Source organism: Streptomyces sp. 7R007 (genome assembly GCF_054850255.1).
Genome location: NZ_JBTWMV010000009.1, coordinates 111,278 through 166,116, shown reverse-complemented (window position 1 = coordinate 166,116; position 54,839 = coordinate 111,278). Strand labels below are relative to the sequence as shown.

Here is a 54,839-nt window from a genome sequence, read left to right as displayed (position 1 = left end):
CGTGCCGGCCTGGAGCACGGCCTGGTAGCTGGTGGCGGCGCCGTCGCGGTAGCCGTGGTTGGTGACGCGGGTGTCCATGCGCAGTTGTACGGGGGTCAGGGCCCGCAGGTAGGCGGGGACCTCGGCGGGCTGGACGCCGGCGACCGAGGCGAACGCCTGGTTCTTGGCGGCATCCGCCCGCAGGGCCTTGATCTGCTTCTCGACGTCGCAGCTGGAGACGTTGCGGGTGCCGCCGTACAGGCCCGCGGCGCCGCCGTCGACCCCGCGGACCGCGTTGGCCGGCGCGGAGACCGTGGGGGAGGCGGAGACGGGCGGGGCGGAGCTGTCGGTGGCCGTGGAGCCGGTGAACGGGTCCGGGCCCGTCTTGGCCGCGGCCTGCAGGAAGACCTCGCCGCCGCCGCTGGTGCCGGAGCCGCCGCCGGAGCGGGTGAACACCACCGCCAGGACGACGGCGGCCACGACCGCGGTGGTGAGGACCGCGACGCGGGGCGCGGACTTCCACCAGGGGCGCCCGGGCTGCGGCGCGGGGGCGTCGCCGCCGCCGCCCGGGGGCTCGGAGGGCGGCCCCGTGGGCGGCTGGGAAGGGCCGGACAACGGTCCGGAGGGGGGTCCTGTGGGGCGGCCTGACGACGGCGGTTCGACGCTCACGGCTCTTCTTCCCGACGTGGTTACCTGCGGCTTGCCCCGAGTTGAGCCGCTTTATCGACTTATCCCCCATTGTGTGCTCTGATCCCGCGCGGCTCGCAAGCGGACGCGTACGGCCCTCCCGGCGGGCGGGGTGCGCGGGCGCTGCTTAGCGTGGCAAGGGTGAGTGCGCGAACCCTCTCCGACCTGGGCGTGGCCCGCCATGGCTGGGTGCAGGCCCTCGGCGCGGGGCTGGCGACGCTGCTCGTCATGGGAGGGGTGGCCGCCCTCGGGCTGTGGGCGGCCGGGGCGGGCGATCTGCCGCAGGGCGCCTTTCCCCGGGTGGTGGCGGCCACCGTGGTCACGGCCGTCGGCGGCACGATCGAACTCTCCGGGAACGCCGGCGCGCTCGCCGACACGCGCGCCGGGCTGACCGTCGTCCCGCTGGCCGTCACGCTGGCCGGCGCCCTCGTCCTCGCCGCCGGCTTCCTGCGCCCGCTGCGGCACCGGGCGGTCGCGGGGGCGGCGGAACTGGCCGGGTGGGCGGCCCAGGTCGCCGTCCTGTGGCTGCTCGCCCTGCTCGGCCTGGCCTTCGGTGCCCGCCAGACCTTCACCCTCTCCCTCGGCGACGGCACCCTCTCGGACCTCGGCGACCTCTTCGGCGTCACTCCGGAGGTCGGCTTCACCACGAACGTGCCGCAGACCCTCCTGTTCGGTCTGCTGTGGCTGGCCGGGGTGCTGGTGCTGGCGCTGCTGGTGGCGCGCGGGGCGCCGCTGCCGGGCCGGCTGCTGCGCTTCCAGGAGTCAGTGCGGCCCGCCGCGTACGCCATGGTGGCCCTGCTGCTGGCCTACGTCGGTCTCGGCGTCGTCATCGGACTGGTGGTGGCGGCGACCCGCGGCCACGTCGCGCAGACCCTCGCCGTGCTGCTGCTGGGACTGCCGAACCTGGTGTGGCTCGCGCTGACGCTGGGGATGGGGGCGACCTGGACCGGCCGGGTGACCGGCCCCTTCGGGCTGCCCATGCCGCACGTCCTGGACGAGGTGCTGCGCACCAAGGACACCGCCACGCTGAACGTGGGCACCCTCGCCGAGCACGACGGCCGCGCCTGGTGGCTGGTGGCCGTGGCCGCCGTACTGCTGCTGGGCGCCGCCTTCGTGATGGCGGTCCGCTCACCGGCCCGGGTGCGCGCCTGGCAGCACGCCCTGCACATGGCCCTCGCGCTGGCGGCGACGGTGCTCATGATCTGTCTGACGGGCCGGATCTCCGCCCACTACGGTCTGTCGGTGCTCGGCGTCGGCGACCTCGGCGGCGGCCTGTCCGGCACCCTGTTCCTCACGCCGAGGATCTGGACGGCGCTGGGCCTCGCCCTGCTGTGGGGCCTGGTGGCCGGGTTCCTCGGCGCCCTGCTGGCCGGGCCGGTACGGCGCCGCGGCGAGAGCGTCCTCTAGGGCCGTCGGCCGAAGGCGGGCCGGGCCCAGCGGGGCGGCGCCACGGGGCCGGTGCCCGCCACCGGCACAGCCACCTCGGTCGGCGGATGGGCGGCCGGCGCCCCGCCGGTCAGGGCGGCGCGCAGGTCGGTGACGAAGGCCAGGCAGGAGTCGTGACGGTCGTCGGGGCTCTTGGCGAGGGCCCGGGCGAACACGGCGTCGGCCCGGGGGCTGAGGTCGGGCCGGGCCTCGGTCAGCGGGGGCGGCTGGTCGTACTGGTGGGCCCACAGCAGGGCCATGTCGTCGTCGCGCCGGAAGGGCGGGTGCCCGGCGAGGGTCTCGTGGACGACGCAGGCGAACCCGTAGACGTCGCAGCGCGCGTCGACCGGGCGGCCGGAGATCTGCTCGGGGGCGACGTAGTCGAGGGTGCCGACGAACTGGCCGACGGTCGTGAAGCCGGTCAGCGACAGCGACTTCTTGGTCAGGCCGAAGTCGGTGAGATACGCGTGTTCGGGGTGGTCGCTGTCGGTGCCGCGGGCGATGAGGATGTTGCCGGGCTTGACGTCCCGGTGCACCAGCCCGTGCTCGTGGGCGGCATCCAGCGCGGAGGCGACCTGCGCGGCGATGCGCAGGGCCGTCACCGCGGGCAGCGGGCCGCGCCGGTCGAGGAGATGGCGCAGGTCGCTGCCGTCGACGTAGCGCATGGCGATGTACAGCACGCCGTCCGTCTCCCCGGCCTCGAAGACGGGCACGATGTGCGGGTGGTCGATCGCGGCCGCCGCCCGGGACTCGTGGGTGAAGCGCAGCCGGAAGGTGTCGTTGCGGGCGAGTTCCGGGGCGAGCAGCTTCAGGGCGACGGTGCGTTCCAGGCGCAGGTCGCGGGCCCGGTAGACGACGGCCATGCCGCCCCGGCCGATCTCGCGCTCGATGCGGTAGCCGGCCACCTGCCGGCCGACCAGTTCGGAGGGGCGGCCGGAGAAGAGGCTGGTGTCACGGGCCATCGGGGGTCACGACCTGGGTGGGGGCGTGGCCGGGGTGCGCGGCGGCGCGCGGCTCCTCGTCGGCGGCGTAGGTGCTCAGGCGCCGCCCGTCCGCGTGGACCCACCGCCCGTGCTCGGTGTCGTACAGCCACAGCGACTCGCCGTCGACGACGACGCCGATGCGCAGTCCGCGGGTGCGGCCGCGGAAGGACTCGCCGTCGAGGGTGCCGGCGGCGAGCTCCTCGACGGCGCCCCGGTAGCGGGCGAGGGCCTGTTCGGCACGGGCGAGCAGGGGGCGCGGGTCGTCGGCGCCGGCGAGGGGGCCGCCGGCCGCGGGCGGGTCGTCGGGGACGGCGACCAGGTAGCGGCCGTCGACCCAGGCCGACCAGCCGTTGGCGCACACGACGTGCCCCCAGTCGCCGCGCCGCTCGACGAGCTGGACCGGCAGCAGCGGGTCCAGGGGCACGGTGGGCCGGGCGGGGTCGGGGGTCTCCCAGGCGGGCATGCCGTGCCGGGGGACGACGTGGGTGGGCCGGAAGCCGGGCGCGGTCATCGGCGGCTACTTCCGCATCACGGCGGGTTCGTGCCGGCGCAGCAGCCGGGAGACGGCGAATCCGAAGACCGCCGACAGCACCAGCAGCATGGCGATGTTCAGCAGCCACACCCCGGCGGAGTGCCGGAACAGCGGGTCGGCCGTCAGCTCGCCGGGCACGATGCGCGCCAGCCCCACCGTGCCGGCCATCGCGCCCAGGGCCCAGCGCGAGGGCACCAGCCAGGACAGCTGCTCCAGGCCGGGCACGCCGTGCAGCTTCAGCAGCGCGCCGCAGAAGACCACTTGGACGATGGCGAGCAGCACCAGCAGCGGCATCGTCACCTCCTCCTTGCGCACCAGCGCGGAGACCAGCAGACCGAGCATCATCGCCGTGAACGCCAGCAAGGCCACGGCGACGGTGATTTCGACCAGCGGCGGCATCAACACGCCCTTGCCTCCGGGCGCGTTGAGGTCCACCCCGAGCAGCGCCACGAGGGTCAGCACCACCGCCTGCAGCACGGTGACCGTGCCCAGGACGACGACCTTCGACATCAGGTACGCCGATCTGGACAGGCCCACGGCCCGCTCCCGCCGGTAGATGGTGCGTTCCTTCACCAGTTCCCGCACGGCGTTGGCCGCGCCGGTCAGCACGCCGCCGACGCACAGGATGAGCAGCGCGTTCATCGCCGTCTCCTGGGTGAGCCGGCTGCCGGCGAGGGCCCGTGCCATGGCGCCCATCACGAACGGCAGGGCGATCATGATGGCGAGGAAGGTGCGGTCGGCGGCGAGGGCGGTGCCGTAGCGGCGCACCAGCGTGCCGAGCTGGGCGCCCCGGCTGCGGGGCCGGGCGGGCGGGGTGATGACGACCGGTCCGGAGCGGGGCACGCGGGGCTGGGCGGTGGCGTTGGTGACGTACTGGCGGTGGAAGGGCGAGAGCGCGAAGTCGCCCGCCCAGTCCCGCTCGCGGTCCCGTTCGAAGGACTCGAAGGCCTCCGGCCACTGCTCGAAGCCGAAGAAGGCGAGGGCGTCCCCGGGCGGGCCGTAGTAGGCGACCCGGCCGCCGGGGGCGAGGACGAGGAGCCGGTCGCACACGTCCAGGCTGAGCACGCTGTGGGTGACGACGATGACGGTGCGGCCGTCGTCGGCGAGGCCGCGCAGCATGTGCATCACCGAGCGGTCCATGCCCGGGTCCAGGCCCGAGGTCGGCTCGTCGAGGAAGAGCAGCGACGGCTTGGTCAGCAGCTCCAGGGCGACGCTGACGCGTTTGCGCTGGCCGCCCGAGAGGCTGTGCACGGGCTGGCCGGCGCGCTGCTCCAGGCCCAGTTCGCCGATCACCTCGTCCACCCTGGCCTGTCGCTCGGCCTTCGCGGTGTCCTGCGGGAAGCGCAGTTCGGCGGCGTAGGACAGGGCGCTGCGCACGGTGAGCTGGGCGTGCAGGATGTCGTCCTGCGGGACCAGTCCGATGCGCTGGCGCAACTCGGCGTAGTCGCGGTAGAGGTCGCGGCCGTCGTACAGGACGGTGCCGTGGTCGGCGGGCCGCTGGCCGGTGAGGGCGTTCAGGAGCGTGGACTTGCCGGCGCCGCTCGGTCCGACGACGGCGAGCAGGCACTTCTCCCCCACCGGGAACGACACGTGGTCCAGCAGCGTCCTGCGCCCGTGGTCGACGGCGACCGCGAGGTCCTGGACGTCGAGGGAGACCTCGCCGGTGTCGACGTACTCCTGCAGCTGGTCGCCGACGAGGCAGAGCGCGGAGTGGCCGATGCCGACGACGTCGCCGGGGCCGATCGGGGCGGCGGTGACGGGCGCGCCGTTGAGGAAGGTGCCGTTGTGGCTGCCGAGGTCGGCGATCTCGTGGCCGCCGTCGGGCAGGGCGCGCAGTTCGGCGTGGTGGCGGGAGACGACCAGGTCGTCGATGACGAGGTCGTTGTCCGGCGCGCGGCCGATGCGGACGGTGCGGGCGGGCAGCGGCCGTACGGTGGTGGGCTGCCGGAAGGTCCCGGTCAGGCCGGGCATCGAGACCGCGGAGGGCCGCTCGGGGAGCGCGGGCGGCAGGCCGAGGAGCACGGCGCGGGGGCCGTCGGAGGGGCTGCCGAAGCGGATCTCGCTGCCCGGACCCACCCCCCACTCGTGGATGCGGCGGCCGTCGGCGTAGGTGCCGTTGGTGCTGTGCTCGTCCTCGATCGTCCAGTGGCCGGCCTCGGGGCGCAGCACCGCGTGGTGCCAGGAGACGCGGGCGTCGTCGAGGACGATGTCGCAGAGGGGGTCGCGGCCGACGTGGTAGTCGTGGCCCGGGATCATCACCGTGGAGCCCGCGTCGGTCTCCAGGACGAGTTCGGGCGCGGTCGGCGCCACATGCCGCTCTGACATGCGCAGAATTCTACCGATTCGTCCGTTTGGGCGCCCGGCGCGGGAGCGCCGGGGCCGGGCGGTCAGCCGACCGGCAGGACCAGGGCCGGGATCGTCCGCTGCATGCGCAGCGCGTCGACGGACTCGGCGAGCAGTTCGTACTCGGTGGTGTCGTCGCACAGTGCGACCCGCACCAGCCGGCCGGCGGCCAGCTCGTCGGCGACCAGCTCCTGTTGGGTCACGTCGGCGCACCACAGGCGCAGGATGGCGGGGACGTCGGCCACCGTGTCGGCGACCGGGACCAGGGCGCTCGGGGGGAAGTGCGCGGCCTCGGGCTGCGGGTCTAATCGGTCGGCGATCCAGTTGGCGCGGTCACGCAGCCACCACAGGGCGAGGGCGAGGGTGGGGGCCCGGTAGGTGCCCAGGGGCACTCCGATGCGCTGCCCGCCGCAGATACCGTATGCGGTGACATGGCACAGGAATTCGTCGTGCATGGTCGATCCCCCGTCGCGCGTCGTTAGCCTGTCGGCAGACCTCTCCTTCGGTACGGCTCATGTGCGGTGCGTGATCGTTTCTTCGCTCCGTGTGAAGTCCCTGAGACTGAGTATGTTCACTACTGAAACACTGTCACCATGACTTTCCGGCCACTCTCCTGGCATATTCACAGGCGTTGTTGGCCGAAATCCGGCGGGCGTCGCCCTTACCCGAGGAGTAATCGACGCCGCGCCGGGCCGCGGGCAAGGTGGTCCCACCGGGTCGCCGGGACCGGGATCCGGGACCTGACCAGCACTTACCCCCTTGCCGGAGGTCGATCACCCATGTCCGCGAACACGAACCGTTACGAAAGCGCCGTCGCCCGTTACTTCGAGGCGTGGAACGAGCGCGAGCCCGAGCGGCGGGCGAAGGCCGTCGCCGCCGCCTGGTCCGCGGACGGCGCGTACACCGACCCCCTGGCCGACGTCGGCGGGCACGGGCCGATCGCGGCCGTGATCGCCGCGGCGCACGAGCAGTTCCCGGGGTTCGCCTTCCGGCTGACGGGGGCCGTGGACGGCCACCACGACACGGCCCGCTTCTCCTGGGAGCTGGTGAGCGAGGCGGACGGCACCGCACCGGTCGCCGGGTCGGACGTGATCACCCTGGACGCCGACGGCCGTATCCGCTCGGTGCTCGGTTTCCTCGACCGGGTGCCCGCGGGAGCGTGACGAGCGCCGCCCGGCGCCCCCGGGCGGCGCGTTGGCGGCTCAGCTCCCGGCCGCTTCCCGGTAGCGCCTGGGCGCGATGCCGACGGTCCGCTTGAAGGCGTTGCTGAAGGCGCTTTCGGAGGTGTAGCCGACCGCCCGCGCGAGTGCCGCGACCGGGGCCGTGTCCTGCCGCAGGGCACGGGCGGCCAGGCTCATGCGCCAGTTGAGCAGATACGTCAGCGGCGGCACCCCGGCCGCCTCCTTGAACCGTACGGCGAAGGTGGTCCGCGACATCGCGGCGGCCCGGGCGAGTTCCGCCAGCTGCCAGGGGTGGGCGGGGTCGCCGTGCATCAGCCTGAGCGCCGGGGCGAGACGCTCGTCGGCCAGCGCCCGCAGCCAGCCCGGCGGCAGCCCGTCGGCCTCGGTGAGGCAGACCCGCAGCACCTGCACGAAGAGCAGCTGGGCCAACTGGTCGCAGGCGAAGGCGGACCCGGCCCGCACCGTCCTCATCTCCCCCAGCAGCTGGCCGGTCAGCCAGCGCAGCACCGTCGCCTCGGGCGCGTCGCCCCGCACGTGCACCAGCTCGGGCAGCGCGCTCCGCAGCAGGTCGCCGCTGTCCCGGCTGAGGTCGATGTGCCCCGAGACGCAGACGACGTCCTCGTCCGGGCCGTCGCCGAGCCGGGCCATCCGGCTGCCGGGGTCCACGGGCACCTCCCCCGAGTCCACCGGCGCCACCCCGGGGGCACTGCACAGCACGTACGGCCGTCCGCCGTCGGAGACGACGACGTCCCCCTCGGCCAGCGGCACCGGCTCCCCGCCGTCCTCACAGGTCAGCAGACAGCCGCCGCGCACCACCGCGACGACCTTCAGCCGGTCCCGCCCGCGCAGCCTGATGGCCCAGGAACCGCCGGCCGTGAACCCGCCGGAGAGGGCACTGCGAGCGTCGGCCACGGCCAGGGCGTCGGACAGGGGGTCCACGAGATCGGAGGGCATGGCCGAACTATCGCGCAAGTACCCCGGACTCTCAAGCATTCATCGTACGGCCGGGCGGATCTACGGTGGCGAGGACGGCTCACAGCGAGGAGTACACAGCCATGACCACCGCACAGCGTCCCCTGGGTTCCGGCTTCGGCGCCGCCTCCACCGCCGAGGAGGTGATCCGGGGCTCCGACCTGACCGGCAGGGTCGCCCTCGTCACCGGCGGCTCGTCGGGTCTCGGTCTGGAGACCGCCCGGGTGCTGCGTTCCGCCGGCGCCGAGGTCGTCGTTCCGGCGCGCGACCCGGAGCGGGCGCGCGGCGCCCTGCGGGACGTGCCCGGAGCCGAGGTCGAGCATCTGGACCTCATGGACCCGGCCTCCGTCGACGCCTTCGCGGAGAAGTTCCTGGCCTCGGGGCGTCCGCTGCACATCCTGGTCAACAGCGCCGGGATCATGGCGACTCCGCTGACGCGGGACGCGCGGGGGTACGAGGCGCAGTTCGCCACGAACCACCTCGGGCACTTCCAGCTGACGGCCCGGCTGTGGCCGGCGCTGGTGGCGGCGGGCGGCGCGCGGGTGGTGGCGGTGTCGTCGCGGGGCATCCGCTTCGGCGGCGTCGACTTCGACGACCTGCACTTCGAGCGCCGCCCCTACGAGCCGTTCGTCGCCTACGGGCAGTCCAAGACCGCCAACGCGCTCTTCGCCGTGGAGCTGGACCGGCGCGGCCGGGCCGACGGCGTGCGGGCCTTCTCCGTGCATCCCGGGATCATCATCGACACCGGCCTGATCAGGCACGTCGACCCGCACGTCGTCCGGGCCTCGGGCACGGTCGACCAGGACGGCAGGCCGATCATCGATCCCGGGCGGCAGTGGAAGACCGTGCCGCAGGGCGCGGCCACCAGCGTCTGGTGCGCGACCAGCCCGCAGCTCGCCGGTCTCGGCGGCGTGTTCTGCGAGAACTGCGACATCAGTCCGCTGGTGACGCCCGGGACCGAGGCCGCCTGGTACGAGAGCGAGCGGACGCCCGGTGTGCTGCCGCGAGCCGTCGACCCAGAGGCGGCGGCCCGCCTCTGGGAGGTCAGCGAGCGGCTTACGGCCTGACGATCGCGTCAATGCGGGCCAGCTCCTCGGCGTCGAAGTCCAGCCCGCGGGTGGCCGCGACGCTGTCCTCGATCTGCTGCGGGCTGCTCGCGCCGACCAGCGCGGAGGTCACCCGGCCGCCGCGCAGCACCCAGGCGAGGGCCAGCTGGGCGAGGGTCTGGCCGCGCTCCTTGGCGATGCCGTCGAGGGCGCGCAGCCGGCCCACCAGCTCCTCGGTGACCGCGTCCGAGTTGAGGAAGGGGCTGTCGCTCGCCGCGCGCGAGTCCTCGGGGATGCCGTCGAGGTAGCGGGCGGAGAGCAGGCCCTGCTCCAGCGGGGAGAAGACGATGGAGCCGACCTGGAGCTCGTCGAGGGCGTCCAGCAGCCCCTCGTCCTCGGGGCGGCGGTCCAGCATCGAGTACCGGGGCTGGTGGATCAGCAGCGGGGTGCCCAGCTCGCCGAGGATGCGGGCGGCCTCGCGGGTCTGCTGCGCCGAGTAGTTGGAGATGCCGACGTAGAGCGCCTTGCCCTGCTGGACGGCCGAGTGCAGGGCGCCCATCGTCTCCTCCAGGGGAGTCTCCGGGTCGGGGCGGTGCGAGTAGAAGATGTCGACGTAGTCCAGGCCCATGCGCTTCAGGCTCTGGTCGAGCGAGGACATCAGGTACTTGCGGGAGCCCCACTCGCCGTACGGGCCGGGCCACATCAGGTAGCCGGCCTTGGTGGAGACGATCAGCTCGTCGCGGTGTCCGGCGAAGTCGGCCTTGAGCGCCTCGCCGAAGGCGGACTCGGCGGCGCCGGGCGGGGGGCCGTAGTTGTTGGCGAGGTCGAAGTGGGTGACGCCGAGGTCGAAGGCGCGGCGCAGGATGGCGCGCTGGGTCTCGACGGGGCGGTCGGGCCCGAAGTTGTGCCACAGGCCGAGCGAGATCGCGGGGAGCTTCAGGCCGCTGCGTCCGGTGCGCCGGTAGGGCATGTCCGCGTAACGGTCGGGGTGTGCGGTGTACAACGCGACTCCAGAGGGGTTGGTACACGAGGTGCCGGTTCCAGGGCACCGCACCCCACTCTGTCGTGACCTGCGGGCAGTGGTCCAACAGGAGAATGCGATGGGATTCAGCGGGGCGGTTTCTCAATGCGCTCCGCCGGGTCCGCGGCCGGTGCGATGCCGGCGAGGACCAGGTCGACCACGCCGTCCAGGAAGGCGTCGTCCAGTGGCTCCCGGGTCAGCAGCAGGCGCATGTGCACCGGGCCCATGAGCGCCTCGAAGGCGAGGCGGTGGTCGACGCCGGGACGCAGTTCGCCGCGCTGTGCGGCGCGGGAGAGGACGGCCGATCCGGCGGCGAAGCGGTGGTCCCAGAACCGGGCGCGGGCCTCCTCGTACTCGCTGGTGTCCTCCCGGACCGCCAGCCGCACCAGCAGCTCGCCGAGCGGGGTGCGGGCGAACGCGGCGGCCCCGTGCAGCAGCGCCTTCAGGTCCGTGCGCAGGGCGCCCGTGTCCGGCACCGGCACCTCCGTCCGGGTGCGGTCGAGCACCGCGTCCAGCGCGAGGTTGGTCCTGGTGCCCCAGCGCCGGTAGACGGAGGTCTCGTGCACCCCGGCGCGGCGGGCCACCTCGCCGATCGACAGGGCGTCGACGCCGCCCTCCAGCAGCACGTCGACGGTCGCCGCCAGGACGGCGGCGCGGACCCGGGCGCTGCGGCCGCCGGGTCTGCGGGCTCGGGGACGGCTGGGGGCGGACACCTCGTCAACGTAGCTCACCGCGCGCCGTCCGCGACCCCTCCGGCCGGTGGTGTCAGCTCGCCTTGGGGTGGTCGTGCCGGGCGGGGCGGGGGAAGGGCAGCACGCCGGCGGACGGCTGCCGCGCCGGGCGGGACGTGAGGGTGGAGACCAGCACCGCCGCCACGGTGGTGGCGGCCAGCCCGGCCAGGACGACGAGGGTGAAGACCACCCAGAAGCCTGCGGGGAAGAGCATGGGATCACCTCCTGCTAACGCAGTTTCCCTTGCGTCAACAAGTCTCCTGCGGGTGTGCTCCTAGCGCAAGAAAGCCTGCGTTTGAGGGGTGGGATCCGGCCGGGGTCCGGCTGCCTACCATGGGAGGGCCCGAGCGACCCGAGAGAAGGCCCGATGGAACTGCGTCACCTCCAGCACTTCGTCGCGGTGGCGGAGGACCAGCACTTCACGCGCGCGGCCGAGCGGCTGATGGTCTCCCAGTCCGGTCTGTCGGCCTCGATCCGGGCGCTGGAGCGGGAGTTGCAGACGCCGCTGTTCGTGCGCACCACCCGCCGGGTGACGCTCACGGAGGCCGGGCGGGCGCTGCTCGGCGAGGCGGAGCGGATCCTGGCCCAGGTGCGGGCGGCGCACGAGGCGGTGGCGGCCGTGCAGGGCGTGCTGCGCGGCACGCTGTCGCTGGGCACCGAGCAGTGCATCGCCGGGGTCCATGTCGCCGGGCTGCTCGCCGCGTTCCGCCGGCGTCACCCGGACGTGGAGATCCGGCTGCGGCAGGCGGGTTCGGGAGAGCTCGCGGAGGAGGTCGCGGCGGGGCGGCTGGACCTGGCCTTCGCCTACCGGACGCAGGCGGACACCGACCAGCTGCGCTCGGTCTCGCTGACCGGCGAGCCGATGACGGCGCTGTGCCACCCCAGTCACCGGCTGTCGCGGGCCGGTGCGGCCGTGACGCCGGAGGATCTCGGCGCGGAGGTGTTCGTCGACTTCCACCCGGACTGGGGACCGCGCCGCACCACCGACGCGGCCTTCGCCGCCGCCGGGGTGCGCCGCACCGTCGCGCTGGAGGTGAACGACGTGCACAGCCTGCTGGACCTGGTGGACGAGAACCTCGGCATCGCCGTCGTACCGCGGCACTTCCGGCACAAGCGCGAGGCCCTGACCGCCCTGCCCGTGAAGGGCACCGGCGAGACCGTCTACGAGACCGTGGCCCTGCTGCCCCCGCCCCAGGCGACCAGCCCGGCGGCGCGGGCGCTGATGGCCCTGCTGGAGACGACCGGCCTCGACGACCCCGCGGTCCTGGAAACAGGGGGCCTGGCACCACCCCCGGACGGGGCCCAGCCCTCCTGACCCCGGCCGTCTCCCCCCGCAGACTCGTGACCGTCCTTCACGACGACTGCGGCAAGGAGTACGGGAGATGACGGACCACACACGGCGCGGAGTGCTGCGCGGCACGGCGGCCCTGGCGGCGGCCGGCGGACTGGTCGCGACGGGAGCCGGGCAGGCGGCGGCCACCGCTCGGGGCGCCACGACGCAGCGCTTTCCGTTCCTGGAAGGGGCCTTCGAGCCCGTCACCGAGGAGCTGACCGCCTTCGACCTGCCGGTCACCGGCCGCATCCCGCGGGAGCTGAACGGCCGTTACCTGCGCAACGGCCCCAACGTCCTCGGCCTGGAGGACCCGCGCGCCCATCACTGGATGCTCGGCGAGGGCATGGTGCACGGCGTCCGGCTGCGCGAGGGCCGGGCCGAGTGGTACCGCAACCGCTGGGTGCGCTCCTCCCAGGTGGCGGGCAAGCTCGGCGAGCCCTACCCGGGCCCCGTCCCGCCGGACGACTTCCCCTGCAACACCCACGTGATCCCCTACCGCGGACGGATCCTGGCGCTCCAGGAGAGCGGCCCGCTGCCGTACGAACTGGACCACGAACTCGGCACGGTGGGGCCGTACGACTTCCGGGGCACCCTGGAGGGCGCCTTCACCGCGCACACCAAGTTCGACGCGGTGGCGGACGAGTTGCACGCCGTCGCCTACTACCCCACCTGGGACCACGTGCGCCACCACGTCGTCGACCACACGGGCCGGCTCGTGCGCACCACGCGCGTCCCGGTGACGGACGGGCCGATGATGCACGACTTCGCGCTCACCGAGACCTACGTCGTGATCTTCGACATGCCCGTCACCTTCGATCCCGCGGCGGCGGAACGGGGCGACCTGGTGCCGTACGTGTGGAACACCGAGCACCCGATGCGCGTCGGCCTGCTGCCCCGGGCGGGCGGTCCGGTGCGGTGGTTCGAGACGGACCCGGTCTACTACTCGCACACCCTCAACGCCTACGACGAGGGCTCGTCCGTCGTCGTCGACCTCACCAGCTACCCGGCGCCCTTCTACGTCGCGGGCCGCGGCAGCGACGGCCCCGCCGCGACGGGCACCGCCTCCGTGCAACGCTGGACCATCGATCCCGCCCACGGCCGCGTGCGCACCCGGACCCTCGACGACCGGCCGCAGGAATTCCCGCGCATCCACGAGCCGTTGGTCTCCCGCCGGCACCGCTACGCCTACACCGCGGCCGCCGCCGACATGACCCTGGCCTACCTCGCGCCCGACACGAACCCGCCCGACCGGGCCTTCTCCAACGCCCTCATCAAGCACGACCTGTGCCGCGGCACCACGCAGGTCCACCGGCTGCCGAAGGGCGCCGCGGCGGGCGAGGCGGTCTTCGTCCCGGCCGACGGTGCGCGGGAGGAGGACGACGGCTACGCGATCGCCTACGTCCACGATCCGGACCGCGGCGCGGCCGACCTGGTGATCCTCGCGGCGCAGGACTTCACCGGCGAGCCGGTGGCGCGCGTCCATCTGCCGGGGCGGGTGCCGCTGGGCTTCCACGGAAGCTGGATTCCGGACGCGTGAGGGACGGCGATGAGCGATGGTGGACGTATGCATGCGAAGGACATCCTCATCGACGGGTACGGCCGCATCCAGGAAGAAGTCCACGCCGTCGTCGAGGGCCTCGGCCCCGACGCCCTGACCGCCCGCCCCTCCCCCGACGCCAACTCCATCGCCTGGCTCGTCTGGCATCTCACCCGCGTCCAGGACGACCACGTCGCCGACGCCTTCGGGCTGGACCAGGTGTGGCTCACCCAGGACTGGCACAAACGGTTCGGACTGGACCTGCCGAGCCACGACACCGGCTACGGCCACAGTGCCGCCAAGGTCGCCAAGGTGCAGGTCGACTCCGCAGACCTGCTGACCGGCTACTACGACGCCGTACACGAGCAGACCCTCGGCGTCCTCGGCGACCTCGCCGCCGACGATCTTCAGCGCGTCGTCGACGAGCGCTGGGACCCGCCGGTCACCCTCGGCGTGCGCCTGGTCAGCGTCCTGTCCGACGACCTCCAGCACGTCGGACAGGCCGCCTACGTCCGCGGGCTGCTTCAGAGCACGGCCGCGTAACCCGGCAGGACCACGTCCTCGATCAGGGACCTGCGCTCGTCGAACGGGATGAACGCGCTCTTCACAGCGTTGACCGTGACCGTGCGCAGGTCCTCGGCCGTCCAGCCCGCCGACTCCACCAGCAGGGACATCTCACGCGTCATCGTCGTACCGGACACCAGGCGGTTGTCGGTGTTCAGGGTGACGCGGAAGCCGAGGTCCTTCAGGGCCGTGATCGGGTGCTCCGCGATCGAGGTCGCCGCGCCGGTCTGGAGGTTGGAGGTGGGGCACATCTCCAGGGCGATGCGGCGGTCGCGGACCCAGCCGGCGAGACGGCCGAGCTTGCCGTCGACGATGTCGTCCGTGAGGCGCACCCCGTGTCCGATGCGCTGGGCGCCGCACACCTGCACGGCCTGGTGGATGCTGGGCAGGCCGTGCGCCTCGCCGGCGTGGATGGTGAACGGGACGCTCTCGCGGCGCAGGTGCTCGAAGGCGTCGAGGTGGTCGGCGGGCGGGAAGCCGTCCTCGGCGCCGGCGATGTCGAAGCCGACGACGCCGGCGTCGCGGAAGGCGACGGCCAGGTCGGCGGCCTCACGGACCCGGTCGAACATCCGCATGCCGCACAGCAGGGTGCCGACCCGCACCGGCGTGCCGGCCGCCGCCGCCTTCGCCATCCCGGCCGCGAGCCCCTCCTGGACGGTCTCGACGACCTCGGGCAGGGTCAGCCCGCCCTTGAGCATCAGCTCCGGCGCGTAGCGCACCTCGCCGTAGACGACACCGTCGGCGGCCAGGTCCAGGACGTACTCCTCGGCCGTGCGCAGCAGCCCCTCGCGGGTCTGCATCACCGCGAGGGTGTGCTCGAAGGTGGCTATGTAGCGCACCAGGTCCCCGGAGTTCGCGGCCTCGACGTACCAGGCGGCCAGTTCGTCGGGGTCGGTCGTGGGCAGGGTGTGGCCCGCCTCCCGCGCGAGTTCCACCACGGTGGCGGGGCGCAGGCCGCCGTCGAGGTGGTCGTGCAGGACGGCCTTGGGCAGGCGGCGCAGGGTCTCGGTGTCGATGCGGGGCGCGGTCATGGCAGGGCTTGCTTTCCTCGGCAGGGGGTGCGGGATGGTCAGGCGGCGGGCTGGAGCAGGTCCCAGCGGTTGCCGTAGAGGTCCTGGAAGACGGCGACCGAGCCGTACGGCTCGTGCCGGGGCTCCTCCAGGAAGGTCACGCCCGCCGCGAGCATCCGGGCGTGGTCGCGGGCGAAGTCGTCGGTGTGCAGGAAGAAGCCGACGCGTCCGCCCGTCTGGTCGCCGATCCGCTCGCGCTGCGCCGCGTTCTTGGCGCGGGCGAGCAGCAGGCCGGTGCCCTGCGCCCCGGCGCCGGGCGCGACGACGACCCAGCGGGAGCCGTCGGGGCGGGGGGTGTCCTCGACGAGGCGGAAGCCGAGGGCTTCGGTGTAGAAGCGGATCGCCTCGTCGTAGTCGTCGACGACGAGGGTGACCAGGGCGATACGGCTCATCGGGACCTCTCGGTGGGGGTGGTTGACGGGAGAGGTTATACGTAAAACCCACGGCCGCGCCAGTCGGGGCGGATCACCCTCCGGAACGGGGCGGAGCGCGGCTCCGGCGAAGGCGGAGGCCGGTGGTCGTAGGGCTTCGGCCCGAGGTGGGCGGCGGGCCGGGCCGGTAGCGTCCCGGCCATGAGGATCACCGAGCCGCCACGCGGTCTGGAGCAGCGCAGAAGCGACGTACTGGCCCGGCTGGAGCGGGAGTCGGACGTCTGGGTCGCCACCGCGGACCGGGACGGGCTGCCGTGTCTGGTCGCGCTGTGGTTCGCCTGGGACGGGGAGGCGGTCTGGATGGCCACCCGGCTCACCAACCCCACCGGACGCAACCTGCGCGAGGGGCGGCGCGCCCGCCTGGCGCTCGGGGACACGCAGGACGTCGTGCTCGTCGACGGCGACGTGGAGACGTTCTCCGGCCGGGAGGCGCCGCAGGAGGCCGTCGCCGGGTTCGTGGCGAAGACCGGCTGGGATCCCCGCCACGACGGCGCCTCGTACGCCTTCTTCCGGGTGCGCCCCCGTGCCGTGCAGGCGTGGCACGGGCAGCACGAGTTGCCCGGACGGCATCTGATGCGGGACGGAGTGTGGCTGGACTGAGCCTCAATCCGCTTGGCGGTGCAGGGCGTTGAGCCGGGCCAGCTCCTCCTCGGTGAGCCGCAGGGCGCCCGCCGCCACGTTCTCGGCGAGGTGGTCGGGGTTGCCGGTGCCGGGGATGGCGAGCACGTGCGGGCCCTGCTGGAGGGTCCAGGCGATGCGGACCTGGGCGGGGCTCGCGTCGTGCGCCCGGGCGACGGCGAGCACCTCGTCGTCGTCGGTGCCGTCGGCGGCGTGCGGACCCCGCTTGCCGGCGATGGCGTAGAACGCGACGAACGCGATGCCCTGTTCGCCGCAGAGCCGCACGAGGTCGTCGGTGACCGGGTCGGGCGAGTCGATCCCGTAGCGGTTCTGCACGGCCACCACCGGGGCGATGGCCTGCGCCTCGGCGAGGTGGCGGGGTTCGACGCCGGAGATGCCCAGGTGCCGGATCAGGCCCGCCTCGCGCAGGTCGGCCAGGGCGCCGAAGTGCTCGGCGATCGAGTCCTGCCGCATGCGGCGCAGGTACACCAGGTCCAGGTGGTCGCGGCCGAGTTGGCGCAGGTTCTCCTCGACGTGTCCGCGCAGTTCGTCGGGGCGGGCGGAGGTGCCCCACTCCCCCGACCAGTCGCGGAAGGGGCCGACCTTGGCGGCGATGAGCAGGTCGTCCGGGTACGGGGAGAGCGCGCTGTTGACGAGTTCGTTCGCGGAGCGCAGCTGGGAGAAGTAGAAGGCGGCGGTGTCGATGTGGTTGACGCCGAGTTCGACCGCCCTGCGCAGCACCGCCAGCGAGCGCCCGCGGTCGCCGGGCGTGCCGAGGTGGAAGGCGGCACTGCCCGTCAGCCGCATCGTGCCGAAGCCTACGCGGCCGACGGTCAGGTCGCCGATGGTCCAGGTGCCCGCGGCGTCCGCGGTGATCGGTTCGGAGATCATCGGCGGAGTGTGGCACAGGCGCGCGGCGAGCGCTTCACGGCCGCCCGCTGCCGCCCGTGCGACCCGGGTCTCGACGGCCCCTCACGGTGGCGCCCCACCGAGTGGTGCAGCCAATCGGACCGTGCGGCTCCGCCCAGCGCCATGAAGCAAGCGCCGGCCGGCCCGCCTCTCCGGTTCCCGGCGCCGCTCACGGGCGTCATCACCGCCATCCAGCACGGAAGCGACTACGCCACCCCCTGAGCCGCGGAGCAGCGAACTCCGCATCTCTCCACCACGTCGCGGGACGCGATCGCCCCTTGCCGCCGTCGCGCCGGACGGGTCACCGGGCCGGCCGAGGCCCGACGGCCGCACCCGGAAGGGGCGCGGCCGCCGTGGGGGGTGGAGCCACACTCAACTCCTTTGGTCTGTACCAGTCAAGAGTGCGGGCCGGCCGACCGGCGGCCTCAGTTCAGGGGCTTCTCCAGCACCGCCTTCGTCAGGCGCGGGTGAGCTCCTGTCGGCGGCGTTCCAGGAAGGCCCGCTCGGCCGGGTTCTGCGCGCGTTCGATGGCCGCCTCGTAGGCGCCCACCGCCTCGGCGGGCCGGTCCAGGCGGCGCAGCAGGTCGGCGCGGACCGCGTGGAAGACGTGGTAGCCGTCCAGGCCGAGGGCGTCGACCAGGACGAGCGCCGGCGCCGGCCCCTCGGTCTCGGCGACGGCGACCGCCCGGTTCAGGGCCACGACCGGGCTCGGGGCGAGGGCCGTGAGCTGGTCGTACAGGCGCAGGATCTGATCCCAGTCGGTGGCCCGCGCGGTGGGCGCGTCGCTGTGGACGGCCTGGATGGCGGCCTGGATCTGGTACGGCCCCGGACGGTCGCGGCGCAGACAGCGGCGTACGAGCTCCTGTCCCTCGTCGATCAGCGCGCGGTCCCACCGGGCGCGGTCCTGCTCGGGCAGCGGCACCAGCGCGCCCTGCCCGTCGAGGCGGGCGGCACGGCGTGCGTCCACGAGCAGCATCAGTGCGAGCAGGCCCGTGACCTCGGGCTCGTCCGGCATCAGCGCGGCCAGCAGACGGCCGAGGCGGATCGCCTCCGCGCCGAGTTCCGGGGTGCCCTCGTACCCCTGGTTGAAGATCAGGTAGACGACGGCCAGCACCTCGCGGAGCCGGTCCGGCAGATCGGCGTCGCGGGGCACGCGGTACGGGATCCGGGCGTCGCGGATCTTGGCCTTGGCGCGGACGAGGCGCTGGGCCATGGTCGGCTCCGGCACCAGGAAGGCGCGGGCGATCTGGGCCGTGGTCAGGCCGCCGAGCAGGCGCAGGGTGAGGGCGACCCGGGCCTGCGGGGCGAGGGCGGGGTGGCAGCAGGTGAAGATCAGGCGGAGCCGGTCGTCGCGCACGGGGCCCTCCTCGGGCGGTGCGTCGGGGGTGTGCAGCAGGGCGGCCTCGGCGTGCCGTTCGTCGCGCTTCGCCTCCCGGCGCAGCCGGTCGATCGCGCGGTTGCGGGCGGTGGTGATGATCCAGCCGGCCGGGCTCGGCGGCACACCGGTTCGCGGCCAGGTCCGCACCGCCGTGGTGAAGGCGTCCTGCACCGCCTCCTCGGCGAGGTCGATGTCGCCGAGGAAGCGGACGAGGACGGAGACCGCGCGCCCGTACTCGGCGCGGAAGACGGCCTCCACGTCGGGGCCGGCCGGCATCAGTGCTGGTCCACGAAGGGCCGTACCTCGATGGGGAGGGTGGTCGCCCGCACCGCCTTGCGGCCCCACTCCAGGGCCGCGTCCAGGTCCGGGGCCTCGATCAGGCACAGCCCGCCGAGGTACTCCTTGCCCTCGGCGTACGGCCCGTCGGTGACGAGCACGTCGTCGCCCGAGGGGCGCAGCATGGTGGCCGACTCCGGGCCGTGCAGCCCGCCGGCGAAGACCCAGGTCCCGGCCTCGCGCAGCTCGTCGTTGAAGGCCCGTACGTTGCGCATGATCTCGCCGAGCTCCTCCTCGGACGGGGGCTGTCCGTCGGCCGGCTGGACCACGCTGAGCAGGTAGTGCGTCATGACGTCCTCCTTGGCGTCGTGCTGTCTGTCACCTCCTACACGAACGGCACGCCCCCGGATCGACACGGCACACGAGGACATCGCGAGAATCTCCTCATGACCTCCTCGACCGCCCCGGCCTCCGGGGCCGCCTCGCCGCATCCGCTCGTGTCCGTGGCCCGGGCCCTCGCCGACGACCTCCTCGCACCGCACGCGACCCGGGTCGACCGGGAGGGCGTGCCCGCGAGCCATATCGAGGCGATCCGGCGCTCGGGGCTGCTGGGAACGAGCGCGCCGACGGAGTACGGCGGTGCCGGCGTCCCCGACGCGGTGGCGCGGGAGATCCAGGAGATCCTGGCCGGCGCCTGCTGCTCCACCTGGTTCGTTCAGACCCAGCACCACACGCCGGTCAAGCTCCTCGCCACGTCCGGACTCCCGGTGTGCGAGCGGCTGTTGCGTTCGCTGGCCACCGGGCGGCTGCTGGCCGGCATCGCGTTCGCGCACGTCCGCGCCTTTCCCCGGGTGCCGGTGCGGGCGACCGCGCGGGGCGGCGGCTGGCGCTTCGACGGAAGGGTGCCGTGGTACACCGGCTGGGGTCTGAACGACGTGATGCTGCTCGCCGGGGTGAACGAGGACGACGAGGTCGTGTTCGCGTTCGCCGAGGCCCGCGAGCAGCCCGGGCTGCGCCCCTCGCCGGTCATGCGGCTGGCGGCGCTGACGGCCGCCCGTACGGTGTCCCTGGAGCTGGAGGGGCTGTGGCTGCCGGAGGAGTCGGTCGTGCTGCGCGCTCCGCAGGAGCGGTTCGCCCTCGTCGACCGGCCGCGCAACACCAATGCCTCTCCCGCCGTCTTCGGCGTGGCGTCCGCCGCGATCCGGCTGCTGGAGGCCGCGGGCGAGACGGAGCCGGCCAAGGCGCTGCGCGGCCGCCTCGACGAGGTGCGGCGCGACGCCTACGCCCTGGCCGCACACCCGGTACCGCACGAACGCCTCCCGGAGCGGCTGGCTCTCAAGACACGCGCGTACGACGTGCTGCGCGCGGCCACGACCGCGGCGGTCGTGGCCGGGGGCGGCCGCGCCATGGATCTCGACCATCCCGCGCAACGGCTCGCCCGCGAGGGGCTGTTCCTGCTGGTGCAGGGCCAGACGAGCGAGGTCCGGCGCGCGCACCTGGACGCGCTGGCGGAGATCTGAAGGGCGCCTCCTCGCGCGGGCCCTAGTCCTCGTCGCCCGTCGGAATCACCACGAGGAACGCGTCGGACTTGAGGTCCATCACCACCGTGGCGGGCTCACCCTCCGCGCGGCGCTGGGCCGCGTACTCCTCCGCCGGCCACGATCCGCGCGGAGCTCCCGCAGGAAACCGCTCCAACACCTTCGCGCCCATAGCGGCAGACACCTCCACTTTCAACCCTCGATCTCGAACAACTGCTCCCGTACCTCTCCGGCTGCCCCTTATGGGCGTCACCATGTGCGTACGCGGCGATCGTCCGGCAGAAGATCGGGCGTGCCGGACCCCATCCGCCACAGCCGTCCCGGCCACCACACGACCGCACGCAGGTCGCGCATCAGCGCGGGCACCGGCAGGGAACGCACCACGAGGGTGTCGAGGAGCACCCCGACGACGACGATGAAGGCGATCTGCACCAGGAAGGCGAGCGGGATCACCCCCAGGGCGGCGAACGCCGCCGCGAGCACCACACCGGCCGGAGTGATCACTCCCCCGGTCCCGGCCAACCCGCGCAGCACGCCCGCACGGACCCCGTGGCGCAGGGACTCCTCCCCCACCCGGGACATCAGGAAGATGTCGCAGTCGACACCCAGCGCCACCACCCTGCGGTCGGCGCTCTCGCGCACCGGGCGGATGTGCCCCGCGCGCTCCAGCCGGTCGACGCAGGCGGTCACCGCACCCGAGGTCAGGCCGAGGTGCTCGCGCAGCCGGCCCCGGGTCATGGGCCCCTCGGCGTCCAGGATCGTTGATCTCGCCGTTCATCCGGCGCAACTGCACGGCGAGGGAACGCAGGTCGGCTCCCCCGGCCGGTACCCCGGAATGGCCACGCGGTCAGCCCAGGGAAGCGTCCGCATCCGACACGGCGGCATCCGGGGAAGTGATCACAGGGGGACACCGACACGAAGGACCCGGAGCTGATGAACGCTGACCACGACCGGCAGGGCCTGCGCTGCCTGGTGACCGGGGCGACGGGATACGTCGGCGGCAGACTGGTGCCGGAGCTGCTCGCCGCGGGCCATCAGGTGCGCTGTCTGGCCCGCTCCCCCGGCAAGCTGCGCGACCATCCCTGGGCCGGACAGGCCCAGGTGGTGCCGGGCGACGTCACGGACGCCGGCTCGGTGGCGCGGGCGATGCGCGGGGTCGACGTGGCCTACTACCTGGTGCACGCGCTGGGCACCGGCGACTCCTTCGAGGAGACCGACCGCCGGGCGGCGCGCGTCTTCGGCGAGGCGGCCCGTGCGCAGGGCGTACGCCGCATCGTCTACCTCGGCGGACTGACGCCTTCCGGCGTACCGGAGCGCGAACTGTCCCCGCACCTCAGGTCGCGGGCCGAGGTGGGCCGTATCCTGCTCGACTCGGGCGTGCCGGCCACCGTCCTGCGCGCGGCGGTCGTCATCGGTTCCGGCTCCGCCTCCTTCGAGATGCTGCGCCACCTCACCGAACGGCTGCCGGTGATGGTCACGCCCAGCTGGGTGCGCACCCGCATCCAGCCCGTGGCGGTGCGCGACGTGCTGCGCTACCTGGTCGGCAGCGCCACCATGCCGGCCGACGTCAGCCGCGCCTTCGACATCGGCGGACCGGACGTGCTGACCTACCGGGACATGATGCTGCGCTACGCGGCGGTCGCCGGCCTGCCCCGCCGGGTCATCGTCCCGGTGCCCGTGCTCACGCCCGGTCTGTCCAGTCACTGGGTCGGACTGGTCACGCCGGTCCCCGCGTCGATCGCACGGCCCCTGACGGAGTCCCTGCGGCACGAGGTCGTCTGCCACGAGCACGACATCGCACGGTACGTGCCGGACGGTCCCGGCCGGCCGATCGGCTTCGACGAGGCCGTACGGCTGGCCCTGCGGCGCGTGCGCGACGCTCAGGTCACCACCCGCTGGTCGTCGGCGTCGGTGCCCGGCGCGCCCAGCGATCCGCTGCCCACCGACCCCGACTGGGCGGGCGGGAGTCTGTACACCGACCGGCGCGAGCTGGTCGTGGACGCCTCACGGGAGGCGTTGTGGCGGGTGATCGAGGGCATCGGCGGAGAGAACGGCTGGTACTCCTTCCCGCTGGCCTGGGCGGTGCGCGGGCGGCTGGACCGGCTCGTGGGCGGGGTCGGACTGCGCCGGGGACGGCGGGACGCGGCGCGCCTGCGGGCCGGTGACTCGCTGGACTTCTGGCGGGTGGAGGAGATCGAACCGGGCCGGCTGCTGCGGCTGCGCGCCGAGATGCGGCTGCCGGGTCTGGCGTGGCTGGAGATGTACGCCGAGTCGGGCGCCGACGGCCGCACCCGCTACCGGCAGCGGGCCCTGTTCCATCCGCACGGGCTGCTGGGGCACGCCTACTGGTGGAGCGTCTCCCCGTTCCACGCGGTCGTGTTCGGCGGCATGGCCCGCAACATCGCCCTCGCCGCCGCCCGCACACCCGCGGTCGCCGCGCGGGAAGGCGCGCCCAGCGGTTGACGGCCGCAGCCGCCCCTCCCCCGCACGGCCCCCGGGCCGCCCCTCCTCGCTCCGGAAGCAGCACCATGACCGTCTCGATCGTCCTGTTCACCGCCGACCTCCGGCTGCACGACCACCCCGCGCTGCGGGCCGCGAACGAGGCCCGCGAGGTGATCCCCCTCTTCGTCCGCGACCAGGGCGTCACGGACGCCGGTTTCGACGCGCCCAACCGGCTGGCGTTCCTCGCCGACTGCCTGCGCGACCTCGACCGCGGCCTGCGCGAGCGCGGCGGCCGGCTGGTCGTGCGCCGCGGCGACGTCGTGGAGGAGGTGTGCAAGGTGGCCACCGAGACCGACGCCGACGAGGTGCACATGGCGGGCGACGTCAGCGCCTACGCCCATGGGCGCGAGCGGCGGCTGCGCCGCGCGCTGGAGTCGGAGGGGCGGCGGCTGCACGTCCACGACACGGTGACCACGGCCGTGACGCCCGGCGCCCTCACCCCCGCCGCCTCGGACCACTTCGCCGTCTTCACGCCGTACTTCCGGCGGTGGTCCGGCACGCACCTGCGGGACGTGCTCGCCCCGCCGCGCGCCGTGCACGTTCCCGAAGGCGTCGGCTCCGAGCAACTCCCCTCCCGCGGCGGCCTGCCGGGGCTGTCCGAGGGCCTCCCGGCCGGCGGGGAGGCGGCGGGCCGCAAGCGCCTGGCCTCCTGGCTGCGCTCCGGGGTGGCGGTGTACGAGGACCGCCACGACGACCTGGCCGGCGACGCGACCTCCCGGCTCTCCCCCCACCTGCACTTCGGCACGCTCTCCCCCGTCGAACTCGTGCGCCGGGCCCGCGGGGTGGGCGGCCCCGGCGCCGAGGCGTTCGTGCGGCAGCTCGCCTGGCGGGACTTCCACCGCCAGGTGCTGGCCGCCCGCCCCGCGGCCGCCACCGCCGACTACCGCACCCGGGGCGACCGTTGGCGCTGCGAGCAGGACGCCCGCGAGGACGTCGAGGCCTGGCGGGAGGGCCGTACCGGCTACCCGCTGATCGACGCGGCGATGCGCCAGCTGCGCCACGAGGGCTGGATGCACAACCGGGGCCGGCTGCTGACCGCGAGCTTCCTCACCAAGACCCTGTACGTCGACTGGCGGGTGGGCGCCCGTCACTTCCTGCGGCTGCTGGTCGACGGCGACCTCGCCAACAACCAGCTCAACTGGCAGTGGGCGGCGGGCACCGGCACCGACACCCGCCCCCACCGGGTGCTCAACCCCGTCACCCAGGCCCGGCGTTACGACCCCGACGGCGCCTACGTCCGCCGCTGGGTGCCCGAACTCGCCGCAGTCGACGGCCCGTTGATTTACGAGCCCTGGAAGCTGTCCGGCCCGGCCCGCGCCGGCTACCCCGACCCCGTCATCGACCTCTCCGCGGGCCTCGCCCGCTTCAGACGGGCCCGGGGGCGGGACTGAGGAGACGCGGACACGGCGGGGCGGCAGGCCGCCGCGCGGTGCCGGCCGGTCACGACGGGCCCCGGTGGCGGCCCAGGTCGCGCAGCACCTCGCGGGCGGCTCGCGCTCCGGACGCCGGCGCGCCCTGGACCGAGCCCGTGGCGCGATGGTCAGCCGAGCCCGGCGACGCCGGCGCCGATCACAGGACGTCGGGGGTACGGGCGGGCGCGGGCATCGGGAGCCCCCTCGGAGTCGGGCGGGCCGTCACCGGCCACCGGGGTGTCGTACGTGCGTGTGGAGGACTTCCCCTCGCACGCGGTCCCCGGATGCGGCCCGGGTGACCCGGCCCGTCAGGTCTCCTCGCTCCCGTACGTGCCGGAGAGCAGGTCGAGGGCGTCCTTCAGGGTCGGCGGGCGGAGCATGCCGCGGGCCGAGGGACCGGCCCAGCCGGGGCCGCCGAGGACGACCCGGGGCTGCCGTCGGGCGCCCTTCACGCCCCACTGCGTGCCGGCGACGTGCCGGGCCAGCGCCAGGCTGGCCGTGGAGCGCGCCTGCGCCCACAGCACGACGGCCGACGGTCCCAGTCGCCGTACCGCGGTGGTGAGCGCCTCGGCCGGTACGGCGGCGCCGAACATGCGCGTGGGCAGGCGGAGTTCGCCCAGTGCGGCGTTGAGGGCCTCGATCGGCAGGGTGTGCTGCTCGCCGGGGACGCAGGCGAGGACGACGGGACCGAGGGCGGAGGCGTCGCGCCCGCTCACAGGGGCCGGGGTGTGCCTGCGCAGGGTGGTGGAGACGTGCCAGGACAGCAGGTGCTCGACCTCGACGTAACGGTCGCCGGACGAGGCCCACTTGCGGCCCACGGCGTGCAGCGTCGGCACCATCACCTCCTGCCAGGCGACGGTGATGCCGTACTGGTCGACGGCGGCGGTCAGTAGCTCCTCGACGGCCGGGGCGTCCAGCCGGACGGCGGCGCGGGCCAGTCCCCGGCACTCGTGGCGCACGTCGCCCAGGGGGAGCGTCCCGGCCGCCTTCGACCGGGCGGGCTGCGGCGGCTCCACGGGCGTCCCGGCCGGCTGCGGGCGCGCGCCGGCCGTCTCCCTGGCCGCTCGGGCAGCCTCGGCGGGCGGCACCCCCGACGAGGTCAGCCGGCACATCGCCTCCAGCACGGCCACGTCCTCGGGGCTCCAGCGCCGGTGGCGTCCGTCGGCGCGGACGGCGGGCCCGATGCCGTAGCGCCGGTCCCAGGAGCGCAGCGTGGTGGGCGACACGCCCAGCCGACGGGCCAGCGCGCCGGTCGTCAGGGCCGTGCCGGCCGGTTCCCGGGCCTCTCGCGGGTCGCCGGATGCGGGGTCCTCGCTCATGAGCGGCACTATACGACGCACAAACGATGCGAGTTGATGACCTTGCTCGCCGCCTCGGACCATGGGCGCATCGCCGAGCCGACCGCCGTTCGTCCGACCAGAGGAGCGCCGTCATGAGCCCGCAGCCCCGTGCCCTCGCACCGCCTCCGGTGCCGGAGCCGTTCAGCGACGAGGACCTCGCCCGCGGACTGGTGGCGGGTGACGAGGGCTGCCTGGAGGTGGCCTATCACCGCTGGTCGGCCCTGGTGCACACGCTGGCCCGGCGTTCCCTCGGCGATGCCGGCGAGGCCGAGGACGTGATGCAGCAGGTGTTTCTCGGGGTGTGGCGGGGGCGGCGGGGCTTCAGTCCCGAACGCGGCACGCTGGGCGGCTGGATCGTCGGCATCACCCGGCGCAAGATCGCCGACGCGCTCTCCGCCCGCACCCGCCGGCTGGCCCTGGTCACCTCCGCCGGCTCCTCCCTGACCCTGTCCGACCCCGAGGCCGAACAGCCCGACGCGGCGCTCGACCGGGTCCTGGTCCTGCACGAACTGGCCAAGCTGCCCCCTCCCCAGCAGCGGGTGCTGCGGCTGGCCTTCTACGAGGACCTCACCCAGACCCAGATCGCACAGCGCACCGGCTGGCCACTGGGCACGGTCAAGAGCCACGCCCGGCGCGGACTGCATCAGTTGCGGCGCTGCCTCGAGGAACAGGAGCGCTTCTGAGCGGGCGCATGTTCCCCGCTCGCACCTCTTTTCGATGCACAAACAGTGCACACTCCACGCACACCGGTCAGGGCGAGGGAAGGCGGCGGCGCATGCCGGGTCCGTACGAGAACGGCCATGTACCGCCCGACCTCCTGGCGGCCATCGCGCTCGACGGGAGACGGCTGCCCCGGTCCGCGGAACTCGCCGTGGCCGAAGGACACCTGACCACGTGCGTGCGGTGCAGGGACACGCTGGCCGGTCTGCGGAGGGCGGTCGCGGCGGGCCGCGGTGCCAGGCCCGGCAACGCCATGCCGGTCGGCCCGGGTCGCGTCACACGAGGGCCGGTCACCGCACGGCGTGCCGTTCGCCTCCTGGCAACCACGCTTGCCGTGCTGCTTCTCCTGCTGCGACTGCGGCACCGGTTTTTTCGGCGCCGTGCCGCATCCGCACCCCGCCCCTCGACGGAAGTAGGGGCGAGTCGCGGAACCGTCTGACGTTCCGCACAGGTCGGGGAACGTCCCCCCTTTCCCCGACGGCCTCCGGGGGGTGTCGGCGCTCCCCGGGGGCCCGCCCCCGCACGCCCGGTGCGGCTCCGCGCAGCTCTACACATAAAGGAAAAATAAGGGCACAATGAGCATGCGCGGCGCTAACCGCACACCGCACCAGACGCGGTCGGGCCTGCGAGTCAAAGGAGACGAGTCATGGCCAACGTCTCGCCCACCAGAGGTGACATGACGAGCCACCCCGATGTTTCCGAGATGCGGGCGCGTTACGCCCGTATGCTCGGCGGACGCGATGTGGCGCTCGTGGACGGACCGGTGTTCCTGCTCGGTCTGTACTGCGCCGTATCCCCCTGGATACTCCACTACACGACGAGCCAGCCCGCGCTCGTGACGCACAACCTGATCGTCGGCGTCGCCATCGGGCTGCTGGCTCTCGGGTTCACCCGGGCTCCCGAGCGCATGTACGGCCTGAGCTGGGCCTTCTGCGCGGTGGGCGTCTGGATGATCATCGCGCCCTGGGTGGTCGGGGACAACCCGGACACCGGTGTCGCGCTGAACAACATCATCATCGGCGCCCTCGCCGTGATCCTGGGGCTGATGTGCGCCGGCACGGCGGCCAGGAGCGTCCCCAAGCCGTAGCGGCACATCGCGTCAAGGAGGGACACGACGGCCGGTCCGCGGCATGCGGGCCGGCCGCCGGCATCCCGTCAGCGGCCGGGGACCAGCCACGGCTCCTGCGGCAGCGGACTGCCGGTCTCCAGCAGCGACTTGAGGTTGGACAGCACCGCCGGCCAGCCGCCCGAGACGTCCGACAGCGCGCCCTCGTCCCGGAGGTCCTCGTGCGTCACCGTGAGGCGGACGATGTCCTCGTGCGGCGTGATGTCGAAGGTGACCCGGGAGTACGCGTCCTGCCGGCCCTCGTCCCGCGGGTCCACCCAGGTGGTGACCAGCCGGGTGAAGGGCTCGCTCTCCACGACGGTGCCGACGACGTCGGCGATCCCCGAGCCGTCCGTGCGGACGTGCTCCCAGCGTGAGCCGCGCCGCCCGTCGGAGACGTTGCCGTGGCCCCAGTAGGAGGCGGTGAGGTCCGCGTCGGTGAGCGCCTCCCAGACCTTCTCGGGCGTGCTGCGGATGCAGGTGACGTACACGAAAGCGGGCTTGTCGGTCATGGCTTCCTCGGCTCGTCGTTTCACGGCGCCGAGCGCGCTCAGGCGCGGGCGCTCGAACTTGTCGATCCACCGCTCCTGGATCTCCTGGAGCGGGACCGGGTCGAGGTAGTGCAGCTTCTCCCGTCCCCGCCGCACGGCGCCGACCAGGTTGGCGGCCTCCAGGACGGCCAGGTGCCGGGTCACCGACTGGCGCGTCATCTCGATGCGTGCGCACAGCTCGCCCAGCGTCTGTCCGTTGTGCTCGTGCAGTCGGTCCAGCAGTCGCCGGCGTGTGTCGTCGGCCAGCGCCTTGAAGACCTTGTCCATCGCGGAGTCGCTCTCTGCCGGACGGCTCAGCGCAGGAAGGCTTCGAGTTCCCTCCGGTGTGCCTCGACCCACTCGGCCGCGGAGCGCACCTCCGCCACGGCCCCGCTCTCGCGCAGCCGCACCATGGCGGGCTCACCGCGTTCCGCGCCGGCCTCGATGCCCCGCCGGCAGCGCTCCTGCCACCACAGCACCGTCTCCACGAGCGCGCCCCGGTCGTCCAGCCCGTAGGCGTCGCACACCAGCCGCATCCGCCGGGCCGCCTCCGCCACGTCCGTCACCGCGGGCCCGAGGTCCAGGTACTGCCAGCAGACATGAGCGAGGTCGTGGAGGCGCTCGCCCGGCGCAGCGATGTCCCAGTCGATGAAGGCCAGCGGCCGCCACGCGCCGCCCGCCACCCGGTACACGGTGTTCTTCGGCGCCAGGTCGTTGTGGCAGACCACGTCCCGGTCCCCCGCCAGGGACGTGCCGTGCGTCAAGTCGTGGAACTCGCGCACCAGTCGGGCCACGCGGACCAGGCTCGCGTCGGTGCCCGCCGCCGCCCGTTCCCCGGGCGTCAGAGCGGCGCGGCCGGGCAGGTGGTCGAGGATCTCGCGCCCCCGTTCGTCGGTGCCGTGGTGGCGCGGGGCTCCCGGCCACCCGTGCCGCGCGAAGTGACCGAGCAACTCCCGCACATAGGCCGATCGGGGTGACGGCGTCCGCCGTACGGTGTCCCCGATCCGCACCACCTGGCTGACCGCGCCGCCGGGCAGCGCCGACTCGGTGCCACGGGCGAACGAGATCCACGCGTCCGGCGGGAGTTCGGGGCGGCCCGGCACCGGCCGGGTCTCCTCCGACCAGGCGTCGCCGGCCAGTTCGGTGGCCACGCGCCGCCAGAAGCGGACCGCGGGCTCGTTGTCGTACTGGAAGGCGACCTCCCAGCGCCCCGGGTGCCGGGCCGTCACCTCGCGCACCGCGTGCAGTCCGATCCCCTCCCGGCGTGCGCCGCGCACCACGAAGAAGCTGTTGAGCACGCGGGTCGGGCCGTCCAGGGCGCGGACGAGGGCGAAGCCCACGGGGCGGTCGTCGCGCAGGAAGAGGTACGGCGCCCAGCCGTCCTGCGTGAAGGCCGCCTCGATCCGGTCGCCGCGGAAGGTGCCGTCCGGGTCCGGCAGCACACCCCACAGGCCCGACAGGTCGTGACGGAACATCAGCCACAGCCGCTCCACGACGGGGCGGTCCTCGGCGGTGGCGGGACGGACGGACACGTCGGGCATGGGGCACTCCTCCAGGGCATCGACCGGGTTCCGGGCACGCGAAAAGCCTCCCCGGCGCGGTGCATCCGGCCGGGGAGGCTCTTGAATGCGGGAATGCTAGCGCATGCTCAGGCGCCCGCCGGCGCCGCGTCCGGCTCCTCGGCCGTCAGGAACTCCTCCGTGATCTCCTTCGGGCCGAACGGCCACACCTTCTCGAAGCGGGCCCACAGCACGTACGCGACGCAGCCCAGGGCCAGCCAGGCCAGGGACCACTCGATGGGGTGGCGGCCCGGGGAGTTCTTGTCGGCGTAGCCGTAGATCACGCACCAGCCGACGAAGGCGACGACGCCGGGCAGGGGGTAGAGCCACATGCGGTAGGGGCGGCGCAGCGTGGGCTGGCGTGCGCGCAGCACTGTCACGGCGACGATCTGGGCGAGCGCCTGCACCAGCACCATCACCGTGGTCAGCAACTGGATCAGGGTCGCCAGGTCGGTGTGCCGGCCGATCAGGAAGCCGACCGCGGTGATCAGGCCCATGGTGGCCAGGCCCAGCATCGGGAAGCGGTGCGTGGGGTGGAGCTTGGCGTAGGGGCGGAAGAAGACGCCTTCGCGGGCCGCGTCGTACGGGACGCGCGAGCCGCCGAGCAGACCGGTGAAGACGGAGGCGAAGGCGGTGATCAGGATCAGGACGGTGACCGTGTCGGCGGCGCCCTTGCCCCAGGTCTTCTCCAGTACCGCGGAGGCCACCGAGGTGGAGGCGATGTCCTTCGGGTCGGTCATGCGGTGCCAGTCGATGACGCCCAGCGTGCCGATCTGCAGCAGCAGGTAGATCGCCATGATGCCGAGGATGGAGAAGATGATCGAGCGGGGCAGGGTGCGGCCGGGGTCCTTGATCTCGGCGCCCATGTAGGCCGTGGTGTTGTAGCCGAGGTAGTCGTAGATGCCGATGGTCAGGCCGGCGGCGAAGCCCAGCCAGAAGTGGCTGCTGCCCAGGTCGAAGGCGTGCTTGGGGTAGGTGAAGGCGAGGTGCGCGCTGAAGTCGGTGGCCGCGGCCAGGATGACCAGCAGGACGGAGGCGATCATCACCGTCCACATCACGGCGGTGATCCGGGCGATGTTCTCGATGCCGCGCCACAGCAGGATGACGACGAGGGCGACGATGCCGAGGCCGATCAGGTCGCCCTGGGTCTTCGTCAGGTCCGGCGCCAGATAGCCGAGGTACTGCACGAAGCCGACCACGCCGGTGGACATGATCAGCGGGATGAACAGCATCGCCGTCCACACGAACAGGAACGGCATCAGGCGGCCGGTGCGGTACTGGAAGGCCTGGCGCAGATAGACGTAGCTGCCGCCGGAACCGGGCATCGCCGCGCCCAGCTCGGCCCACACCAGACCGTCGGCGAGGGCGAGGACGGCGCCCGCGACGAAGCCGATCACCGCCTGCGGGCCGCCGAAGGCGGCGACCATCAGCGGGATCGTGACGAAGGGGCCGATGCCGCACATCTGGCTCATGTTGATGGCGGTGGCCTGGAACGGGCCGACACGGCGGACGAAGCCACCGGAGGGTGGCGGGCTACCGGACATGGGGGCTCCTGACGTGGGTGCGGTGCGAAGGGGTGGGGTACGGCGTGCGGGCCGGTATCCGGTGGCTGACTGGCCGATAAAGTTAAGGAGCCTTACTTGATGCGTCAAGAGGGGATCCCGGGTGCGTGACAATGGTGCGATGGCCGCCGGTGACGTCGTGGAGCAGCAGGGACAGCCCTGGAACCGTCAGCGGCTGCGCAGCAGCAACGAGCGGCTGCTGCTGGACCGGCTGCGCGCCGCCGGCGCCGCCTCCCGTGCCCAACTGGCCCGCGAGACGGGCCTGTCCAAGCCGACCGTCTCCAGCGCGCTGGCCTCGCTGGAGGCGGCGGGCCTGGTGCGCGAGGTCGGCACCCACGCCCCCGAGCGCGGCCGGGTCGCCGTGCTGTACGCCCCCGACCCGGCGGCCGGCCACGCCCTCGGCATCGACGTCGGCCGCGGCTGGCTGCGGGTGGCGGTGGCCGACCTGGACGGCACCGTGGTCGCCCGCTCCGACGTGCGCAACCGCGCCCGCAGTTCGTCGGCGATGGCCGACCTGGTGGTCGCCACGGCCCGGCAGGTGATCGCCGGTTCCGGGGTGGACCCCCACGAGGTGGTGCACGGGGTGGTGGGCACGCCCGGCGTGTACGACGAGCAGCGGCGCCGGGTGCGCTACGCGATGCACCTGCCGGGCTGGGGACGGGCCGGGCTGTTCGACCGGATGCGCGCCGAGCTGGGCGTGCCGCTGGAGGTGCACAACGACGCCAACCTCGCGGCGCTCGGCGAGTACACCTACGGCGTCGGCGCGGGCAGCCGGCTGTTCGCGTACATCCTGATCGGCACCGGGCTGGGCATGGGCGTGGTCAGCGAGGGGCGGCTGTTCACGGGGGCGCACGGGCTGGCCGGCGAGATCGGCTTCCTGCCCTGGCCGGGGCGGCAGAAGCCGGAGCGGCTGGAGGACGCGGTGTCGGGGGTGGCCGTGGTGGAGGCGGCGCGCCGGTTCGGGATGAACGGGCAGCTGACCGCGAAGGCCGTGTTCGACGCCGCCCGGCAGGGCAACGCCGCCGCGGTCAAGGCCGTCGAGCTGGAGGGCGAGCGGATCGCGCACACGGTGGCCGCGGCGGCGGCCGTGCTCGATCCGGATCTCGTGGTGCTGGGCGGCGGCGTGGGCCACAGCGTCGACCTGCTGCTGCGGCCGGTGCGCGACAACCTGCGGGCGCTGACGCCGCTGCGGCCGAAGATCGTGCCCAGCGGGCTCGGCGAGGACGCGGTGCTGCTCGGCGCGATGGCGACGGCGCTCGGGACCGCGCGGGACGTGGTGTTCGAGCGGCGCACGGCGGCCTCCTGAGCAACTCGCGCGGCGGACGCGGTGATTGACAGCGTCGGGTCGGCGCCCTACCGTGACGCGAGTTAGTAAAGTTTCCTAACTTTACGAGGACGGGAGACCCCGTGTTCCGTCGCGCCGTGACCAGAGGCCGCCTGACCACCGCCGCCGTCGTCCTGGGCCTGCTGGGCTCGCTCACCAGCAGCGCCTGGGCCGGATCGGACCACGAGCGGGGCCGTCCCCGGCCACACCCGACGAAGGTCTCCTCGGCGCCGGGCAGCGCGACCGCCCTGTCCGGCTACGCCATCCAGTCGACCGCGAAGGTCGCCGACCCGGCCTCGGCCGTCTCCTCCCCCGGCTACCCGGCGGCCGGCTGGTATCCGGCCGGCGCCCGCTCCACCGTCCTGGCGGCCCTGCTCGCCGACGGCGTCTACGCCGACCCCTTCTACTCGACCAACCAGCAGAAGATCCCGAAGGCCGACTTCCAGGTCCCCTGGTGGTACCGCTCCGACTTCACCCTCGCCGACCCGACTCGGCGCACCTACCTCGACTTCAGCGGGGTGATCTCGGCGGCCGACGTCTACGTCGACGGCAGGCAGGTCGCGACCGCCGAGGACGTCACCGGCGCCTACACCCGCCACGAGCTGGACATCACCTCGCTCGTCCACGCCGGCACCAACACCGTCGCCTTCCGCGTGCGGCCCAACGACCCGGACAAAGACCTCACCATGGGCTGGATCGACTGGCTCCAGCCGCCGCCCGACGAGAACATGGGCATCGTCCGCAACGTCCTCGTCCGCCGCGGCGGCCCGGTCGCGCTGCGCGACGCGCACGTGGTGACGAAGCTGGACGTGCCCTCGCTGGCCTCGGCCGACCTGACGGTCAAGGCGCGGGCCCGCAACGACTCCGACGCGCCGGTGACGGCGACCGTCTCCGGCACCGTCGGCGCCACCGCGTTCCGGCAGACCCTCACCCTCGCCGCGCACGAGACGAAAGCCGTCGCCTTCACCCCGTCCACCGTGCCCGGCCTGCATCTGACCGCGCCGAAGGTGTGGTGGCCCGCGGGCATGGGCGGCCAGCCGCTGTACGACCTGCACCTCACCGCCACCGCCGGCGGCACGGTCTCCGACACCGCGCACGAGACTTTCGGCATCCGTGACGTCCAGGCGCCGCTGAACGCCGACGGCGCCCGCCAGTACCGGATCAACGGCCGCAGGCTGCTGATCCGGGGCGGCGGCTGGTCACCGGACGAGTTCCTGCGCTGGGACCGGACCTACGTCGAGGACCGGCTGAAGTACGCCGTCGACCTGGGCCTGAACACCATCCGCCTGGAAGGGCACCTGGAGCCGGACGAGTTCTTCGACCTCGCCGACCGCTACGGCGTCCTCACCCTGCCGGGCTGGGAGTGCTGCGACAAGTGGGAGGGGAACGTCAACGGCGAGGAGCCCGGGGAGAAGTGGACGGCCGCCGACTACCCGGTCGCCAAGGCGTCCATGGCCGCCGAGGCCGCCCGGCTGCGGGACCACCCGAGCGTGATCTCCTTCCTGATCGGCAGCGACTTCGCACCCGACGCGACGATCGAGAAGAACTACCTCGACGCCCTGAAGGCGGCGGACTGGCCCACCCCGGTCGTCGCCGCAGCCTCCGACAACTCCTCGCCGCGACTGGGCAGTTCCGGCATGAAGATGACCGGGCCCTACGACTGGGTCCCGCCGGACTACTGGTACGCCAAGCGCGAGGGCGGCGCCACCGGCTTCAACTCCGAGACCAGCGCGGGCCCGGACATTCCCACCCTCGACACCCTGCGCCGCATGATGACCCCGGCCGAACTCGACACCCTCTGGAAGAACCCCGACGCCAGGCAGTACCACCGCTCACCGTCCTCGACGTTCGGCACGCTCAGGCTCTACGACAACGCCCTCACCGGCCGCTACGGCTCCCCCACGGGCCTGACCGACTACGTGCGCAAGGCCCAGCTCGCCCAGTACGAGAACGTCCGCGCCCAGTACGAGGCCTACCGGCGCAACGCCACCGACGCCGCCAAGCCGTCCACCGGGGTGGTCTACTGGATGTTCGACAGCGGCTGGACGTCCCTGCACTGGCAGTTGACGGACCGTTATCTCGACCAGGGCGGCGCCTACTTCGGGGCGAAGAAGGCGGACGAGCCGCTGCACGTGCAGTACTCCTACGACGACCGCTCGGTGGTCGTGGTCGACGACCGGCACGCGGCGGCGTCCGGACTCACCGTCCGCGCCACCCTGTTCAACCCCGACGGCACCCGGACGTACGACCGGACGGTCACCGGCGTGAAGGTGAACGGGGACGGCGCGCACAGCACCGCGCTGACGCTGCCCGCGTCGGTGGGCGGACTGGCGACGACGTACCTGGCACGCCTGACGCTGATCGACGGTTCGGGCAAAGAGATCAGCCGGAACGTGTACTGGCTCTCCACCAGGCCCGACACCCTCGACTGGGCGAACACCGACTGGTACTACACGCCGACGACGAGCTACGCCGACCTCAAGGGCCTGACGTCGATGGCCCCCGTGCCGGTGTCGGCCACGGCGTCGACCGCGTCGGCGGACGGCACGTCGACCACGACCGTCACCCTGGGCCACGCCGGGAGCGGGAAGACCCCCTCGCTGTTCACGGACGTCCACCTCGTCGACGACCGGGGCAACCCGGTGCTGCCGGTGCGCTGGTCGGACAACGAGGTCGGCCTGTGGCCGGGCGAGTCGGTGACGCTGACGGTGACCTACCGGACCGCGGACCTGCACGGTTCCGCACCGTACGTGCGGGTCTCCGGCTGGAACACGCCCGAGCGCACGGTCCCCGCGGGATGAGCGGGGCGAGCGGGGCGAGCCGAGGGGCCCGGTGCGGCGGCCGGGCCCCCGGGACTCAGCTGACGTTGAGCGCCGTGTCGTCGATGACGAAGGACGTCTGCAGGGTGGAGCCCTCGGTGCCGGTGAACTTGAGGGTGACGGTCTGGCCCGCATAGCTCGCGAGGCTGAAGCTGCGCTGGGTGTAGCCGCTGGCGGCGTTGAGGTTGGAGTAGGTCGCCAGCGTGCTCAGCACCGTCCCCGAACTGTTGAGGACCTGCACCTTCAGCGTGTCGTACGCCGTGCTGGTGGTGGTCTCCGCCGTGTCGACGTGCAGGTAGAAGCTGAGGGCGGCGGTGGTGCACGCGGAGGGGATGGTCACCGACTGGGAGAGGGTGTCGGTGGTGGCGGTGCCATAACCGTCGAGCCAGGCGTAGTACGAGCCCGTACGGGGCGACTGGCTGCTGGAGTTGGTGATGACGCCGCTGCTGGCGCTCCAGGTGGTGTTGCCCGACTCGAAGCCGTTGTTGCCGAGCAGCTGGGCGGACGTACAGGTCGAGGAGCCTCCGCCGCCCCCGCTGCTGCTGCCCGAACCGGCCAGCCACGCGGTGGCGTTGAGGGCGAGCGCGGCGTTGGTGGCGCCGGTGTCGTTCCAGCCGTCGTAGAGGGTGTTGCCGGACTGGCCGGTGCCGTCGTCGACCGGGGAGCTGTCCCCCCAGAAGGCGACGCGGCCGCTGCCGAAGGCGGAGGTCAGGAAGAAGGCACCGGTGTTGCCGGAGTAACCGCTGCGGTAGACCAGGCCCTTGACGGAGGAGTTGTCCGCGGGCTTGAGCGTGGCCGTGGTGCCGTCGGCGATCAGGCTCTTGGTGACGGTGCCGAAGGAGCCGTGCAGCACCGGGTCGGTGCTGTCGCTGATCGCGGCCGGGTAGCCGGAGCCGACGTCGAGCGAGTCGATCGAGAAGCCGAACGGGTCGGTGGAGTCGACGCTGTTGTTCGTCATCAGGTCGTTGAGGATCTCGACCGCGTCCTCGCCGTCGTTGTTGCGGTCGGCGCCGGTGTGGTCGGAGATCATGAACAGGCCGCCGCCGTTCTTCACGAAGTTCATGATCGCCGTCTTCTCGGCGGTGGTGAACAGCGTGTTGGGCTCGGGCAGCACCAGCGTGTCGAAGTTCGACAGGTCGGTCGAGGACGAACCGCCGTACGTCAGGGCGCTGGTGGCAGTCTTGAGGCTGTAACCGCCGGTCTTCTGCAGGGCGACGCCCCACGACGAGAGCGCGCCGGTCCAGTCGGTCTCCGCGGAGGGGGAGGAGTCCTGGCCCAGCGGGTCGGGCTTGCTGGTGGAGATGATCCAGTCGGCGTTGCCGGCCTCCTCGGCGTGACCGTCGTCGAACAGGATGCGGTGCGTGGTGGCCGCGTGGGCGGGGGTGGCACCGGCCGTGGCCTGCACGGCGGCGCCGGCCGCGAGCAGACCGAGCCCGGCGAGGGCGGCGGTCAGTCTTCGACGGGAGCAGGTGAGTCCGAGCATCCGGCTTACCTCCATGAGGGATTGGGGGAGGGAGAGGTGCGGGTGCGGGCTGCGTTACGCGCGTAGAAACCGGGCATGTCTGCGCGCGTAGACATGCGGCCGAACGATATCCGTACGACCGAATGCTTGAACCGTACATGGCAAGCACGGGCCTGAACAGCCGTCATCCGGATGCTCGGGCCCAAGATTGACTCCGCGTTGACCGTCGGTTGAACACGGGCGGACTGTCCGGACGCCTACAGGGCATCCGCATAGTGCGGGGGTCGACACAAAGAGGGGTGGAAATGGAGATATCAGGCATCATCAGTGCCATCGTGATCGGCATCGTCATCGGTGTGCTCGGCCGCCTCGTGGTGCCGGGCCGCCAGCACATCGGCATCCTGCTGACGATCCTCGTCGGCATCGTGGCCGCGCTCGTCGGCGCGGCGATCGCGAACGCCTTCGGAGTGGCCGACACCAGCGGCGTCGACTGGATCGAGTGGCTCATCCAGATCGGCCTCGCCGCACTCGGCATCGCCGCACTCGACCGCACACGGGCGGCACACCGCTGACTTCACGGCCCCTGGCAGCAGGGGCGGGCACCTGCCCGGACCCGCCGACGCAGCTCCCCTACTGCGGTCGGCGGGTCTGTCGCCTCGACCGCATGTCCGGGCGGGAGGCCGGACGTACGGGAGGCAGTTCCCCCCGGGACGCTCGCGTACGCCCCACATCGACACTGCCAGCCGCGCCGGGCGGCGGCGTTGGGCCGTTCGGCTCCCGACCCCCTGCCGTTCGACCCCGGTTCGCCTTTCAACGAGCCGCCGCCAGTGCGGCGAGGCCCTCACGGCTGGACGAATAGCGGGGGGTCCAGCCCAGTTCGCGTTCCGCCTTCGCCGAGGACACGCGCATGCTCGTCGCCATCATCGTGTGCGCGTACGACATCGGCCGGGTCAGCCACCGCGGCACCGTCATCGGCTTCGGCAGCCCGAACTCCTCGACCACACACAGCAGATGGGCGCGGAAGCCGAGCGGGGTACGGTCGGTGACGTTGTACGCCTGACCGGGCCGGCCGCGTTCGACGGCGGCGACGACCGCGCGCGCCGCGTCGGTCAGCTCGGTCCACGGCAGGACCCGGCCCTGGTCGGCGGGCGCGGGCAGCTGCCGCTTGCGCAGCATGGGCAGGATGGCGTCGGTGCCGCCGGGGCCGTAGAACAGGCCGAAGCGCAGGCAGACGCCGTCCAGTCCGGCCGCCTCGAAGGTCAGTTGCTCCTTGACCCGCATGCCCTCGACATGACGCTCCAGCTCCGGCGTGGTGCCGCGCGGGCCGAACGGGTCGTCCTCGGTGATCACGTGCTCGCCGAAGTCCCCGTACCCGTAGCCGAAGACCATCGACTCGCCGACCAGGCGCCGGGCGCCGGTGACCCGCGCGGCCTCGATCAGGTGGGCGGTGCCCTCGACGCGCAGGGCGTCGGTGGCGTGCATGTCGCGGTGGCGCATGGGCGCCTTGCGCAGGGCCGTCGCGGCATGGACGACGGTGTCGAAGTGCCGTCCGTCGACGGCGCGCAGCAGGGCGTCGCGGTCCATGAGGTCGGCCCGCACGCCGTTGCCCGGGCCCCGGCCGAGCCCGGTGACCTGGTGGCCCGCCTCGGTCAGGGCGCGGGTGATGTGCCCGCCGAGGACGCCGCTGGCGCCCGCGAGGAGGATGCTCTGGTTGCTCGGATTGCTCTGGTTCGTCGTCATGTCCTTGCGACGGACGCCGGGCCCGCGGATGTGACATCGGGCCGCACAGAGTGCGGGTCAGCCTGCCTGAGCTGGGAAGACGTACGGCGTGGTGGTGGTCAGCGGCTCGAAGCCCAGGCGTTCGAGGACGGGACGGCTCTGGGCGGAGGCGTCCACCTGGAGGTAGCGGTAGCCGCGTTCGACCGCGGCCCGGGCCCGGTGGGCGACGAGCGCCCGGTAGATTCCGCGGCCACGCCACCCCTCGACGGTGCCGCCGCCCCACAGACCGGCGAAGCGCGTGCCGGGCACCAGTTCCATACGGGCCGCGCTGACCGGGACGTCGCCGGCGAGGGCCAGCACGGCGACGACCGAGTCGGGGTCGGCCGTGAGGCGGGCGAGCAGTTGGTGACGGATGCGGGAGCCGTCGGTGCCGAAGGCCTTCTCGTGCACGTCCGCCACGAGGTCGACGCCCGCGGCGTCGGTGACCGGCAACAGGCGGATGCCGTCGGGCAGTTCGGCGTCGAGGTCCAGGGTCGCCGCCTCGGCGATCATCAGCGTCTCCTCGGGATCGGGCACGAACCCTGCGGCCTGGAGCCGCTGCCCCAGGTCCGTCGGCCGGTCGTGTCCGTACAGCTTCCACTCGAAGGCCAGGCCGAGCCCCGAGTAGTACGCGATCTGCTCGGCGATCACCGCGTCCGCGCGGGTCTCGTCCAGGTCCGACCAGACGACGCCGTTCCAGCCGTGCTCGGGGGCCACTTGGCGGACCACGTCACCGACCCGTTCCACGCGCGCGTCGGGGCCGTCCGGCTGGGCGCCCTCGCGCATGTCACGGTCGTAGAGGGCGAGCACCGCTGCGTGATCCATGCGATCACTCCAGCACCCGGGGGCGGTGAGGGCAACAGGTTTGCGCGCCATCGAGCGCCCTCGGGCGCCGCCAAGCACCGCCGGGCGCTGCCAAGCGCCGTGGAGCGCCATCGGGCGCCGCCAAGCACCGCCGGGCGCTGTCAAGCGCCGTGAAACTCTGCAAGGCGACTCAAGTGCCGTGGGGATCGGCAAGGCGACTCAAATGCCGTCGCGAGTGCCGTCGAACGCCTGCTCGCGACGGCGCACGCCTTCACGCGCCGCCTTCGCCCCCTCCCCGCTGTCGGCGCCGTCGTCCGGTCGCACCGCCGCCAGGTATGCGGTGAGCCGGTCGCGGTTGCGGGCGAGGCAGTCGATGCGGGCCTGGATGCGGTCGATGTGCCCCTGCAGCAGCGCGGCCGTCCCCGGGGTCAGACAGGCGGGTGGCAGCAGGATCTCGTCCGGGCCGGTGAGGTACGGCAGGATCGCCCGGATCATCTCCGTGGTCAGGCCGGAGTCCAGCAGCCCGCGGATCTGCTGGACGTCCGCGACCGCCGACTCGCCGTAGTCGCGGTAGCCGTTCTCAGTGCGGTCGGGGCTGAGCAGGGACTGCTCCTCGTAGTAGCGCAGCAGCCGGGTGGGGACGCCGGTGCGGCGGGACAGTTCGCCGATCCTCATGACGCACCTCCGGTCGCTCTTGCCTTCACACTGATGTGAGGGTTCGAGCATGGTCGCATGTCGACCGCATCGCTCGCCAAGGGCGCGGCCGTGCCCGCCGCGCTGCCCTGGCCGGGGCTGCTCGCACTGTCCACGGCCGCCTTCACCGCCGTCATGACCGAACTGCTCCCGGCAGGGCTGCTGCCCCGGATGGCGCCGGCGCTGGGGGTGTCCGAGGCCCGGGTGGGATTCCTGGTCACCGGGTACGCGGCCGCCTCCTTCACCTCGGCCATCCCGCTCACGGCGCTGCTGCGCGGGCTGCCGCGGCGGCCGGTGCTGGCGGGGGCGCTGCTGGGGTTCGCGGTGAGCGACCTGGTGGTCGCGCTGTCGTCGTCGTACGCGCTGACCTTCGCCGCCCGGCTGGTGGCCGGGTGCATGGGCGGCACGCTGTGGGCGATGCTCGCCGGGTACGCGGCGCGGATGGTGCCGGCCGAGCGCCGTGGGCGGGCGATCGCGATCGTGCTGGCCGGGATCACCCTGGCCCTGGCGCTGGGGGTTCCCGCCGGGACCGCGCTGGCCCGGGCGGTGGGCTGGCGGGTGGCCTTCGGTGCGCTGGCCGTGCTGGCGGTGCTGCTGGTGGGGTGGGTGCGGTGGCGGGTGCCCGGGTTCCCGGGCGAGGCGGCGCACGCGCGCGTGCCGCTGCGGCGGGTCGCCGTGCTGCCGGGTCTGCCGGCCGTCCTGTCGGTCACGCTGTTCCTGCTCCTCGGGCATCAGGTGCTGTACACGTACGTCGCCCCGTTCGCCGCGCACGCCGGTTTCGGCCGTACGGACGTGGTGCTGCTGGTGTTCGGGACGGCCACCGTGGCCGGGATCTGGCTCACCGGGGTGCTCGTGGACCGGTGGCTGCGGGTCACGCTGCTGGGCGCGCTGGGGCTGTGCGCCGGCGTCCTGCTCGCCCTCGGCCTGTGGGCCGCGGCCCCGGCCGTGCTCCTCGGCTGCGTCGCCCTGTGGGGCGTGGCGTTCGGCGGCGCGCCCACGCTGATCCAGACCGCGCTGGTCGACGCCTCCGGCCCGGCGCGCGCCGACGTGGCGACCTCGTTGCAGACGACCGTCTACAACGCGGGCATCGCCGGCGGATCGCTGAGCGGGGGTGTGGTCCTGGAGCGCCTGGGGCCGGGGGCGCTGCCCTGGACGGCCCTCCCCCTCGTCGTCACCGCCCTCGTCACGGTCGCACTCGGGCGCCGGAACGCGTTTCCGGCGGTGCGGCGCGGCGCCTAGGGTGCGGGGCGGAGACCGCCGGCGGGAAGGGCGTACGCCGTGGTCGTGAGGGAACCGAACTGCCGTATCCGCGCCGCTGTGCGGAGCCGGGGGCCGAGGCGCTGCGGGTTGGGGACGAGCCGTTCGGTTCGGTGCTCGTCGGGGCGGACGGTGTCGTGCTCGCCGAGGTTCCACGACCGGGTGGCCTCCGATGACCGCACGCGCCACCCCGAGTTCGAGCCGGCCCGCTGGTCGGCGGCCCGGATGACGCCCGGGGAGCGGGGGGCGGCGACCGTGTACATCCCCGGCGAGCACCGCTTGATGTGCCCGGCGGCGCACGGCTGGGTGGGCCCTGGGCCGGATCGTGTACGTCGCCTCTCCACGGCAACTCGCCGTCCGGCTGGAGGAGTCGGAGGTGCGCCGCCTGGCTCTTGCACGGCTCCTGCACGCCGGCCAAGGGATCAGGACGCCATGGTCCGCGACGGTGACGGCAAGTGCCGGTAAGCGCTCGGGCGTCGAGGGAGAGCGCTCAGGATAAGGCACGTCGTATCGGACCGCTCGCCCGGAGGCGGGTCGTTCGGCGTGCACTTATGGTGATCGAGGGCGCCGTTCTCCTGGTCCGCGACGGGTGTCCCTGGAGGCATGGATGCTGGCCAAGCTGTCGACACAGCCCTCGGTCCGGCGCTGCGCGGTCACCGGAGCCGTCGGCCTGGCCCTGATCGCCACGGCTCTGCCCGCGGCGGCCTCGGACGGCACCGGGCCCGACCTCACGCGCTTCTACCGGCAGCAGATCGCCTGGGGGAAGTGCGAGGGCGCGGAGGTCCCCAAGGACCTGCAGTGCGGCAAGGTCACCGTGCCCCTCGACTACACCCGCCCCAAGGCCGGCACCCTCGACCTCGCCCTCGGCCGCTACCGGGCGACGGGCGCGAAACGCGGCTCGGTGCTGCTGAACTTCGGCGGCCCGGGCGGCGCCGGCGTCCCCGAACTGGCCGCCGACGCCAAGGACTTCCTCGACCTCACCAACGGCTACGACGTGGTCTCCTTCGACCCCCGCGGGGTCGGCCGGTCCTCCCCCGTCAGCTGCGGCGACGGTTCCGACGAGATCTCGGCCGCGGCCGACGGGGACGCCGGCGACGGCGATCCGAAGGCGCTGCTCGCGCGGTTGCGGCAGGCCGCGGCCCAGTGCGCGAAGCACTCGGGCCCCGTGCTCCCGCACATCGGCACGGTGAGCGCCGCCCGCGACCTCGACGTGATCCGCGCGGCACTCGGCGACAAGAAGCTCAACTACCTCGGTTTCTCCTACGGCACCCGGCTCGGCGCCGTGTACGCGGCCCAGTTCCCCAAGAAGGTGGGCCGGATGGTGCTCGACGGGGTGGACACGCTGACGGAGCCGATGTCCGAGCAGGGCATCGCGGGCGCGCAGGGACAGCAGACGGCGCTGGACGACTTCGTCACCTGGTGCGTGAAGGACATCGCCTGTCCCTTCGGCACGGACGCGCGCGACGCCCGCGAGCAGGTCGTCCAGCTCGTCGACTCCCTCGACGAGGACCCGGTGCCGACCGACTTCGGCGACGAGTTCACCGGACAGGACCTGGTGGGCGCCATCGGACAGGCGCTGTACAGCAGGCAGTTGTGGCCCTCCCTGGAACGGGCGCTGTCCGAACTGGTCGACGACGGCGACACCCGCGGACTCCTCGGCTTCTCCACCGGCGGCACCGCTCCCTTCGTGCGGGAGGAGTCCGACGGCGGCCTGGCCGACCCGGACGACGTCCCGCTCGACAATCTTCCGGCGGCACTGGTGGCGATCAACTGCGCGGACGATCCCGATCGCCCCGGTGCCGACCGGATCACCAAGGACCTCGGCCGGCTGCGCGCCCGCTACGAGGAGGCCTCGCCGGTCTTCGGCCGCTACCGGCTGACCGAGCTGCTGATGTGCTACGGCCGCCCCAAGGGCACCGACTTCATCCGGGACGAGGTGCGCGACCTGCACACCGCGAAGATGCTGCTGGTGGGCACGCGCGGCGACCCGGCGACGCCGTACCGCTGGACGGTGGAGACGGCGAAACGGCTCGGTTCCCCGGCGGTGGTGCTGGACAACAGGGGCGAGGGGCACACCGGTTACGGCTCCTCCAAGTGCGTGCACCGCAAGGTCGACGACTTCCTGCTGTACGGCTCCCTGCCCCCGAACGGCAGCTCCTGCGGACCCGAGGACGACGACTGAGGCGGGCTCGGGCTCACCCCTCGCCGTACGCGAGCTTGCGCAGCGCTCCCGCCGTCCGCACGAAACCGTCCTCGCCGAGCGTGTCGCGCAGTTCGGCGTTGAAGCGGTCGATCTCCGGCTGCGCCGCCCGCAGCGCCGCGCGCCCGGAGTCGGTCAACTCCAGCACCACCGCCCGGTGTTCACGGGGGTGCGGCTGCTTGGAGAGCAGCCCGGCCATGGTGAGGCGCCCGGCGAGGGCGGTGACGGCGGACTCGCGCAGCCCGAGGACGCGGGCCAGCTCCTGCTGGGTGATGCCGGGCTGGTCCTGTACGGCGAACAGGGCGCCGATCTGCGCGGTGGTGACGCCCGCGACGGCCAGGCAGCGCCGGTCGGCGGCGGTGCGCAGCCGGTGGGCCGCCCGTTGCAGCAGGAAGTACAGGCGCAGGTCGGGGTCGGACATGAGCCGATCTTGACAGAGGGCACCGGCTCACGCCACCCTCACTTCACTGGTGAAGTGAACTGAGGGAACCGAGGGAGCGATCGTCGCGATGGATCTGGAGCTGGCTCGCAAGGCCCTCGACCAGCAGCCGTTCAGCAGACTGCTGGGCGCCCGGCTGACGGCGTTCAGCGAGGGCGAGGCCACGCTGGAGCTGGACATCCGGGACGAGCTGCGCCAGCAGTACGGCTTCGTGCACGGCGGCGTCCTCGCCTACGCGGCCGACAACACGCTCACCCTCGCCGCGGCCACGCTGGTGGGACCGGGGCTGATCACCTCCGGCTTCACCGTCGACTACCTGCGCCCGGCCACAGGCGTCGTCCTGCGCGCGCACGCCCAGGTGGTGCGGGCCGGTCGTACCCGCGTGGTGTGCCGCTGTGACGTCACCACGGTCGACGACGCCGGGACGGAGAGGCTCTGCGCGGTGGCACAGGGCGACATCGCGGTGACCGAGGCGGCGGGAGCGGCCCGCTAGAAGTCCACCGGGTCGCGCACGATCGGGCACGTCATGCAGTGGCCGCCGCCCCGGCCGCGGCCCAGTTCGGCGCCCACGATGGTGACGACCTCGACGCCGGCCTTGCGCAGCAGCGTGTTGGTCTGGGTGTTGCGGTCGTACGTGAAGACCACGCCGGGTTCCAGGGCGACCGCGTTGTTGCCGCTGTCCCACTGCTGGCGCTCGGAGGCGTACACGTCGCCGCCGGTCGCCACCACCCGCAGTCCGGGCAGGCCGAGCGCCTTGGCGACGACGTCGGTGAAGGGGGTCGAGCCCTCGTCGGTGATGTCGAGGCCGGGGGCCTTGTCGGCGGGCCGCAGGGAGAAGGTGTGGACGCCGTCCATGATGGCCGGGTAGAGGGTCACCAGGTCGCGGTCGGCGAAGGTGAACACGGTGTCGAGGTGCATCGCGGACCGCAGCTTCGGCAGGCCCGCGACGATCACGTGCTGCGCCGCGCCGGCGTCGAAGAGAGCCTTGGCGACCTGGGTGACGGCCTGGCGGGAGGTGCGCTCGCTCATGCCCATCAGGACCACCCCGCCCCCCACCGGCATGATGTCGCCGCCCTCGAACGTCGCCTGCCCCCAGTCGAGTTCGGGGTCGCCCCACCACACGGTGCAGCCGGTGAAGTCGGGGTGGAAGGTGTAGACGGCCTTCATCAGCAGGGTCTCGTCGTGCCGGGCCGGCCAGTACAGCGGGTTGAGGGTGAGCCCGCCGTACAGCCAGCACGTGGTGTCCCGGGTGTACAGGGTGTTGGGCAGCGGCGGCATCAAGTACTCGCGTACACCGGTCGACTCGCGGGCGAGCGCCAGGTAGCCGGTGCGGTACTCCTCGGGCAGGTCGGTGGTGGCCAGGCCGCCGATCAGGTACTTCGCCAGCCGGTCGGCCTCCAGGGACTCCAGGTAGGCGCGGGTGGAGTCGATCAGGCCGAGGCCGACCTCATTGGCGACGATCTTCCGGTCCAGCAGCCAGTCGCGGGCGCCCGGCACGGCCAGGGTCTGCGCGAGCAGGTCGTGCAACTCGACGACGTCGACGTCCCGTTCGCGCAGCTTGTTGACGAAGTCGGCGTGGTCGCGCTGGGCGTTCTCGACCCACATGACGTCGTCGAAGAGCAGGTCGCCGGAGTTGGTGGGGGTGAGCCGGCGGTGGGCGAGTCCGGGCGCGCACACCAGCACCTTGCGCAGCCGGCCGACCTCGGAGTGGACGCCGTACGCGGGTCGGGTGTCTTGACGGGTCACGGGGCACCTCTGCGGAAGTCGGGGCCGGTCACAGGTGGATCCAGCCCACCGCCAGGGCGACGACGCCGAGCACGGCACCGGCCACCGAGACGGCGAGGACGAGCAGTTCACGCGGCGAGAACAGGCGTCTGCCCTGCTCCCGGCGGGCCATCACGAACAGGACGCTGGCGGGGGCGTAGACGATGAAGGAGACGAGCAGGTACTTCAGCCCGGCGGCGTAGAGGAGGAAGGCGGTGTAGAGCGTCGCGAGGGCGGCGACGACCAACTCGCCGGGCCTGCCTCCCGGGGCGATGCGCAGGGCGAAGGCGGCGGCCAGCAGGAACGGGATCAGTGTGAGCGCGCTGGTGAGGTCCAGGGCGAAGGAGAAGGCGTCGTCCGAGAACAGGGTGACCACCAGGACGATCTGGCTGAGCACGGTGGTCATCACCAGGGCGGGCACGGGCACGTCGGCGGCCGTGGAGCGCTTGAGGAAGCGCGGCATGTCGTCGTCCTTGGCCGCCACGAACAGCACTTCGGCGGCCATCAGCGTCCAGGCGAGGTAGGCGCCGAGCACCGAGACGATCAGGCCGACGCTGACGAAGACCTTGCCCCAGGTGCCGACCGCGTGTTCCAGCACGCCGGCCATGGACGGCTGGCGCAGGTCGGCGATCTCGCTCATCGGCATCAGGCCGTACGAGACGATCGTCACGGACGCGAAGACGGAGAAGACGCTCAGGAAGCCGAGGACGGTCGCCCGTCCGACGTCCTCGCGGCGCCGGGCGTGCCGGGAGTAGACGCTGGCGCCCTCGACGCCGAGGAAGACGAAGACCGTGGCCAGCATGGTGCCCTTGACCTGCTGGAACAGGGAGCCCGCGTAGTCGGCGCCGGCGAAGTTGTCCGCGAAGACGCCGGGTTTGAGGTAGAAGAGCGCGAGGACGACGAAGACGAGGATCGGCACCACCTTGGCGACGGTGACGATCCGGTTGATCGCCGCCGCCTCCTTCACCCCGCGGCTGATGAGCAGGAAGAACAGCCACAGGCCGGCCGAGGAGAGCACGACCGCGAGGACGGTGTCGCCGTCGCCGAGGGCCGGTGCGATCGCGCCGATCGTCGACATGATGAGCACCCAGTAGGTCACGTTGCCGACGCAGGCGCTCGCCCAGTAGCCGAACGCCGCGAAGAAGCCCGGGTACTCGCCGAAACCGGCCTTCGCGTACGCGTACACACCGGCGTCCAGGTCGGGGCGGCGGACCGCGAGCGTCTGGAAGACGAAGGCCAGCATCAGCATGCCGGCCCCGGCCACCGCCCAGGCGATGAGCGCGCCGGCCACGCCGGTCTCCTCGGCGAAGCGCCGCGGCAGGGAGAAGACACCCGCCCCGACCATCGAGCCGACGACCATGGTGGTGAGCGTCGGGAGGGAGAGCTTGGCGGTGTCGGGGGCCCGGGTTTCCTGTTCGACCTGCGTCATGTGACGTCCTGGAGCGGTCGGGCATCGGCGTGGGCCGGCGATGCGGTGAGCGCCATCCGGCGACGTGAGCGAGATTAGCAACCAATAGTCCGTCATGCCCGTTGAGCCGTTTCACATGGATCCAGCCCACATTTGTCCCCTGATGCCCGATCGGCGGATCGGTCCTATGGTGCTGTCATGGAGCACGACCTGAGTCCCGCCACCCTGTCCGAGCTCCGGCGCCCGCGCCCCTATCCGGCCGTGTCCGTGCTGACGCCGACACACCGCCGGGAGCCCGACAACGCCCAGGATCCCGTCCGGCTGCGCAATGTCGTCGCCGAGGCCAAGAAGCGCCTGGAGTCCGATCCCGCGGTCACCCGGGAGCGACGCTCCGAGGTCTCCCACCAGCTCGACCGGGCGCTCGCCGAGGTCGACCTCACCCACGCCGAGGACGGCCTGGTGATCTTCGCCGCCCCGGGTGAGCACCAGGTCTGGTCGCTCGCCCGCGCCGTACCGGAACGCGTGGTGCTCTCCGACACCTTCCTCACCCGCAACCTGGTCTCCGCGCACGCCGCCGAGCGCCCCTTCTGGGTGCTGTCGGTCTCCGCCGACCGGGCCACGCTGTGGAGCGGCGGCGCGGACCGTGTCGTGGAGGACCGCACGGGCGGCTTCCCGCTGACGCGGCGCGCGGAGAACTTCGACGCCGAGCGGCGCGAGCGCATCGGTGACACGCCGAGCACCTTCCGCGACGAGGGCACCCGCCACTTCCTGCGCGAGGCCGACCTCGCGATGGACCGGCTGCTGCGCGAGCAGCCGCGGCCGCTGTACGTCACCGGCGAGCAGGCCGCCCTGTCCGTCCTGGACGAGGTCGGCGGCGTCACCCGGCAGGCCGTGCACGTGCGGCACGGCGGCCTCGCGCACGGCACCCCCGAGGCCGTCTGGCAGGCGGTGCGGCCGGTGGTCGCCGCCGAGGAGCGCCGTGACGTCGACGCGGTGACCCGGGAGCTGGAGGCGGCGCGCGGCCGGAAGGCGTATGCGGCCGGTATCGACGAGGTCTGGCAGAGCGCCCGCGACGGCCGGGTCCGGCTCCTCGCCGTCGAGGAGAACTACCGCGCCACCGTGCGCGACATCGCCGGCGGCCACCTGTTCCCCGCCGCGAGCGGCGACCTCGACGCCCGCGAGGACATCGTGGACGAGATCGTCGAGCAGTGCCTGGAGACCGGCGCCGACGTCCGCTTCGTCCCGGACGGCAGGCTCGGCGACGCCGGGGGCATCGCCGGCGTGCTGCGCTACTGAAGCGGATCACGCCCCGGCCGATGAATCGACGCACAGCTCTGAGCACCCTCGGAACAGTCGATCCCGGAGGTCATGGAGGTCAGCGGCAACACCGCGGGCATCGCCGAGGCGACCGCCCCCGCGCTGAACGTCGACGCCATCGTCGGAACCGATCTCACCGCGCCGGCACCGCAGTTCACCCTCGCCCACGGCGCGGCGATCAGCCCGGCCTGGGGCAGTGTGCAGGACTTCAGCAAGCCGGTGACGTACGAAGTGACCCACGCACGGCATCACCCTGTAGGCCTCAGACGCCGTCGAACAGGGCGCTCAGCCCCCGGTCGACGGCGTCTTCCAGATCCTCCTGCCCCGCCCCGACGACGGCGTAGCTGCGCAGCAGGAACCGGCTGAGCGCGGCCGTGTCGAACTGGAGCAGGGCCAGGCCGAAGGGCGAGTGGAACTCCAGCACCGTCCGGGCCCTGCCGCACGGCCAGATGTGCACGTCCCCGCCGCCGGCGGGAGCGCCCAAGCCCTCCGCCAGCAGGGTGCGGGCGAAGGTCCAGGTGACGGCCGTGCCGTCGAGGGAGACCTCGGGCGGGAAGTCGAGGTGCACGGCGAGGGGGTCCGCAGAGGTGTAGCGGAGCGTGGCGGGGACGGGCAGCTCCCGCTGGTCCGCGGTGATGAGACGGCCGCGGGCGGGCTGCTCCAGACTGATGTCCATGGTCGGTCTCCCCTGCGGGTCGGCGGTCGGGCCGGATGGCCGATGTTGTTACGACTCCGCAGGGGCGGTTCGCATTACGTCGAAGCGCTTGCTATTTTGTGTGACCTGCATCACTGGAACACACGACCGTCAAACACATGGCTGAGAGCACGCCGAAACCTTCGTCGACCCGTTGAATTGCGTACGCCGCCTACGCCTCGACCGATCGTCGGCGTACGCCGACGGCACTACCCGAGCTGCCCGTGAAGACTGTGGCATATGCCGGAAGCACCACCGTATCGGGTGTTGCCAAATCCCTTACAGCGCGTCGCGGGCTGTGCAACAGTCGTAACGGTCCCTCCGTCCGCCTTGGCCGAACCGTCCCCGCATCGGAGTGCGTCATGCCGTCCCATGTCTCCGCGGACCGCCCCGCCGCCCAGCCGCCCGGTCGCGGCTCGGTCGAGGCGCTGATATCGCAGACGCGACGGCTCAAGGGCGACGTGGACGCCGTACGACGGGACACCCCGAGCGACGGATCGGACCCGCAGGAGCGGTGGCAGCGCGCGCTGTGCGACCTGGCGCTGCACCAACTCGACGACCTCGACGCCCATTTGGCCCAGCTGCGGGACGGGCCGCAGGTACCCGCGGCACCCCAGCCGCCGACCGCCGTGGCGCCCGCTCCCCGGCACGGCTCGCTGCTCAGCCGCGTGGGCAGCGCGGAGTGGAACCTGCTGACGGACGAGGCGAGTTGGTCGGGGGAGCTGTACCAGATCCTGGGCCGCGACGCCGCCGCTCCCCCGCTCACCCTGGACGAACTGCCCGCCGTCGTCCTGGACGAGGACCGGCCCAGGCTGACGACGATGGTGACCGACTGCCTCGTCGACGCCAAGCCCATCGACGGCGAGTTCCGCATCGTGCGCCCGGACGGCGAGGTGCGGACCGTGCACATGATGGGCGAGCCCGTGCTCGACACCGACGGCAGCACCGCCTCGATGTGGGCCGTGCTGCGGGACGTCAGTGAACTGCGCCGCAGCCAGCGCGCGGTGAGCGAGACCCGTGACTCGCTCCAGCGCGACCGGCACCGCGCGCAGACCGAGCACCGGCTCGCGGTCGAGTTGCAGGAGGCCGTGCTGCCACCGTGGCGGGGCTCCCTGCGGCTCCCGCGCCAAGGGCCCGAAGCCCTGGACCTCGCGGCCCACCACCTGCCGTCCACGGCGAGCACGCTGATCGGCGGCGACTGGTACGACGCGCTCGAACTGGCCGACGGCCAGACTCTGTTGAGCGTGGGCGACCTCACCGGCCACGGCGTCGCCGTCACGTCCGGCATGGCGACCCTGCTCGGCGCCGTACGCGGCATGGCGATGGCCGGCACCCAGCCCGGCCAACTGCTCACCTGGCTCAACCAGTTACTCGATGCCACCGTCCAGCCGGCCCTCGGCAGCGCCCTCTGCTGCCGCTACCGGCCCGACACCCGCACCCTGACCTGGGCGCAGGCCGGACACCCCGCCCCGCTGCTGTACCGCGACGGGACGGGGCGCAGGCTCGATCCACCGGCCGGCGTCCTGCTCGGCGCCACCTCGGGCGCCGCCTACGAGCAGGCCGAGGAGATCCTCCGGCCGGGCGATCTGCTCCTGCTGCACACCGACGGGCTGGTCCCCCGGCACGACAGCCGGGCCCTGCGCCGCCTCCTCGACCTGGCCCCGCGCTTCGGCGCGGCACCCACCGCCCAGGACTGCCTGCGGCTGGTCGTGGAGGAGTTCGGCGAGGCCGAACGCGAGGACGACGCCTGCGTGCTCGTCGCCCGCGTGGTGTGAACAGCCGGAGCGCGACGAGGGATCAGCGCACAGTCCCCCTGTACCTGTGCTCCCTCACCCTCCTCACACCTGTGCGCTGCTGCCGCCCTTGGCCGGCTTGGGCAGCGCCAGTCTGATCTCCTCCCGCAGCTCGTGGATCTTCGGATAGCTGGAGTACTCGGCGGTCAGCCGGTACATCTGGCGCAGCCGGTCCCAGGTGCGGTGGGAGGAGTTGGATCCCATCGACATCAGGGCCAGGCGCGCGTACCGGTCGGCCTGTTCGGGGTCGTCGGCGATGAAGCAGGCGGAGGCCATCGACAGGAAGTCGAAGATCTTCGACCGCTGGCGTCCGTCGACCCGCAGGGCCAGGGCCTTCTCCGCGTAGTGCTGGGCGTGCACGGCCGCGGACGGCTCGAACTCGGCCAGCGTGCGGTAGGCCAGGGCCTGCATGCCGTACAAATCCTCCTCCCGGAACATCTGCATCCAGCTCGGCGGCGGCACGTCGCCCTTGTCGGAGACGAAGAGGTCCTCCGCCTGGCCGAGGGTGCGGCGCATGGCCTGGCCCTTGCCCATGGAGGCCTGCGCCCAGGCCTCGATGGTGTAGAGCATGGCCCGGGTGCGGGGCAGCACCTCGTCGCCGGAGCCGGACTGGGCGAGCTTCATCAGGTCGAGCGCGTCGTCGGGCCGGCCCAGGTGCACCATCTGGCGAGCCGCTCGGGAGAGCGCCTCCCCGGCGCGGGGCCGGTCGCCGCCCTCTCTCGCGGCATGGGCGGCGATGACGAAGTACTTCTGGGCCGTGGGCTCCAGGCCGACGTCGTGCGACATCCAGCCCGCGAGGACGGCGAGGTTGGCAGCGACGCCCCACAGGCGCCGCTGGAGATGGTCGGGGTGACGGTAGGCGAGCATGCCGCCCACCTCGTTGAGCTGGCCCACGACTGCCTTGCGTTGCAACCCGCCGCCGCGGGCCGCGTCCCAGGCCCGGAACACCTCGACCGAGCGCTCCAGTTCCTCGATCTCCTGCGACCCGATGGGGGCGGCCTCGTAGCGGTCGAACCCAGCGGGGTCGGCGTGCAGGGGATCGTCGAAACGGGGGGCGTCGGCCTTGAGGGCCGGGTCGGTGTGAAGCCAGTCGTGCATGGCACTGCTGAGTGCGGATCCCGCGGCGAGCGCGGCACCCGCGCCCACCAAGCCGCGTCGGTTGAGCATGAGGTCCATTCCCGTGAATTCGGTGAGGACCGCAGCCGTCCGTTCGGGCGCCCACGGCACACCGTCGGGATGATCCACACTCCCGCCGCCCTGCCGTTTCCCCGCACGCCCGTGCCGGACCAGACCGAGGTCCTCGATGGTCACGACACGGCCGAGACGCTCGGTGAACAGGGCCGCCAGCACCCTCGGCACCGGATCGCGCGGGATCTCTCCCGTGTCGAGCCAGCGCCGCACCCGTGAGGTGTCGGTCGCCAGCTGGGGGTGGCCCATGGCCGCCGCCTGCCGGTTGACCAGCCTCGCGAGTTCGCCCTTGGACCAGCCGGCCAGGCCGAACAGGTCCCGCAGGCGGGTGTTGGGTTGTCCGCTCACGTCAAGCCCCCAGGTTCTCGGCTGAGTTGACAGTAGCCCGGGCAGAGTTGCCGGGCGACTATTCGCCAGGGTTCGCCAGGGTGCGCCAGATGGTGTGCCACTGCGCATCGGGTGTCAGGTAGGAACGCGCCACCCCGACCCGGTCGCCGCTTCCAACCACAGGTGCATTCCCCAGGGTGCACCCGGGCGGCCGGGCCGGGCAGCGCACCCAGCACAGGCACTGCAGGCACACGAAGGGATCTGTTTCGCCCATGTACGCAGCATCGTCCTCCGTGTCCGCCCCGCCCCGGTCGCTGCGCCCCCGTCCGGGCGCCGGCGGCCCCTACCTCGACCCCGCCGCCCGCCAGGCGGCCCCCGCGCTCGGCGCGGGCCGGCCGCGGCGCGCCCCGGGGCTCGGCACCCCACCGCTCAGCGGGAGACTCGACTTGTCCGGCCCCCAGGGCGCCCAGCTGCGTACCGCGATCGCGTCGGTGCACCGGATCTGCCCGGAGTTCGCTCCGGTCCAGGTGCTGCGGCGCAGCGGACGGTCCGTACTCCTGGTCGGTACGACCGGACGCAGCACGGCCGTCGCCAAGTGTTTACTGGACCACTCGCCCGTGTGGTCGGAGCGGATCCGCCACGAGATAGCGGCCTACCGCTCGTTCGTCCGGCACCGCCCCCCGGTGCGCGTGCCCCGGCTGATCGCGGCGGATCCGGACAACTGCACGCTGGTCATCGAGCGGATGCCCGGCCGGGTGGCGGCACTTCAGCGGCACCCGGCGGAGGCCCCGCCGCGGGCGGACATCAGGGCGGCACTCGGCGCGGTGTGCCGGCTCAACGCCTGGCGGCCCCCGGCGGGCACCTTCGACGCCCCGCTCGACTACGCGGCCCGCATCTCCCGCTACCACGAGCTGGGGCTGCTGACCGACCGCGACCTGGGCGACCTGCAGAAGCTGCTGCACGGCATCGCGCATGCGGCGGGCCGCCAGGGCATGGGCCAGTTCTGCCACGGCGACGCGCTGCTGTCGAACATCCTGCTGTCACCGGCCGGTCCGGTGCTGGTGGACTGGGAGCACGCCGGCTGGTACCTGCCGGGCTACGACCTGGCGACGCTGTGGTCGGTCCTGGGAGACGCGCCGGTGGCGCGTCGTCAGATCAGCCAGATCGCCCAGTCCGCGGGCCCGGCCTCGCGGGACGCCTTCCTGGTGAACCTGATGCTCGTGCTGACCCGCGAGATCCGCACCTACGAGACGGCCGTGCAGCGTTCGATGCACGACACGACCCCGACGGCACCGGGAGCGGCCCACCCGGGTGCCGCGCCGTCCGGCGAGGAACAACGGCTGCTGCTCAGGCGGCTGCACGACGACTGCCAGCTGGCCCGCAAGGCCGTGCGCGCGGCGGTCGGCACTCGCTGACGGGGACGACGGTCCGCGGTGCGCCCACGAAGACGGCGCACCGCGGACCGTCGTGTGTCCTGGGTGATCCGCGCGTCCATTGGTGTACGCCACTGACGCCCCGCAGGCCCGCGAGCCGTCGCCCGGAAACCTCCCCGCCCTCGTGTTGACACGGCAAAAGGCCTGCCCCTGGGCATGATTGACGGATCGTCGGCCAGCAGGTACCACTGACCCACCGCTCGGCCCTGCACGCCCCGCCACGCTCGTGAGCCCCAGGAGGCCGCATTGCGAGGATCCGTCACCGCACCCACGTCCACCCCCGGGCACAGACGTCTGCGCCGCGCCACGGGCACCGTGGCCTGTGCCGCCTTGCTGCTGCCGCTGCTCGGCATGGCCCCGCCCCAGCCGCAGCCCGCGACGGACCGGCTGCAGCGGGCGTTCGCCTCCGCGTCCGCCGCGTACCACGTTCCGCAGAGCGTGCTGCTGGCCGTCTCCTATCTCCAGTCCCGCTGGGACGCGCACGCCGGCGCGCCGAGCGTGACCGGCGGCTACGGCCCGATGCACCTGACCGACGCCCGCACCGCGCTGCGGACGACCTCCCACCACAGCGAGGGCGCGGAGGACGCCCGCGGCGACTCGGCCCGCCCGGCGCTGCGCCCCGCCACCGAATCGCCCGCCGGCTCCCGGCTGCCGGCGCGCCTCACGACCCTGCCGAAGGCGGCCGAGCTCACCGGCATCCCCGCCGAGCGGCTGCGCGAGGACGAGACGGCGAACGTGGCCGGCGGCGCCGCGCTGCTGGCCGCCGCCCAGCAGGACCTCGGCGAGCCGCTCAGCGCCGACCCGGCCGACTGGTACGGCGCGGTGGCCCGCTTCTCGGGCGCCGACGACACGGCGACCGCGGCGGCGTACGCGAA

General features: G+C 73.1%; 50 protein-coding genes and 4 pseudogenes (2 of these 54 running past the window's edge). 24 read left to right on the top strand and 30 right to left on the bottom strand.

Translation table 11 applies throughout. The features are described from left to right. Positions 1-648 carry the 5' portion of a DUF6777 domain-containing protein gene (locus ACYF6T_RS14795; protein ID WP_461696553.1) on the bottom strand. 555 nt of this gene lie to the left of the window's left edge, so the window shows 648 of its 1,203 coding nt (coding positions 1-648); the start codon lies at positions 646-648; the stop codon falls past the left edge of the window. A 159-nt stretch (positions 649-807) separates the two neighbouring features. Here ACYF6T_RS14795 and ACYF6T_RS14790 point away from each other — a divergent pair, with 159 nt between their 5' ends. Then, positions 808-2,073, top strand: coding sequence for a streptophobe family protein (locus ACYF6T_RS14790; protein WP_461696552.1), 1,266 nt, complete (start codon positions 808-810; stop codon positions 2,071-2,073). On the opposite strand, the gene ACYF6T_RS14785 is transcribed toward ACYF6T_RS14790, so the two are convergent. From ACYF6T_RS14785 to ACYF6T_RS14770, 4 genes are all read right to left on the bottom strand, one after another. After that, positions 2,070-3,053: a serine/threonine-protein kinase gene (locus tag ACYF6T_RS14785; RefSeq protein WP_461696551.1), complete on the bottom strand. Its 984-nt coding sequence runs from the start codon at positions 3,051-3,053 to the stop codon at positions 2,070-2,072. The genes ACYF6T_RS14790 and ACYF6T_RS14785 overlap by 4 nt on opposite strands. Continuing rightward, positions 3,043-3,585 (bottom strand): SH3 domain-containing protein, encoded by a 543-nt coding sequence (locus ACYF6T_RS14780; protein WP_461696550.1) that lies wholly within the window; start codon positions 3,583-3,585, stop codon positions 3,043-3,045. Before ACYF6T_RS14780 ends, ACYF6T_RS14785 begins: the two co-directional genes overlap by 11 nt. A gap of 6 nt (positions 3,586-3,591) precedes the next feature. Beyond that, complete coding sequence (locus ACYF6T_RS14775) at positions 3,592-5,931, bottom strand: ABC transporter ATP-binding protein/permease (RefSeq protein WP_461696549.1); 2,340 nt, start codon at positions 5,929-5,931, stop codon at positions 3,592-3,594. 62 nt (positions 5,932-5,993) lie between these two features. Continuing rightward, a complete protein-coding gene (locus tag ACYF6T_RS14770; protein ID WP_461696548.1) occupies positions 5,994-6,404 on the bottom strand; it encodes a hypothetical protein in 411 nt (136 codons plus the stop codon). 324 nt (positions 6,405-6,728) lie between these two features. Here ACYF6T_RS14770 and ACYF6T_RS14765 point away from each other — a divergent pair, with 324 nt between their 5' ends. Then, positions 6,729-7,112, top strand: a complete 384-nt coding sequence (locus tag ACYF6T_RS14765) for a nuclear transport factor 2 family protein (RefSeq protein WP_461696546.1) — start codon at positions 6,729-6,731, stop codon at positions 7,110-7,112. A 39-nt stretch (positions 7,113-7,151) separates the two neighbouring features. Here the strand turns inward: ACYF6T_RS14765 and ACYF6T_RS14760 are convergent, their stop codons facing one another. After that, complete coding sequence (locus ACYF6T_RS14760; protein WP_461696545.1) at positions 7,152-8,084, bottom strand: AraC family transcriptional regulator; 933 nt, start codon at positions 8,082-8,084, stop codon at positions 7,152-7,154. A 101-nt stretch (positions 8,085-8,185) separates the two neighbouring features. Here ACYF6T_RS14760 and ACYF6T_RS14755 point away from each other — a divergent pair, with 101 nt between their 5' ends. After that, positions 8,186-9,169, top strand: a complete 984-nt coding sequence (locus tag ACYF6T_RS14755) for an oxidoreductase (RefSeq protein WP_461696544.1) — start codon at positions 8,186-8,188, stop codon at positions 9,167-9,169. Here the strand turns inward: ACYF6T_RS14755 and mgrA are convergent. The 3 genes from mgrA to ACYF6T_RS14740 all read right to left on the bottom strand — a co-directional run bounded on the left by mgrA (position 9,159) and on the right by ACYF6T_RS14740 (position 11,114). Further along, positions 9,159-10,151: an L-glyceraldehyde 3-phosphate reductase gene (mgrA, locus tag ACYF6T_RS14750; protein ID WP_461696542.1), complete on the bottom strand. Its 993-nt coding sequence runs from the start codon at positions 10,149-10,151 to the stop codon at positions 9,159-9,161. The genes ACYF6T_RS14755 and mgrA overlap by 11 nt on opposite strands. Positions 10,152-10,255: 104 nt before the next feature. After that, positions 10,256-10,882 carry a TetR/AcrR family transcriptional regulator gene (locus ACYF6T_RS14745; protein WP_461696541.1) on the bottom strand — a complete coding sequence of 209 codons (627 nt, stop codon included), beginning with the start codon at positions 10,880-10,882 and terminating at the stop codon, positions 10,256-10,258. Positions 10,883-10,934: 52 nt separating this feature from the next. Continuing rightward, positions 10,935-11,114: a hypothetical protein gene (locus tag ACYF6T_RS14740; protein ID WP_461696539.1), complete on the bottom strand. Its 180-nt coding sequence runs from the start codon at positions 11,112-11,114 to the stop codon at positions 10,935-10,937. A 153-nt stretch (positions 11,115-11,267) separates the two neighbouring features. Here ACYF6T_RS14740 and ACYF6T_RS14735 point away from each other — a divergent pair, with 153 nt between their 5' ends. From ACYF6T_RS14735 to ACYF6T_RS14725, 3 genes are all read left to right on the top strand, one after another. Then, the gene (locus ACYF6T_RS14735; protein WP_461696537.1) at positions 11,268-12,215 is read left to right on the top strand and encodes a LysR family transcriptional regulator; all 948 of its coding nucleotides are present in this window, start codon (positions 11,268-11,270) and stop codon (positions 12,213-12,215) included. A 67-nt stretch (positions 12,216-12,282) separates the two neighbouring features. Then, on the top strand, positions 12,283-13,770 hold the full coding sequence (locus ACYF6T_RS14730; RefSeq protein WP_461696535.1) for a carotenoid oxygenase family protein: 1,488 nt from the start codon (positions 12,283-12,285) through the stop codon (positions 13,768-13,770). Between the two features lie 27 nt (positions 13,771-13,797). After that, on the top strand, positions 13,798-14,313 hold the full coding sequence (locus ACYF6T_RS14725; protein WP_461696534.1) for a mycothiol transferase: 516 nt from the start codon (positions 13,798-13,800) through the stop codon (positions 14,311-14,313). Here ACYF6T_RS14725 and ACYF6T_RS14720 read toward each other — a convergent pair. Both ACYF6T_RS14720 and ACYF6T_RS14715 read right to left on the bottom strand, forming a co-directional pair. Then, positions 14,295-15,365: an adenosine deaminase gene (locus tag ACYF6T_RS14720; RefSeq protein ID WP_461696533.1), complete on the bottom strand. Its 1,071-nt coding sequence runs from the start codon at positions 15,363-15,365 to the stop codon at positions 14,295-14,297. The genes ACYF6T_RS14725 and ACYF6T_RS14720 overlap by 19 nt on opposite strands. Positions 15,366-15,403: 38 nt before the next feature. Continuing rightward, positions 15,404-15,796, bottom strand: a complete 393-nt coding sequence (locus ACYF6T_RS14715; protein ID WP_461696532.1) for a VOC family protein — start codon at positions 15,794-15,796, stop codon at positions 15,404-15,406. Positions 15,797-15,976: 180 nt separating this feature from the next. On the opposite strand from ACYF6T_RS14715, the gene ACYF6T_RS14710 reads away from it, so the two are divergent. Continuing rightward, on the top strand, positions 15,977-16,435 hold the full coding sequence (locus ACYF6T_RS14710) for a pyridoxamine 5'-phosphate oxidase family protein (protein WP_461696531.1): 459 nt from the start codon (positions 15,977-15,979) through the stop codon (positions 16,433-16,435). 3 nt (positions 16,436-16,438) lie between these two features. On the opposite strand, the gene ACYF6T_RS14705 is transcribed toward ACYF6T_RS14710, so the two are convergent. The 3 genes from ACYF6T_RS14705 to ACYF6T_RS14695 all read right to left on the bottom strand — a co-directional run bounded on the left by ACYF6T_RS14705 (position 16,439) and on the right by ACYF6T_RS14695 (position 19,366). Continuing rightward, positions 16,439-17,344, bottom strand: a complete 906-nt coding sequence (locus ACYF6T_RS14705; protein WP_461696530.1) for an aldo/keto reductase — start codon at positions 17,342-17,344, stop codon at positions 16,439-16,441. A 475-nt stretch (positions 17,345-17,819) separates the two neighbouring features. Next, positions 17,820-19,016 carry an RNA polymerase sigma factor gene (locus ACYF6T_RS14700; RefSeq protein WP_461696529.1) on the bottom strand — a complete coding sequence of 399 codons (1,197 nt, stop codon included), beginning with the start codon at positions 19,014-19,016 and terminating at the stop codon, positions 17,820-17,822. Further along, positions 19,016-19,366 (bottom strand): YciI family protein, encoded by a 351-nt coding sequence (locus ACYF6T_RS14695; protein ID WP_461696528.1) that lies wholly within the window; start codon positions 19,364-19,366, stop codon positions 19,016-19,018. Before ACYF6T_RS14695 ends, ACYF6T_RS14700 begins: the two co-directional genes overlap by 1 nt. Positions 19,367-19,462: 96 nt before the next feature. Here ACYF6T_RS14695 and ACYF6T_RS14690 point away from each other — a divergent pair, with 96 nt between their 5' ends. Further along, positions 19,463-20,536 carry an acyl-CoA dehydrogenase family protein gene (locus ACYF6T_RS14690; RefSeq protein ID WP_461696527.1) on the top strand — a complete coding sequence of 358 codons (1,074 nt, stop codon included), beginning with the start codon at positions 19,463-19,465 and terminating at the stop codon, positions 20,534-20,536. Positions 20,537-20,558: 22 nt separating this feature from the next. Here ACYF6T_RS14690 and ACYF6T_RS14685 read toward each other — a convergent pair whose 3' ends face one another. Both ACYF6T_RS14685 and ACYF6T_RS14680 read right to left on the bottom strand, forming a co-directional pair. Continuing rightward, positions 20,559-20,726 (bottom strand): hypothetical protein, encoded by a 168-nt coding sequence (locus ACYF6T_RS14685; protein ID WP_461696526.1) that lies wholly within the window; start codon positions 20,724-20,726, stop codon positions 20,559-20,561. Positions 20,727-20,803: 77 nt separating this feature from the next. Further along, positions 20,804-21,313, bottom strand: a complete 510-nt coding sequence (locus ACYF6T_RS14680) for an MMPL family transporter (RefSeq protein WP_461696692.1) — start codon at positions 21,311-21,313, stop codon at positions 20,804-20,806. A gap of 174 nt (positions 21,314-21,487) precedes the next feature. Here ACYF6T_RS14680 and ACYF6T_RS14675 point away from each other — a divergent pair, with 174 nt between their 5' ends. Both ACYF6T_RS14675 and ACYF6T_RS14670 read left to right on the top strand, forming a co-directional pair. Then, complete coding sequence (locus tag ACYF6T_RS14675; protein WP_461696525.1) at positions 21,488-23,017, top strand: SDR family oxidoreductase; 1,530 nt, start codon at positions 21,488-21,490, stop codon at positions 23,015-23,017. 65 nt (positions 23,018-23,082) lie between these two features. Next, entirely contained in the window at positions 23,083-24,447 is a 1,365-nt protein-coding gene (locus ACYF6T_RS14670; RefSeq protein WP_461696524.1) for a cryptochrome/photolyase family protein, read from the top strand. Between the two features lie 329 nt (positions 24,448-24,776). Here the strand turns inward: ACYF6T_RS14670 and ACYF6T_RS14665 are convergent, their stop codons facing one another. Continuing rightward, positions 24,777-25,787 carry a MerR family transcriptional regulator gene (locus ACYF6T_RS14665; protein WP_461696522.1) on the bottom strand — a complete coding sequence of 337 codons (1,011 nt, stop codon included), beginning with the start codon at positions 25,785-25,787 and terminating at the stop codon, positions 24,777-24,779. Between the two features lie 113 nt (positions 25,788-25,900). Between ACYF6T_RS14665 and ACYF6T_RS14660 the strand changes: the two genes are divergently transcribed. Both ACYF6T_RS14660 and ACYF6T_RS14655 read left to right on the top strand, forming a co-directional pair. Next, positions 25,901-26,491, top strand: a complete 591-nt coding sequence (locus ACYF6T_RS14660) for a sigma-70 family RNA polymerase sigma factor (RefSeq protein ID WP_461696521.1) — start codon at positions 25,901-25,903, stop codon at positions 26,489-26,491. Positions 26,492-27,174: 683 nt separating this feature from the next. Continuing rightward, positions 27,175-27,615 (top strand): SPW repeat protein, encoded by a 441-nt coding sequence (locus tag ACYF6T_RS14655; protein ID WP_461696520.1) that lies wholly within the window; start codon positions 27,175-27,177, stop codon positions 27,613-27,615. Positions 27,616-27,683: 68 nt separating this feature from the next. Here ACYF6T_RS14655 and ACYF6T_RS14650 read toward each other — a convergent pair whose 3' ends face one another. The 4 genes and pseudogenes from ACYF6T_RS14650 to ACYF6T_RS14635 form a co-directional block, all read right to left on the bottom strand. Next, on the bottom strand, positions 27,684-28,451 hold the full coding sequence (locus tag ACYF6T_RS14650) for an ArsR/SmtB family transcription factor (RefSeq protein ID WP_461696518.1): 768 nt from the start codon (positions 28,449-28,451) through the stop codon (positions 27,684-27,686). A 26-nt stretch (positions 28,452-28,477) separates the two neighbouring features. Beyond that, on the bottom strand, positions 28,478-28,891 hold the full coding sequence (locus ACYF6T_RS14645) for a phosphotransferase (RefSeq protein WP_461696690.1): 414 nt from the start codon (positions 28,889-28,891) through the stop codon (positions 28,478-28,480). 327 nt (positions 28,892-29,218) lie between these two features. Next, a pseudogene (locus tag ACYF6T_RS14640) lies at positions 29,219-29,704 on the bottom strand (GNAT family N-acetyltransferase); the annotation flags it as partial. Between the two features lie 107 nt (positions 29,705-29,811). Continuing rightward, on the bottom strand, positions 29,812-31,266 hold the full coding sequence (locus tag ACYF6T_RS14635; protein ID WP_461696517.1) for an APC family permease: 1,455 nt from the start codon (positions 31,264-31,266) through the stop codon (positions 29,812-29,814). 139 nt (positions 31,267-31,405) lie between these two features. On the opposite strand from ACYF6T_RS14635, the gene ACYF6T_RS14630 reads away from it, so the two are divergent. Together ACYF6T_RS14630 and ACYF6T_RS14625 are read left to right on the top strand one after the other, a co-directional pair. Further along, entirely contained in the window at positions 31,406-32,590 is a 1,185-nt protein-coding gene (locus ACYF6T_RS14630; RefSeq protein ID WP_461696515.1) for an ROK family transcriptional regulator, read from the top strand. Between the two features lie 116 nt (positions 32,591-32,706). After that, positions 32,707-35,409, top strand: a complete 2,703-nt coding sequence (locus ACYF6T_RS14625; RefSeq protein WP_461696513.1) for a glycoside hydrolase family 2 protein — start codon at positions 32,707-32,709, stop codon at positions 35,407-35,409. Between the two features lie 55 nt (positions 35,410-35,464). Here the strand turns inward: ACYF6T_RS14625 and ACYF6T_RS14620 are convergent, their stop codons facing one another. Further along, the gene (locus tag ACYF6T_RS14620; RefSeq protein ID WP_461696511.1) at positions 35,465-36,910 is read right to left on the bottom strand and encodes a hydrolase; all 1,446 of its coding nucleotides are present in this window, start codon (positions 36,908-36,910) and stop codon (positions 35,465-35,467) included. Between the two features lie 284 nt (positions 36,911-37,194). On the opposite strand from ACYF6T_RS14620, the gene ACYF6T_RS14615 reads away from it, so the two are divergent. After that, the gene (locus ACYF6T_RS14615; RefSeq protein WP_461696510.1) at positions 37,195-37,461 is read left to right on the top strand and encodes a GlsB/YeaQ/YmgE family stress response membrane protein; all 267 of its coding nucleotides are present in this window, start codon (positions 37,195-37,197) and stop codon (positions 37,459-37,461) included. A 238-nt stretch (positions 37,462-37,699) separates the two neighbouring features. Here the strand turns inward: ACYF6T_RS14615 and ACYF6T_RS14610 are convergent, their stop codons facing one another. The 3 genes and pseudogenes from ACYF6T_RS14610 to ACYF6T_RS14600 all read right to left on the bottom strand — a co-directional run. Further along, entirely contained in the window at positions 37,700-38,629 is a 930-nt protein-coding gene (locus ACYF6T_RS14610; RefSeq protein WP_461696508.1) for an NAD-dependent epimerase/dehydratase family protein, read from the bottom strand. 57 nt (positions 38,630-38,686) lie between these two features. Continuing rightward, a complete protein-coding gene (locus tag ACYF6T_RS14605; RefSeq protein ID WP_461696507.1) occupies positions 38,687-39,472 on the bottom strand; it encodes a GNAT family N-acetyltransferase in 786 nt (261 codons plus the stop codon). A gap of 291 nt (positions 39,473-39,763) precedes the next feature. Next, positions 39,764-40,126, bottom strand: a pseudogene (locus tag ACYF6T_RS14600) (MerR family transcriptional regulator); the annotation flags it as partial. A 57-nt stretch (positions 40,127-40,183) separates the two neighbouring features. On the opposite strand from ACYF6T_RS14600, the gene ACYF6T_RS14595 reads away from it, so the two are divergent. From ACYF6T_RS14595 to ACYF6T_RS14585, 3 genes and pseudogenes are all read left to right on the top strand, one after another. Beyond that, positions 40,184-41,383 carry an MFS transporter gene (locus ACYF6T_RS14595; protein WP_461696506.1) on the top strand — a complete coding sequence of 400 codons (1,200 nt, stop codon included), beginning with the start codon at positions 40,184-40,186 and terminating at the stop codon, positions 41,381-41,383. A gap of 59 nt (positions 41,384-41,442) precedes the next feature. Further along, positions 41,443-41,771, top strand: a pseudogene (locus tag ACYF6T_RS14590) (nucleoside deaminase); the annotation flags it as partial. Positions 41,772-42,008: 237 nt separating this feature from the next. Further along, the gene (locus ACYF6T_RS14585) at positions 42,009-43,583 is read left to right on the top strand and encodes an alpha/beta hydrolase (RefSeq protein ID WP_461696505.1); all 1,575 of its coding nucleotides are present in this window, start codon (positions 42,009-42,011) and stop codon (positions 43,581-43,583) included. A gap of 13 nt (positions 43,584-43,596) precedes the next feature. Here the strand turns inward: ACYF6T_RS14585 and ACYF6T_RS14580 are convergent, their stop codons facing one another. Beyond that, on the bottom strand, positions 43,597-44,022 hold the full coding sequence (locus tag ACYF6T_RS14580; RefSeq protein WP_461696504.1) for a MarR family winged helix-turn-helix transcriptional regulator: 426 nt from the start codon (positions 44,020-44,022) through the stop codon (positions 43,597-43,599). Between the two features lie 88 nt (positions 44,023-44,110). Between ACYF6T_RS14580 and ACYF6T_RS14575 the strand changes: the two genes are divergently transcribed. Further along, a complete protein-coding gene (locus tag ACYF6T_RS14575) occupies positions 44,111-44,533 on the top strand; it encodes a PaaI family thioesterase (protein WP_461696503.1) in 423 nt (140 codons plus the stop codon). Here the strand turns inward: ACYF6T_RS14575 and ACYF6T_RS14570 are convergent. Together ACYF6T_RS14570 and ACYF6T_RS14565 are read right to left on the bottom strand one after the other, a co-directional pair. Continuing rightward, complete coding sequence (locus tag ACYF6T_RS14570) at positions 44,530-45,786, bottom strand: arginine deiminase (RefSeq protein ID WP_461696501.1); 1,257 nt, start codon at positions 45,784-45,786, stop codon at positions 44,530-44,532. The two genes, ACYF6T_RS14575 and ACYF6T_RS14570, sit on opposite strands and share 4 nt — an antisense overlap. A 28-nt stretch (positions 45,787-45,814) precedes the next feature. Beyond that, positions 45,815-47,233: a basic amino acid/polyamine antiporter gene (locus ACYF6T_RS14565; RefSeq protein WP_461696500.1), complete on the bottom strand. Its 1,419-nt coding sequence runs from the start codon at positions 47,231-47,233 to the stop codon at positions 45,815-45,817. Between the two features lie 177 nt (positions 47,234-47,410). On the opposite strand from ACYF6T_RS14565, the gene ACYF6T_RS14560 reads away from it, so the two are divergent. Together ACYF6T_RS14560 and ACYF6T_RS14555 are read left to right on the top strand one after the other, a co-directional pair. Continuing rightward, a complete protein-coding gene (locus tag ACYF6T_RS14560; protein ID WP_461696499.1) occupies positions 47,411-48,508 on the top strand; it encodes a baeRF3 domain-containing protein in 1,098 nt (365 codons plus the stop codon). A 66-nt stretch (positions 48,509-48,574) separates the two neighbouring features. Continuing rightward, positions 48,575-48,766, top strand: a pseudogene (locus tag ACYF6T_RS14555) (hypothetical protein); the annotation flags it as partial. Positions 48,767-48,791: 25 nt separating this feature from the next. Here ACYF6T_RS14555 and ACYF6T_RS14550 read toward each other — a convergent pair. Further along, on the bottom strand, positions 48,792-49,205 hold the full coding sequence (locus ACYF6T_RS14550; protein WP_461696498.1) for an SsgA family sporulation/cell division regulator: 414 nt from the start codon (positions 49,203-49,205) through the stop codon (positions 48,792-48,794). A gap of 380 nt (positions 49,206-49,585) precedes the next feature. Between ACYF6T_RS14550 and ACYF6T_RS14545 the strand changes: the two genes are divergently transcribed. Then, on the top strand, positions 49,586-50,998 hold the full coding sequence (locus ACYF6T_RS14545) for a PP2C family protein-serine/threonine phosphatase (RefSeq protein ID WP_461696497.1): 1,413 nt from the start codon (positions 49,586-49,588) through the stop codon (positions 50,996-50,998). Between the two features lie 63 nt (positions 50,999-51,061). Here the strand turns inward: ACYF6T_RS14545 and ACYF6T_RS14540 are convergent, their stop codons facing one another. After that, a complete protein-coding gene (locus ACYF6T_RS14540) occupies positions 51,062-52,552 on the bottom strand; it encodes a DNA-binding protein NsdB (RefSeq protein WP_461696496.1) in 1,491 nt (496 codons plus the stop codon). Positions 52,553-52,803: 251 nt separating this feature from the next. Here ACYF6T_RS14540 and ACYF6T_RS14535 point away from each other — a divergent pair, with 251 nt between their 5' ends. After that, entirely contained in the window at positions 52,804-53,946 is a 1,143-nt protein-coding gene (locus ACYF6T_RS14535; protein ID WP_461696495.1) for an aminoglycoside phosphotransferase family protein, read from the top strand. Positions 53,947-54,210: 264 nt separating this feature from the next. Then, positions 54,211-54,839 carry the 5' end (the start) of an N-acetylmuramoyl-L-alanine amidase gene (locus ACYF6T_RS14530; RefSeq protein WP_461696494.1) on the top strand. Its footprint extends 1,336 nt past the window's final position, so only the first 629 of its 1,965 coding nucleotides appear in the window; its start codon is at positions 54,211-54,213; the stop codon falls past the right edge of the window.

Coding starts and splice junctions, on each gene's coding strand:
- ACYF6T_RS14620 (WP_461696511.1), bottom strand. CDS start 36,910: ATGCTCGGACTCACCTGCTCCCGTCGAAGACTGACCGCCGCCCTCGCC.
- ACYF6T_RS14720 (WP_461696533.1), bottom strand. CDS start 15,365: ATGACCGCGCCCCGCATCGACACCGAGACCCTGCGCCGCCTGCCCAAG.
- ACYF6T_RS14740 (WP_461696539.1), bottom strand. CDS start 11,114: ATGCTCTTCCCCGCAGGCTTCTGGGTGGTCTTCACCCTCGTCGTCCTG.
- ACYF6T_RS14660 (WP_461696521.1), top strand. CDS start 25,901: ATGAGCCCGCAGCCCCGTGCCCTCGCACCGCCTCCGGTGCCGGAGCCG.
- ACYF6T_RS14635 (WP_461696517.1), bottom strand. CDS start 31,266: ATGTCCGGTAGCCCGCCACCCTCCGGTGGCTTCGTCCGCCGTGTCGGC.
- ACYF6T_RS14760 (WP_461696545.1), bottom strand. CDS start 8,084: ATGCCCTCCGATCTCGTGGACCCCCTGTCCGACGCCCTGGCCGTGGCC.
- ACYF6T_RS14595 (WP_461696506.1), top strand. CDS start 40,184: ATGTCGACCGCATCGCTCGCCAAGGGCGCGGCCGTGCCCGCCGCGCTG.
- ACYF6T_RS14785 (WP_461696551.1), bottom strand. CDS start 3,053: ATGGCCCGTGACACCAGCCTCTTCTCCGGCCGCCCCTCCGAACTGGTC.
- ACYF6T_RS14755 (WP_461696544.1), top strand. CDS start 8,186: ATGACCACCGCACAGCGTCCCCTGGGTTCCGGCTTCGGCGCCGCCTCC.
- ACYF6T_RS14535 (WP_461696495.1), top strand. CDS start 52,804: ATGTACGCAGCATCGTCCTCCGTGTCCGCCCCGCCCCGGTCGCTGCGC.
- ACYF6T_RS14685 (WP_461696526.1), bottom strand. CDS start 20,726: ATGGGCGCGAAGGTGTTGGAGCGGTTTCCTGCGGGAGCTCCGCGCGGA.
- ACYF6T_RS14700 (WP_461696529.1), bottom strand. CDS start 19,016: ATGCCGGCCGGCCCCGACGTGGAGGCCGTCTTCCGCGCCGAGTACGGG.
- ACYF6T_RS14585 (WP_461696505.1), top strand. CDS start 42,009: ATGCTGGCCAAGCTGTCGACACAGCCCTCGGTCCGGCGCTGCGCGGTC.
- ACYF6T_RS14775 (WP_461696549.1), bottom strand. CDS start 5,931: ATGTCAGAGCGGCATGTGGCGCCGACCGCGCCCGAACTCGTCCTGGAG.
- ACYF6T_RS14770 (WP_461696548.1), bottom strand. CDS start 6,404: ATGCACGACGAATTCCTGTGCCATGTCACCGCATACGGTATCTGCGGC.
- ACYF6T_RS14765 (WP_461696546.1), top strand. CDS start 6,729: ATGTCCGCGAACACGAACCGTTACGAAAGCGCCGTCGCCCGTTACTTC.
- ACYF6T_RS14695 (WP_461696528.1), bottom strand. CDS start 19,366: ATGACGCACTACCTGCTCAGCGTGGTCCAGCCGGCCGACGGACAGCCC.
- ACYF6T_RS14610 (WP_461696508.1), bottom strand. CDS start 38,629: ATGACGACGAACCAGAGCAATCCGAGCAACCAGAGCATCCTCCTCGCG.
- ACYF6T_RS14575 (WP_461696503.1), top strand. CDS start 44,111: ATGGATCTGGAGCTGGCTCGCAAGGCCCTCGACCAGCAGCCGTTCAGC.
- ACYF6T_RS14615 (WP_461696510.1), top strand. CDS start 37,195: ATGGAGATATCAGGCATCATCAGTGCCATCGTGATCGGCATCGTCATC.
- ACYF6T_RS14670 (WP_461696524.1), top strand. CDS start 23,083: ATGACCGTCTCGATCGTCCTGTTCACCGCCGACCTCCGGCTGCACGAC.
- ACYF6T_RS14665 (WP_461696522.1), bottom strand. CDS start 25,787: ATGAGCGAGGACCCCGCATCCGGCGACCCGCGAGAGGCCCGGGAACCG.
- ACYF6T_RS14710 (WP_461696531.1), top strand. CDS start 15,977: ATGAGGATCACCGAGCCGCCACGCGGTCTGGAGCAGCGCAGAAGCGAC.
- ACYF6T_RS14715 (WP_461696532.1), bottom strand. CDS start 15,796: ATGAGCCGTATCGCCCTGGTCACCCTCGTCGTCGACGACTACGACGAG.
- ACYF6T_RS14580 (WP_461696504.1), bottom strand. CDS start 44,022: ATGTCCGACCCCGACCTGCGCCTGTACTTCCTGCTGCAACGGGCGGCC.
- ACYF6T_RS14735 (WP_461696537.1), top strand. CDS start 11,268: ATGGAACTGCGTCACCTCCAGCACTTCGTCGCGGTGGCGGAGGACCAG.
- ACYF6T_RS14730 (WP_461696535.1), top strand. CDS start 12,283: ATGACGGACCACACACGGCGCGGAGTGCTGCGCGGCACGGCGGCCCTG.
- ACYF6T_RS14550 (WP_461696498.1), bottom strand. CDS start 49,205: ATGGACATCAGTCTGGAGCAGCCCGCCCGCGGCCGTCTCATCACCGCG.
- ACYF6T_RS14690 (WP_461696527.1), top strand. CDS start 19,463: ATGACCTCCTCGACCGCCCCGGCCTCCGGGGCCGCCTCGCCGCATCCG.
- ACYF6T_RS14545 (WP_461696497.1), top strand. CDS start 49,586: ATGCCGTCCCATGTCTCCGCGGACCGCCCCGCCGCCCAGCCGCCCGGT.
- ACYF6T_RS14725 (WP_461696534.1), top strand. CDS start 13,798: ATGCATGCGAAGGACATCCTCATCGACGGGTACGGCCGCATCCAGGAA.
- ACYF6T_RS14630 (WP_461696515.1), top strand. CDS start 31,406: ATGGCCGCCGGTGACGTCGTGGAGCAGCAGGGACAGCCCTGGAACCGT.
- ACYF6T_RS14560 (WP_461696499.1), top strand. CDS start 47,411: ATGGAGCACGACCTGAGTCCCGCCACCCTGTCCGAGCTCCGGCGCCCG.
- ACYF6T_RS14650 (WP_461696518.1), bottom strand. CDS start 28,451: ATGGACAAGGTCTTCAAGGCGCTGGCCGACGACACACGCCGGCGACTG.
- ACYF6T_RS14565 (WP_461696500.1), bottom strand. CDS start 47,233: ATGACGCAGGTCGAACAGGAAACCCGGGCCCCCGACACCGCCAAGCTC.
- ACYF6T_RS14780 (WP_461696550.1), bottom strand. CDS start 3,585: ATGACCGCGCCCGGCTTCCGGCCCACCCACGTCGTCCCCCGGCACGGC.
- ACYF6T_RS14675 (WP_461696525.1), top strand. CDS start 21,488: ATGAACGCTGACCACGACCGGCAGGGCCTGCGCTGCCTGGTGACCGGG.
- ACYF6T_RS14705 (WP_461696530.1), bottom strand. CDS start 17,344: ATGATCTCCGAACCGATCACCGCGGACGCCGCGGGCACCTGGACCATC.
- ACYF6T_RS14655 (WP_461696520.1), top strand. CDS start 27,175: ATGGCCAACGTCTCGCCCACCAGAGGTGACATGACGAGCCACCCCGAT.
- ACYF6T_RS14605 (WP_461696507.1), bottom strand. CDS start 39,472: ATGGATCACGCAGCGGTGCTCGCCCTCTACGACCGTGACATGCGCGAG.